The organism is Actinomycetes bacterium (genome assembly GCA_036000965.1).
Taxonomy (GTDB): domain Bacteria; phylum Actinomycetota; class CALGFH01; order CALGFH01; family CALGFH01; genus DASYUT01.
Genome location: DASYUT010000346.1, coordinates 1 through 55,858, shown reverse-complemented (window position 1 = coordinate 55,858; position 55,858 = coordinate 1). Strand labels below are relative to the sequence as shown.

Annotated in this window: 51 protein-coding genes and 2 pseudogenes; 21 read left to right on the top strand and 32 right to left on the bottom strand. The window is 73.3% G+C overall.

Annotated elements, in window-relative coordinates; genetic code table 11:
- The coding region (locus VG276_30895) for a hypothetical protein (GenBank protein HEV8653689.1) at positions 1-587 on the top strand (587 nt) is incomplete at its 5' end.
- Between the two features lie 54 nt (positions 588-641).
- Here VG276_30895 and VG276_30890 read toward each other — a convergent pair.
- The 5 genes from VG276_30890 to VG276_30870 all read right to left on the bottom strand — a co-directional run bounded on the left by VG276_30890 (position 642) and on the right by VG276_30870 (position 5,835).
- Positions 642-1,280 carry an aminodeoxychorismate/anthranilate synthase component II gene (locus VG276_30890; protein ID HEV8653688.1) on the bottom strand — a complete coding sequence of 213 codons (639 nt, stop codon included), beginning with the start codon at positions 1,278-1,280 and terminating at the stop codon, positions 642-644.
- Positions 1,277-3,052 (bottom strand): long-chain fatty acid--CoA ligase, encoded by a 1,776-nt coding sequence (locus VG276_30885; protein HEV8653687.1) that lies wholly within the window; start codon positions 3,050-3,052, stop codon positions 1,277-1,279. Before VG276_30885 ends, VG276_30890 begins: the two co-directional genes overlap by 4 nt.
- Positions 3,053-3,182: 130 nt before the next feature.
- The gene (locus tag VG276_30880) at positions 3,183-4,493 is read right to left on the bottom strand and encodes a hypothetical protein (protein ID HEV8653686.1); all 1,311 of its coding nucleotides are present in this window, start codon (positions 4,491-4,493) and stop codon (positions 3,183-3,185) included.
- The gene (locus VG276_30875; protein HEV8653685.1) at positions 4,490-5,137 is read right to left on the bottom strand and encodes a class E sortase; all 648 of its coding nucleotides are present in this window, start codon (positions 5,135-5,137) and stop codon (positions 4,490-4,492) included. The genes VG276_30880 and VG276_30875 overlap by 4 nt, the downstream gene beginning before the upstream one ends.
- Positions 5,138-5,259: 122 nt before the next feature.
- Entirely contained in the window at positions 5,260-5,835 is a 576-nt protein-coding gene (locus tag VG276_30870; GenBank protein ID HEV8653684.1) for a TlpA disulfide reductase family protein, read from the bottom strand.
- A 46-nt stretch (positions 5,836-5,881) separates the two neighbouring features.
- Here VG276_30870 and VG276_30865 point away from each other — a divergent pair, with 46 nt between their 5' ends.
- Both VG276_30865 and VG276_30860 read left to right on the top strand, forming a co-directional pair.
- Positions 5,882-6,121: a cell division protein CrgA gene (locus tag VG276_30865; protein HEV8653683.1), complete on the top strand. Its 240-nt coding sequence runs from the start codon at positions 5,882-5,884 to the stop codon at positions 6,119-6,121.
- 78 nt (positions 6,122-6,199) lie between these two features.
- On the top strand, positions 6,200-6,448 hold the full coding sequence (locus VG276_30860; GenBank protein HEV8653682.1) for a zinc ribbon domain-containing protein: 249 nt from the start codon (positions 6,200-6,202) through the stop codon (positions 6,446-6,448).
- Positions 6,449-6,609: 161 nt separating this feature from the next.
- On the opposite strand, the gene VG276_30855 is transcribed toward VG276_30860, so the two are convergent.
- The 5 genes from VG276_30855 to VG276_30835 all read right to left on the bottom strand — a co-directional run bounded on the left by VG276_30855 (position 6,610) and on the right by VG276_30835 (position 13,903).
- Positions 6,610-6,981, bottom strand: a complete 372-nt coding sequence (locus tag VG276_30855) for a hypothetical protein (protein ID HEV8653681.1) — start codon at positions 6,979-6,981, stop codon at positions 6,610-6,612.
- Positions 6,982-7,032: 51 nt separating this feature from the next.
- Positions 7,033-10,254, bottom strand: coding sequence for an AAA family ATPase (locus tag VG276_30850; protein ID HEV8653680.1), 3,222 nt, complete (start codon positions 10,252-10,254; stop codon positions 7,033-7,035).
- Positions 10,255-10,470: 216 nt separating this feature from the next.
- A complete protein-coding gene (locus tag VG276_30845; GenBank protein HEV8653679.1) occupies positions 10,471-11,970 on the bottom strand; it encodes a trehalose-6-phosphate synthase in 1,500 nt (499 codons plus the stop codon).
- Positions 11,967-12,938 (bottom strand): GDP-mannose 4,6-dehydratase, encoded by a 972-nt coding sequence (locus tag VG276_30840; GenBank protein HEV8653678.1) that lies wholly within the window; start codon positions 12,936-12,938, stop codon positions 11,967-11,969. The genes VG276_30845 and VG276_30840 overlap by 4 nt, the downstream gene beginning before the upstream one ends.
- Before the next feature lie 284 nt (positions 12,939-13,222).
- Positions 13,223-13,903, bottom strand: coding sequence for a Crp/Fnr family transcriptional regulator (locus VG276_30835; GenBank protein ID HEV8653677.1), 681 nt, complete (start codon positions 13,901-13,903; stop codon positions 13,223-13,225).
- Positions 13,904-14,000: 97 nt separating this feature from the next.
- On the opposite strand from VG276_30835, the gene VG276_30830 reads away from it, so the two are divergent.
- On the top strand, positions 14,001-14,768 hold the full coding sequence (locus VG276_30830) for a Crp/Fnr family transcriptional regulator (GenBank protein ID HEV8653676.1): 768 nt from the start codon (positions 14,001-14,003) through the stop codon (positions 14,766-14,768).
- A 186-nt stretch (positions 14,769-14,954) separates the two neighbouring features.
- On the opposite strand, the gene VG276_30825 is transcribed toward VG276_30830, so the two are convergent.
- The 3 genes from VG276_30825 to VG276_30815 form a co-directional block, all read right to left on the bottom strand.
- On the bottom strand, positions 14,955-16,121 hold the full coding sequence (locus VG276_30825) for a thiolase family protein (GenBank protein ID HEV8653675.1): 1,167 nt from the start codon (positions 16,119-16,121) through the stop codon (positions 14,955-14,957).
- Positions 16,122-16,149: 28 nt separating this feature from the next.
- Positions 16,150-16,668, bottom strand: a complete 519-nt coding sequence (locus tag VG276_30820; GenBank protein HEV8653674.1) for a peptidylprolyl isomerase — start codon at positions 16,666-16,668, stop codon at positions 16,150-16,152.
- 161 nt (positions 16,669-16,829) lie between these two features.
- On the bottom strand, positions 16,830-17,654 hold the full coding sequence (locus VG276_30815; protein HEV8653673.1) for an HAD-IIA family hydrolase: 825 nt from the start codon (positions 17,652-17,654) through the stop codon (positions 16,830-16,832).
- Between the two features lie 557 nt (positions 17,655-18,211).
- On the opposite strand from VG276_30815, the gene VG276_30810 reads away from it, so the two are divergent.
- Together VG276_30810 and VG276_30805 are read left to right on the top strand one after the other, a co-directional pair.
- Positions 18,212-18,562 (top strand): substrate-binding domain-containing protein, encoded by a 351-nt coding sequence (locus VG276_30810; protein HEV8653672.1) that lies wholly within the window; start codon positions 18,212-18,214, stop codon positions 18,560-18,562.
- Positions 18,563-18,623: 61 nt separating this feature from the next.
- Entirely contained in the window at positions 18,624-19,838 is a 1,215-nt protein-coding gene (locus VG276_30805) for a glycosyltransferase family 4 protein (GenBank protein ID HEV8653671.1), read from the top strand.
- Between the two features lie 77 nt (positions 19,839-19,915).
- On the opposite strand, the gene VG276_30800 is transcribed toward VG276_30805, so the two are convergent.
- The 3 genes from VG276_30800 to VG276_30790 are packed head-to-tail and all read right to left on the bottom strand — an operon-like array spanning position 19,916 to position 22,984.
- Positions 19,916-20,056, bottom strand: a complete 141-nt coding sequence (locus tag VG276_30800) for a hypothetical protein (GenBank protein ID HEV8653670.1) — start codon at positions 20,054-20,056, stop codon at positions 19,916-19,918.
- Positions 20,057-20,058: 2 nt separating this feature from the next.
- The gene (locus VG276_30795) at positions 20,059-22,065 is read right to left on the bottom strand and encodes a hypothetical protein (protein HEV8653669.1); all 2,007 of its coding nucleotides are present in this window, start codon (positions 22,063-22,065) and stop codon (positions 20,059-20,061) included.
- Positions 22,046-22,984, bottom strand: a complete 939-nt coding sequence (locus VG276_30790; protein ID HEV8653668.1) for a DUF3068 domain-containing protein — start codon at positions 22,982-22,984, stop codon at positions 22,046-22,048. The genes VG276_30795 and VG276_30790 overlap by 20 nt, the downstream gene beginning before the upstream one ends.
- A 164-nt stretch (positions 22,985-23,148) precedes the next feature.
- Here VG276_30790 and VG276_30785 point away from each other — a divergent pair, with 164 nt between their 5' ends.
- From VG276_30785 to VG276_30765, 5 genes are all read left to right on the top strand, one after another.
- The gene (locus tag VG276_30785) at positions 23,149-24,039 is read left to right on the top strand and encodes a class I SAM-dependent methyltransferase (GenBank protein HEV8653667.1); all 891 of its coding nucleotides are present in this window, start codon (positions 23,149-23,151) and stop codon (positions 24,037-24,039) included.
- A 218-nt stretch (positions 24,040-24,257) separates the two neighbouring features.
- Positions 24,258-25,610, top strand: coding sequence for a hypothetical protein (locus VG276_30780; GenBank protein ID HEV8653666.1), 1,353 nt, complete (start codon positions 24,258-24,260; stop codon positions 25,608-25,610).
- A 37-nt stretch (positions 25,611-25,647) separates the two neighbouring features.
- Positions 25,648-29,808 carry an alpha-(1->3)-arabinofuranosyltransferase family protein gene (locus tag VG276_30775; protein ID HEV8653665.1) on the top strand — a complete coding sequence of 1,387 codons (4,161 nt, stop codon included), beginning with the start codon at positions 25,648-25,650 and terminating at the stop codon, positions 29,806-29,808.
- Positions 29,805-30,251, top strand: coding sequence for a hypothetical protein (locus VG276_30770; GenBank protein HEV8653664.1), 447 nt, complete (start codon positions 29,805-29,807; stop codon positions 30,249-30,251). Before VG276_30775 ends, VG276_30770 begins: the two co-directional genes overlap by 4 nt.
- Complete coding sequence (locus VG276_30765) at positions 30,248-31,123, top strand: glycosyltransferase (protein HEV8653663.1); 876 nt, start codon at positions 30,248-30,250, stop codon at positions 31,121-31,123. Before VG276_30770 ends, VG276_30765 begins: the two co-directional genes overlap by 4 nt.
- Before the next feature lie 21 nt (positions 31,124-31,144).
- On the opposite strand, the gene VG276_30760 is transcribed toward VG276_30765, so the two are convergent.
- From VG276_30760 to VG276_30750, 3 genes are all read right to left on the bottom strand, one after another.
- The gene (locus tag VG276_30760; protein HEV8653662.1) at positions 31,145-32,839 is read right to left on the bottom strand and encodes a hypothetical protein; all 1,695 of its coding nucleotides are present in this window, start codon (positions 32,837-32,839) and stop codon (positions 31,145-31,147) included.
- Between the two features lie 170 nt (positions 32,840-33,009).
- Complete coding sequence (locus VG276_30755; protein HEV8653661.1) at positions 33,010-34,101, bottom strand: glycosyltransferase family 4 protein; 1,092 nt, start codon at positions 34,099-34,101, stop codon at positions 33,010-33,012.
- Between the two features lie 236 nt (positions 34,102-34,337).
- A complete protein-coding gene (locus VG276_30750) occupies positions 34,338-35,450 on the bottom strand; it encodes a hypothetical protein (protein HEV8653660.1) in 1,113 nt (370 codons plus the stop codon).
- Positions 35,451-35,650: 200 nt separating this feature from the next.
- On the opposite strand from VG276_30750, the gene VG276_30745 reads away from it, so the two are divergent.
- Both VG276_30745 and VG276_30740 read left to right on the top strand, forming a co-directional pair.
- Positions 35,651-35,824 carry a hypothetical protein gene (locus VG276_30745; protein ID HEV8653659.1) on the top strand — a complete coding sequence of 58 codons (174 nt, stop codon included), beginning with the start codon at positions 35,651-35,653 and terminating at the stop codon, positions 35,822-35,824.
- Positions 35,821-37,119: a hypothetical protein gene (locus VG276_30740; protein ID HEV8653658.1), complete on the top strand. Its 1,299-nt coding sequence runs from the start codon at positions 35,821-35,823 to the stop codon at positions 37,117-37,119. The genes VG276_30745 and VG276_30740 overlap by 4 nt, the downstream gene beginning before the upstream one ends.
- Here VG276_30740 and VG276_30735 read toward each other — a convergent pair.
- Positions 37,092-38,252 (bottom strand): CehA/McbA family metallohydrolase, encoded by a 1,161-nt coding sequence (locus VG276_30735; GenBank protein HEV8653657.1) that lies wholly within the window; start codon positions 38,250-38,252, stop codon positions 37,092-37,094. The two genes, VG276_30740 and VG276_30735, sit on opposite strands and share 28 nt — an antisense overlap.
- Before the next feature lie 219 nt (positions 38,253-38,471).
- Here VG276_30735 and VG276_30730 point away from each other — a divergent pair, with 219 nt between their 5' ends.
- On the top strand, positions 38,472-38,669 hold the full coding sequence (locus VG276_30730) for a DUF1918 domain-containing protein (protein ID HEV8653656.1): 198 nt from the start codon (positions 38,472-38,474) through the stop codon (positions 38,667-38,669).
- A gap of 144 nt (positions 38,670-38,813) precedes the next feature.
- Here the strand turns inward: VG276_30730 and VG276_30725 are convergent, their stop codons facing one another.
- Positions 38,814-39,356 (bottom strand): PadR family transcriptional regulator, encoded by a 543-nt coding sequence (locus tag VG276_30725; protein ID HEV8653655.1) that lies wholly within the window; start codon positions 39,354-39,356, stop codon positions 38,814-38,816.
- Between the two features lie 107 nt (positions 39,357-39,463).
- Between VG276_30725 and VG276_30720 the strand changes: the two genes are divergently transcribed.
- A complete protein-coding gene (locus VG276_30720; GenBank protein HEV8653654.1) occupies positions 39,464-39,883 on the top strand; it encodes a hypothetical protein in 420 nt (139 codons plus the stop codon).
- Between the two features lie 222 nt (positions 39,884-40,105).
- Here VG276_30720 and ggt read toward each other — a convergent pair whose 3' ends face one another.
- From ggt to VG276_30700, 4 genes are all read right to left on the bottom strand, one after another.
- Positions 40,106-41,917: a gamma-glutamyltransferase gene (ggt, locus tag VG276_30715; GenBank protein ID HEV8653653.1), complete on the bottom strand. Its 1,812-nt coding sequence runs from the start codon at positions 41,915-41,917 to the stop codon at positions 40,106-40,108.
- A gap of 88 nt (positions 41,918-42,005) precedes the next feature.
- Entirely contained in the window at positions 42,006-42,905 is a 900-nt protein-coding gene (locus tag VG276_30710; protein HEV8653652.1) for an amidohydrolase family protein, read from the bottom strand.
- Positions 42,906-42,967: 62 nt separating this feature from the next.
- Positions 42,968-43,738 (bottom strand): FadR/GntR family transcriptional regulator, encoded by a 771-nt coding sequence (locus tag VG276_30705; protein ID HEV8653651.1) that lies wholly within the window; start codon positions 43,736-43,738, stop codon positions 42,968-42,970.
- A gap of 435 nt (positions 43,739-44,173) precedes the next feature.
- Positions 44,174-44,464 (bottom strand): hypothetical protein, encoded by a 291-nt coding sequence (locus VG276_30700; GenBank protein ID HEV8653650.1) that lies wholly within the window; start codon positions 44,462-44,464, stop codon positions 44,174-44,176.
- Positions 44,465-44,567: 103 nt separating this feature from the next.
- Between VG276_30700 and VG276_30695 the strand changes: the two are divergent.
- Together VG276_30695 and VG276_30690 are read left to right on the top strand one after the other, a co-directional pair.
- A pseudogene (locus VG276_30695) lies at positions 44,568-45,098 on the top strand (DUF2293 domain-containing protein).
- Positions 45,099-45,789: 691 nt separating this feature from the next.
- Positions 45,790-47,535, top strand: a complete 1,746-nt coding sequence (locus VG276_30690; GenBank protein ID HEV8653649.1) for a hypothetical protein — start codon at positions 45,790-45,792, stop codon at positions 47,533-47,535.
- An 851-nt stretch (positions 47,536-48,386) separates the two neighbouring features.
- Here the strand turns inward: VG276_30690 and VG276_30685 are convergent.
- From VG276_30685 to VG276_30675, 3 genes are all read right to left on the bottom strand, one after another.
- A complete protein-coding gene (locus tag VG276_30685; GenBank protein HEV8653648.1) occupies positions 48,387-48,620 on the bottom strand; it encodes a type II toxin-antitoxin system RelE/ParE family toxin in 234 nt (77 codons plus the stop codon).
- Positions 48,621-48,671: 51 nt separating this feature from the next.
- Complete coding sequence (locus VG276_30680; GenBank protein ID HEV8653647.1) at positions 48,672-48,962, bottom strand: type II toxin-antitoxin system Phd/YefM family antitoxin; 291 nt, start codon at positions 48,960-48,962, stop codon at positions 48,672-48,674.
- Positions 48,963-49,809: 847 nt separating this feature from the next.
- On the bottom strand, positions 49,810-50,199 hold the full coding sequence (locus tag VG276_30675) for a hypothetical protein (protein ID HEV8653646.1): 390 nt from the start codon (positions 50,197-50,199) through the stop codon (positions 49,810-49,812).
- 100 nt (positions 50,200-50,299) lie between these two features.
- Between VG276_30675 and VG276_30670 the strand changes: the two genes are divergently transcribed.
- The 4 genes and pseudogenes from VG276_30670 to VG276_30655 all read left to right on the top strand — a co-directional run bounded on the left by VG276_30670 (position 50,300) and on the right by VG276_30655 (position 52,813).
- Positions 50,300-50,818 carry a hypothetical protein gene (locus tag VG276_30670; protein HEV8653645.1) on the top strand — a complete coding sequence of 173 codons (519 nt, stop codon included), beginning with the start codon at positions 50,300-50,302 and terminating at the stop codon, positions 50,816-50,818.
- 356 nt (positions 50,819-51,174) lie between these two features.
- A complete protein-coding gene (locus tag VG276_30665; GenBank protein ID HEV8653644.1) occupies positions 51,175-51,384 on the top strand; it encodes a hypothetical protein in 210 nt (69 codons plus the stop codon).
- A 358-nt stretch (positions 51,385-51,742) separates the two neighbouring features.
- Positions 51,743-52,048, top strand: a complete 306-nt coding sequence (locus tag VG276_30660; protein HEV8653643.1) for a hypothetical protein — start codon at positions 51,743-51,745, stop codon at positions 52,046-52,048.
- Between the two features lie 585 nt (positions 52,049-52,633).
- Positions 52,634-52,813: pseudogene (locus tag VG276_30655) on the top strand (amidohydrolase).
- A gap of 335 nt (positions 52,814-53,148) precedes the next feature.
- On the opposite strand, the gene VG276_30650 reads toward VG276_30655, so the two are convergent.
- From VG276_30650 to VG276_30635, 4 genes are all read right to left on the bottom strand, one after another.
- Positions 53,149-53,709 carry a dihydrofolate reductase family protein gene (locus VG276_30650; protein ID HEV8653642.1) on the bottom strand — a complete coding sequence of 187 codons (561 nt, stop codon included), beginning with the start codon at positions 53,707-53,709 and terminating at the stop codon, positions 53,149-53,151.
- 353 nt (positions 53,710-54,062) lie between these two features.
- Positions 54,063-54,656, bottom strand: coding sequence for a dihydrofolate reductase family protein (locus VG276_30645; GenBank protein HEV8653641.1), 594 nt, complete (start codon positions 54,654-54,656; stop codon positions 54,063-54,065).
- Positions 54,657-54,716: 60 nt separating this feature from the next.
- Entirely contained in the window at positions 54,717-55,133 is a 417-nt protein-coding gene (locus VG276_30640; protein ID HEV8653640.1) for a transposase, read from the bottom strand.
- 55 nt (positions 55,134-55,188) lie between these two features.
- Positions 55,189-55,788 carry a hypothetical protein gene (locus VG276_30635; protein HEV8653639.1) on the bottom strand — a complete coding sequence of 200 codons (600 nt, stop codon included), beginning with the start codon at positions 55,786-55,788 and terminating at the stop codon, positions 55,189-55,191.
- Positions 55,789-55,858 lie beyond the last annotated feature (70 nt).

Sequence of the window (55,858 nt, the reverse complement as noted above, 5' to 3'; positions counted from 1 at the left end):
ATGTGCCGGCGGGGTTGGAGGCGGTGGTGCTCAAGGCGATGGCCAAGCAGCCCGGGCAGCGCTACCAGACCGCGGCCGAGCTGCGCCAGGACCTGGAGCGGTTCCTGGCCGGCCGCGGCGTCCTCGCCACCCCCACACCGGCGGAGCAGCCCACCGAGGCGATCGGCCGCGCGGCGGCTACCGGCGCGGCCCAGACCGCGATGCTCGGCGACCCCGTGCCCGGCCCGGTCGAGCGCTACGCCGACCCCTACGACGACCTGGGGGAGCGCCCGAGATCCTCGATCGGCTGGCTGGTGCTCGTCGTGCTCGCCATCGCGCTCGCCGTCCTCGTCGGGTACCTGGTGATGAGCAGGCTCACCGACACCGGCGCCGGCACCACCGAAACGACCGGAGCGCCGGCGACCACGGCCGCGCCCACCACGCAGACCGCGCCGGCGACCACGGCCGCGCCGACTACCACCAAGGCGACGACCACCACCAGCCGAGCGACGACCACCACCAAGGCGACGACCACCACCAGCGTGACCTCGACGACGCTCGGCAGCAGCACCACCGGGGCGACGGCCTCGACCGCCGGGGGCGGGTAGGAGGCCCCGCCGGGGCCCCGGACCCGCGTGGCGGCCCGGCCCGGTAGGGGCCGGTCAGGCGGCCGTGCGGGCCGTCCGCAGGGTGCCGAGCCAGTTGGCGAGCAGGTGGTGGCCGTGCTCGGTCAGCACCGACTCGGGGTGGAACTGCACCCCCTCGACCGGATGGCGCCGGTGGCGCAGGCCCATCACCAGCCCCGCGCCGGTCTCGGCAGTGACCTCCAGGTCGGCGGGCAGGCCGTCGCGCTCCACCACCAGGGAGTGGTAGCGCGTGGCCGCGAACGGGCGGGGGAGCCCGGCCAGCACCCCGGCGCCGTCGTGGAGCATCTGCGAGGTCTTGCCGTGGACCAGCTCGGGGGCACGAACCACCTGGCCGCCGTAGGCGTGCCCGATCACCTGCAGCCCCAGGCAGACCCCGAGGACCGGCAGGCTCGACCCCAGCTCGCGCACCACGTCCAGCGACAGCCGGGCGTCGCGCGGGTGGCCGGGGCCGGGGGAGATCAGCACCCCGTCGGCGCCGAGGGCGCGCACGCCGGCTGGCGTGCCCGCGTCGTTGCGCCACACGACCGTGTCCGCCCCCAGCTCGCCCAGGTACTGGACGAGGTTGTAGACGAACGAGTCGTAGTTGTCGATGACGAGGACGGTGAGCCCCTGCCCCACCCCCTCGAACCCGGCCGGCGTGGGCGCCGGCGTCACTGACCGCCCGCCTTGCCGAGTTCCGCCTCGGGCGCGGCCGGGCTGGGCTGGGTCTCCTCCTGGGTCTCCGGCTGGGTCTCCTCCTCGGCCGCCGCCCTGGCCCGCTCCTCCTCGACCAGGGCGCGGCGGAGCACCTTGCCGATCAGCGTCTTGGGCAGCTCGTCGCGGAGCTCGACCGTGCGGGGCACCTTGTAGGCGGCAAGCCGGTCCTTGGCGAACGCCCGGATGTCGTCCGGGGTGGCCTGCTCGCCCTCGCGCAGGACCACCCATGCCTTGACCGTCTCCCCGCGGTAGGGGTCGGGCACCCCGGCCACGCAGGCCTCGGCGACCTTGGGGTGCTCGTAGAGCACCTCCTCGACCTCACGCGGGTAGACGTTGTAGCCGCCCGCGATGATGAGGTCCTTCTTGCGGTCGACGATGGAGAAGTAGCCCTCGTCGTCCATCACCGCCATGTCGCCCGTGAGCAGCCAGCCGCCCTGGAGCACCTGAGCGGAGTCGTCAGGCCGGTTCCAGTAGCCGCGCATCACCTGGGGACCGCGGATGGCCAGCTCGCCTGACTCGCCGGTGGGCAGGGCACGGCTCGGGTCGGACGGGTCGACGACCCGGGCCTCGGTGTCGGGTAGGGGCATGCCGACCGTGCCCGCCTTGCGCTTGCCGTAGACCGGGTTGGCCAGCGCCACCGGGGAGCTCTCGGACAGGCCGTAGCCCTCGACGAGCCGGCCGCCCGAGTAGCGCTCGAAGCGTTCGGCAACTTCCAGCGGCAGCGGGGCCGCGCCCGACAGGCACGCCTTGATGCTCGACAGGTCGTGGCCGCCCTTGGCCACGGCGTTGTTGATCGCCACGTACATGGTGGGCACGCCGGGGAAGAGGCTGGGCCGGTACTTGTCGACCGCCGCGAGCACGTGGTCGAGGTCGAACCTGGGCAGGAGCACCAGGGCAGCGCCGATCCGCACCGCCAGGAGCAGGCAGACCGTGAGCCCGTAGACGTGGAAGAAGGGCAGCACCGCCATCATGACCTCGCGGCCCGGGTCCGCGTCGGGAAACCAGGCCCGCACCTGCTCGACATTGGCCCGCAGGTTGCCGTGGCTGAGCATCACGCCCTTGGACAGGCCGGTGGTGCCGCCGGTGTACTGCAGGAGCGCGAGGTCGGTGGCCGGGTCGACCTCGGCCTCGGACGGCTTGGTCTGTGACCCGGAGAGCAGGTCGCGCCAGCGCCGCACCGGCTCGTCCCGGCCGATCGCCGTGCTCGCCGCCTTGCCCTTCTTGGTGTAGGGGGCGAGCGCGCGCTTGACCGCTGGCAGCTCGTCGAGCAAGGAGGTGACGACCACCTCGCGGATCGAGGGGGCCTGCGCCCGCACCGATTTGACCCGCTCGTACACCAGGTCGAGGCAGACCACCACCTCGACCTCGGCGTCGCTGAGCTGGTGGCCGAGCTCGCGCTCGGTGTACAGGGGGTTGTTCTGCACCACCACCGCGCCCAGCCGCAGCGCGCCGAAGAAGGCGATCACAGCCTGGGGGCAGTTGGGCAGGACGAGGCCGACCCTGGTGCCCTTGGTCACCCCGAGGCCGGCCAGCGCCCCCGCGAACCGCCACGCCTGGTCGGCCAGCTGCGCGTAGGAGACGGTCCGGCCCTCGAAGTGGACGGCCGGCGCGTTCGAGAAGTCGCGGGCGGCGTCGGCGAGCAGGCGCGCCAGGTTGGTCGACGGCACCTCGACGTGCTCGGGCACGCCGGGAGGGTAGCTGTCGAGCCAGGGTGTGGTGACGTCGGCCATTCCCGTTCCCTCCAGATCCGCCCAAGGACTGTCGCCATGCGCCGAGCCGAGCGGGGAGACGGATCCTTCCCCGCCCGGCAGTATCCGTTCCCGCGTGCCCTCGCGACAATCTCCGGGTCCGCTGTCACGATCAGAAGTTCTCCGGCAGCACTCCCTCGAGCCAGGGGAAGACGTACAGCCAGCAGACGACCGCGAACAGCACGATCCAGGCCAGGACGGCCATGCGCAGGGGCCACCGCCTCCGCACTCGCGAGTCGCGCGGGCGCACCCGCCGCCCATCGGGCCTGCTCGCAGGCGAAGAGCGGGACCTGCCCTCGAGCTGGCGCGTTCGCCGCCCCTCGATGGTGGTGCCTGCCTCCGGGCGGTCGGCCGCCCGGAGGCCCTCCGGTGGGCGCATGCCCCGCCCCGGCGACGTGAGCGCCTGGTCCTCTCGATCGACCGGCCAGAGCCAGTCCTCGTCCCCGACCGTGCCGGCCCGCTCCCCGGACTCCCAGGCCCGCGTGGCCGGGTCGGCCGCGGCCGACCCGGGATCGGGGCGGTCCCAGCTCGGCCCTGCCGGCTCGAGCGCGCGGCCCGGGGCGGGTCCGAACGAGACCACCGGCTCGTCGGTGAACTGGTCGACCCCGGTGCGGTCGTCCTCCTCCGGCCACGACGGCTCGAGGTTCCAGCTCTGGGTCGTGGCCTGCTCTACGAGCCGTCTGGCATCGACCTGCGCAGCCTCGAGGGTCGCGTCCCCGGCCTCCAGCCGGTCGGGGTCCGGGTCGGCGTACAGCGAGCCGAACCCGGTGTCGGAAGGCAGCCCCCCTGCCTCCCAGGGCGCCGCCCGGCTGGCCAGCGGGTCGCCGGCCGCTTGCGCCTCCGGTTCCCAGGTCGGGGCGGGCCGCCCGCCCCAGGGATCCTCTGGCTCCCAGGGCCGGGCCGGCGGCTCGACGGTGGGCTCCCAGGACGGCCCGGTCCTGGGCGGGTCGGTCCAGTCCTGCGGCTCGGACTCCCAGGTCGCGGTCGCGTCCAGGTCGTGGGCCCAGCTCGGGTAGCCGGCGTCACGGCGCGCCGGGCCGCCGGGCTCGGCCGGCGCCGGCTCGTCGTCGAAGCTCCAGGCCAGCTCCGGCTCGCCTGGCTCGGGAAGCGGCTCACGGAAGGCCGGCTCCGGTTGGGGCGCGCCCTGGGGCGCGTCCGGTGGCGAGCCCGGCTCGTCCGAGTTCGCAATGTCGACCCTGCGCGCCTGTCTGGGCCGGAGCTTGCGCGCCCACTCGGCGTCCTCCTCGGGGCTGGACGCGTCCTCGAGACCGGCCAGCCAGGGGAGCGTGTCGTCCGGGTCGTGCCTGCCCTCGTCCTGGCGGTCGCGGCGGCCCTCGCTGTGCCGGGCACGACGGCCCTCCGGGTGTCGGGCGCGCCTGCCTTCGGGCTGGCGCCCCCCCTGATCCTCGGGCCACCGGCTCATGCCGCTACTGTACCGTTGTTGGGCACGGTGGCGACCAGCACCCCGAAGACGATCAGGCGCTGCTTGGCCGAGAAGCGCGGATGGCACGTGGTCAGCGTGATCGTCGGCTCGATCTTGCCGCCGGGGCCGCGCACGCTGTCCAGGACCGAGACGTCGTCTGGCAGGACCAGTTTCTTCGAGGTCACCTGGTAGGTGAACACGCTCTCCTTGGTCACCACCGTCATGACGTCGCCCTTGGCCAGCTCGTTGAGCCGGAAGAAGGGCGCCCCGTAGGTGGTCCGGTGGCCCGACACCGCGAACGTGCCGGCCTGCCCGGGCATCACGGTACTCGGCACATGCCCTGGGCCCTTGCGCAGGTCGGCCTTTTCGACGCCCTGCACGACGACCTGCTCGACCTTGATCCTGGGGATCTGGAGGAGCGCGACCCCCTTGCCGACCGGGATGCTCCTGGGCTTGGTGGCTTGCGGCCGGCCGGCCGGGACGCCGGCCTGCGCGGTCCAGGTCGACTCCAGCTCCCTGCGAAGGCTGCCCTGCTCCTTGCTGGCGGTCGCATTGGTGCCCACGAGCTGGTACACCAGGAAGTAGAGGACGAAGCATCCCAACCCGATGAACGTCCAACCCGTCCCGCGCAGGAACCTCCGCATCGTCACCTCCGTGCCCTCGCCACCCGCCGCGGGGCTCGCGCTCACCTGAAGCGCCCAAGGCTCGTGCCCGCCGAAGCAAGCGAGGCCATGCCATCCTAACCCGCTCGTTACGGAAAGAGCCCCTACGGCGCAGCGAGCAGCCGGTCCACCGTGGCGCGCACCTCGCCGGGCCGGACCTGCCTGGCGATCTTGACCGCGTGCCTGCCCTCGCGGTCGACGAACCAGGTCTGCGGCAGGGAGGTCACCGACCAGCGTGAGGCCAGCCCGCCGTAGATGCCCTTGCGGTCGTAGACGGTGGGGTAGGTGACCCCCGCCCGGGCGAGGGCCTCGACCGCCTTGGACCGCTCGTCCGACGAGTCGACGCCGATGAAGGTCACCGGCTCACCGGCCAGCTCCCGGCTCGCCCGTTCGAGGTCGGGCATCTCGGCCCGGCACGGCGCGCACCAGCTCGCCCAGAAGTTGACCACCACGACCCGCCCCTTGAGGCGGTCGAGGTCGCTCCCGAACTGCTCCGCGGTACGGTCCACGAGCTGTGCGGAGCCAAGCGCCCCGGGCGTACCGGACGAGCTGGCCGCCGACTCCGGGCCGCCCGTGCAGGCGGTCGCGAGCAGGCAGAGGGCGAGCAGGGCGGCGCCCAGACCGGCGCCGGGCGGCCGGAGCGGGCGCCGCGCCCAGACGGTACGATCGCATGAGGTCATGGCGCCCATGCGCCGCCGGGCGCACCTGTCGAAAGGACGTGCCGCGATGCCCAGGTCACGCTCCAAGCGGCGCCGGTACCAACCGCCGCCGCGCCCCAAGCCGAAGCCGTCGGCCCCCTGGGTGGGTCCCACGATCGTCATCTGCTTCGCCGTGGGCCTCACCTACATCCTGTTGTACTACATGGGTGCCTTGCCCGGTCCGGTGGCCGACCTGAACGCCGTCAACCTCGCCATCGGGTTCACGCCCATCGTCGTCGGCCTGGTGTTGGCAACTCGCTGGACCTGAGCCCACCACCCCGCTGACCTGCCAAACTACACGCCTGTGATTCATCCCCAGCTGGGGAAAAGGTTGTGGACAGCCGCGATGCCAGTGTACGAGTACGCCTGCCGCGCCTGCGGCGCGGTCGAGGAGCACCTGCAGCCCATGGGGAGCGGCGCCCCCGGGCCCTGCCAGGCGTGCGGCGGCGAGCTGCGCAGGCGCTTCTCCCGGGTGGCCGTGAAGTACCAGGGCTGGGGCTTCACCAGCACCGACCGGCTGGTCCCCGGCGACCGGCCCAAGAAGGACTTCCGCGACCTGCGCGAGCGCGCCGAGCGCATCGCCGACGACGCGTAGCGCCCTTCGGCGCTGGAAAGGCCTGATGCCGCCGTGCCAGCGCCACAGAGGCCTGATCCCGCCAGCGCCGTTACAGAGGCCTGGCGCCGCCAGCCGCCGCCAGAGAAGCTTGCAGCCGCCCGCGGCGGCAGACCTCCCGTTCTGAGCGGCAAGCTCGCCGGTCATCCGTCCGGCAAGTTCGCCGGACGGGCAGGACGGGTCGTGCGGTCGGGGGTGGGGACCCGGCGCAGCACCATCTTCTCGGCGCAGTGGCGCGGCGGGGCGTCGGTCCCCTTGCGGAGCAGAACCAGCTGCTCGCCGCAGGTCTCGCAGGCGAACACCAGCAGGGTGCCGGTCTCCACGACGTCGGTGGGCGGGCCCGGCGCGGCCGCGCCCCGGTTGCCGGCCAGGCCCCGGAACAGCATGCTGCCACCGACCAGCACGCCGACCCCGAGCAGGACGGCGACGATCACGTCGCTGAACGGGGCGAGCAGGACCAGGGCGGCCACGACGAGCGCGGCCAACCACAGCATCCGACCCCGAAGGCGGCTCATGGGGTCATGCTACCGCCCGTCCGCCCGCCACGGTCGCGCGTTGCATGGTCGTCACCGGCGCAGCGTGATCAGCTCGCTCCGCACTGTCTTCGCACCAGCCTCGTTGCCCTTCCGCTGGTAGAGCCGGAGCGCCCGCTCGAGCTCCTGGATCGCCTCCTCGCGCCGCTTGGCCATGCGGAGCGTCTCGGCAAGGTCGGCGTACACCTCGGCCTGGGTATCGAGGTGGTCTGTTCTCTCGGCCAGCGCAACGGCCTCTCTCGCCAGGCGCTCAGCCGCCTCCAGCTCGCTGCGGTGGGCGAGCAGGACCGCCCGAACCGAGCGCCACCTGGCCTGGACGTCGTGCTGATGAACGGCCGCGAGGCGCTCGCAGACCCGGGTCATCTCCCCCGCATCCTCGTAGCGGCCCTGCCGGAGGAGGACGCGGGCGAGCATGACGGCGACGGCGACCTGCGGCACGGTCGCGCCCATCCGCTCGAGCTCGTTGTAGCCGCCGCGCAGCTTCTGCTCAGCAGCGGTCAAGTTCCCCTCGAGGAGGCTCACCAGCCCCTCGGAGACCGAGTCCGCCGCCCTCGTGAGCAGCTCCCCGAGGTCGAGCGTGATCGTGCTGGCCACCTTGTTGAAGTCGCGGGCCTTCTCGAAGTCGCCGCTCATCGCGGTCGCCTGGGCGAGGATCGTGAGCATGCTCGCCTCGAGCCTGCGATTGCCGGTGCTCCTGGCCAGCTGGAGCGCCTCCTGACCATAGCGGACGACCTCGTCGACCGAGGTTGACTCCGAGAGGAGGATGAGGCAGTAGAGGCGGATCGTCGTCGCTTCCTGAACCCTGTCGGCCGCTTTCTGGGCGAAGCCCCTGGCCTGCACCACCGCAGCCTTCGCCTCGACCGACCTGCCCGCCCACCAGTCGGCATAGGCGCGGACGTACCAGGCCTTGGCCAGGCCCAGGTCGTCGCCGAGCGGTGTGAACGCCGCAACGGCGCGTTCGCTCTGCGCCCTGCCGTCGCGCAGGAAGCCCTCCAGATCCTGGAGGGCGACCAGGAGGAGGCGTGCGAGCGCTGTGTGCATGGCGGTTCGCTCGTCCCCGGCCAGCTCGGCCGCGGCGATCAGCTCCTCGTAGACACGCATCGCGTCCTGCAGTTCTCCGGCGGCCTGCAGGGCGTTGGCGAGGTAGGGCAGGACGCCGAGACGGGTCGGACTCTCGCGTGGGAGAAGCCGGTCGGCTCGCCGCAGCAGGGTGAGCGTCAGCTGGACGTCGGCGCGGACCGCGGCCCGGTGCCCGGCGGCCGCGAAGCGCTCGCCGGCCCGCCGGGCCAGATTCTCCGTGGCCCCGTCGGCCGGGCCGAGCCTGCGTCGGTAGTGATACGCCTCGTTGAGGTGCGTGGCGATGAGCTCGTCGAACTGGCTGAGCCGGTCACCAGCCGCGCGCTCGACCCAGTCCGCGTACAGCTCATGCCGTCTGGCACGGACCTCCTCCGTCATCCTGTCGTAGGCCACGTTCCGGATGAGGATGTGCCGGAAGCTGTAGCCCTCGCCGCCCTCGACGGCGGGGAGGGGGAAGACGGCGCCATGGTCACGCTGGATCAGGTCTTGGCGGGCCAACGCCTCGAGATGGGTGGCGACAGCTTGTGGCTCGCCGCCGGGCCACAGCGCGGTGATGTCGGCGACGTGGAACTGCTTGCCGACGACGGCCGCCCGTTCGAGGGTCGCCCGCTGCTCGTCGTCCAGGCGGCCGAGCCACGCCGAGAGCAGCGTCTGGACCTCTCGGGGCATCGCTACCTCGTCCAGGTCGCCGGTCGCGACCCAGCGACCATCGACAAGGCGCAGGACGCCGCCTTGGACAAGCTCTTCCACCAGCTCCTCGATGTAGAGCGGATAGCCCTGGGCGCGCTGGCTGATGTACAGCTGGACCTCTGGATCGGGCTGCTTGCCGTCGAGAAGGTGCGTGACCAGCCGCTCGCCCTCGGTCTCGCTGAGCGGTGACAGCGACAGCGAGGTCACGTTCAGCTTGCCGCCCGACCAGTGGCCCCGGCGCTTGAACAGCTCGTCCTGGCGCGCCACGCACAGGAGCAGGATCGGCGTGTCACGGGAGAACTCGGCGATGTGCTCGATCACGTCGAGCAGCGTCGGCTCAGCCCAGTGGAGGTCGTCGATGAACATGACCATGGGCCGGCGGCGGGCCAGGGCCTCCAGGAGCCGCCGAAGGGCCGAGAAGGTGTCACCCGGCAGTCCGATCTCCTCGCCGAGCCCGAGGAGCTGCGCCACACGCAGCGCGATGTCCCGTGCGTGCAGGTCCCCGAGCAGTGGGGCGGCCAGCCGCTCGTGCACCACGTCGGGTGGGTCTGTCCGCGCGATGCCGACGGCCTGGGTGACGATCTCCATGATCGGCCAGAAGGTGGCGCTCTCCCCGTACGACAGGCAGTGTCCTCGCAGGATCTCGGCTTGGTCACCCAGCCCCTGCAGGAAATGGTCGACGAGCCGCGACTTGCCGATCCCGGCAGGGCCGAGGATGGTCACCAGATGACAGCTGCGCTCGGCGATGGTCCGGTCGAACAGCGTCTGCAGCAGCCGCTGGTCGAGGCCCCGCCCGATCATCGGGCGGTCGAGCTGGCGTGCCCGACCCGGCTTGCCATGCAGGACCCGGAGCAGCCGGTAGGCCTCGACGGGCTCGTGAACGCCCTTGAGGCGCAGCGGCTCCGACCGCTCGGCCCGCACCGCGTCGCGGACCAGCGTGTAGGTCTCCTGCCCGATCAGGATGCCCCCGGGACTGGCTGCCTGCTCGAACCGCTTGGCGAGATTGACGGCGTGGCCGGTGACCTCCTCCTCGAGCGAGTCCACGTCGCTGCGAACCAGCACCGTGCCGGTATTCACCCCGATCCGCGCGACCAGCGAGACCGCGTGGCTCTGCTCCAAGTCGGCGCGGAGCAGCGACAGCGCGTCGCGCAGGTCCGCCGCCGCCCGCACCGCCCGCAGCGCGTCGTCGTCGTGCGGGACGGGGATGCCGAACACCGCCATCACCCCGTCGCCACGGCGGGTGCCCACCTTGCCACCATGGCTCGCGACCACCTGGCGCGTCGCCTCGAAGAAGCGGTCCATGACGCGTTGCAGCGGCAACAGCTCGAGCCGGCTGTCGAGGCTCACGGAGTCGGCGATGTCACAGAACAGGGTGGTGACGACGCGGAACTCCTCGACGTGCGACGCGGCGTGGAGGCGTCTGCCGCAGGCGGGGCAGAACTGGGCCGGCTGCTGGACCCTGGCGCCACAGTTGAGGCATACCTCCACACTCCGGAGTATAGGAGCCGGCGCGGCCAGTGGCTCCCTCCAAACGTCTGCCCGGTCGACGCCTCGACGGAGGAGGCTGGTGGCTCCCCTCCGAACACCTGTCCAGTCGGCTCCTCGCCGGAACGGACGTCACCGCGGCCTGGACGCCACGGGAGCCCGGCAGCCTGGGCGCCACGGGAGCCTGGCGCCGGCCGGGCAGGCCTTGCCGGGTCGCCGCTAAATTTGGGAGGTCAGGCCGCCCTTCTCGCCAGCCGGCGACTTGCCGCGCGGCCACGCGGAGCCCTCCGTCTGCATTCGTGCCAGGTCGTGGCGCTGGGCCAGCAACCACTGCCGCGGCGGCATCCTGGCCGCGCCCTCCCGGAGCTGCCGGGCGCGCTCCGCGCGGTCGTCCGCCTCCAGGGAGAGCGCGGTGGCCAGCGTGTCCGCCAGCTCAGCGGTGTCGAAAGGGTTGACCAGGAGCGCCCCCGCTCGGAGGTCGTCCGCCGCGCCGGCGTTCCGGGACAGGATCAGCACGGCGTCCCGCTCGTTCACGCACGCCGCCTCCTTGGCGACCAGGTTCATCCCGTCCCAGACGGGGTTCACCACGAGCACGTCCGCCGCGGCCATCGCGCGCAGCGCCCGCGGATGATCGTCCAGCACGACGAGTCGCACCGGCGTCCAGCCGGCGGTGCCGAAGCGCTGGTTCACCATCTCCGCCCGCTGCTCGACCTCGCAGTGGTAACGCCGGTACTCGGCCATGCCCTCGCGCGAGAGACTGACGAGGACGAGGTGGGTGACCTCACCGAGGAAACGCGGGTTCTGCTCGAGGAAGGCCGCGAACGCGTCCAGCCCGCGCACGATGTTCTTGCTCGGTTCCAAGCGGTCGACCCGGACGACGAGGCGCCCACCGTCAGGGACTCCACGACTGGGCGCGTCGTCCGGCCCCCCCGTGACGGCTGCTCCCTGCCGGATCAGCCGCCGCAGGTCTTGCTCGTCGACCCCGAGCGGGTAGGGGCGGACGTGCGCCACGTGCCCGTCCTTGGCGCGTACGGCGTCCCGCTGCCGGTCGACCTCGTATCCCGCGGCTTCGCAGCAGGCGAGGAAGCTCCTTGCCCAGCGGTGGGTGAGGAACCCGATGAGATCGGCGCCGAGCATGCCTGCGAGCAGCTCGCAGGCGACGGCGTCGGGCAAGACGCCGAAGTCGTCGGGGCCCGCCCAGGGGCAGCACACGAGATGCAGGATGCGCACGTCCGGGCGCCGCTCGCGCAGCATGGCGGGAGCGAGCGCCAGATGGTAGTCCTCGAGGTGCACCTCCCCGCCTGGATTGGTCGCCTCGTCGCAAGCCTCCGCAAAGGCCCTGTTCACCTCCCGGTAGGACGCCCACGCCGCGCGGAACCGATGGTCGAACGCGACCCCGGCCGTGTCCAGCAGGTGGTGCTGGAGAAACCAGAGCGTCCGGTTGGCCACGTCGTGGTAGTACCGCTCGTAGGTCGTCGGCTCGAAGGTCAGCATCCGCAGCTGGGAGCCGGCCGGGCCTTCCGGGCTGCCATTGCCGTCCGCCGCCGCACGGTCGCCATCGGTGATGGCAGCCGAGATCCACGTGCAGGCGTGCCCTTCGAGCGCGGGTGTCAGCGCACTGACCAGGCCACCCGCCCCGCGGCGCCACGAGAGCCTCCCGTCGGGCTGGAGCGTGAACCGCCAGGGTCCGCGGTTCGAGGCGATGACGAGCGCGCTCATCGTCCTCCGGGACGGCGCGCGAGCCAGCTCAGCACCTTCTCCAAGCCCTCGTCGATCGCAACCGTCTGTTCCCACCCGGTCAGCTCACGGAGCGCGTCGGCGCTGGCGACCAGGCAGTCGCCCTCGATCGCCTGCGGACGCACGCGCGACGGGTCGGTCTGCACCCGCAGCTCCTTGTCGAGGAGCTTGCCGGCCAGCGCGACGAGGTCGGTCACCCGCATCCCCAGGCCCGAGCCGACGTTGAACGTCCTTCCACGTGCGCGGGTCTGGGTCGCGAGCCGCAGGAGCGCGTCGACCACGTCCACCACATAGGTGTAGTCGCGGACGGAGTCCAGGCGGCCCATCCGGACGGTCTCGCCGTCGACGGCTTGGCCCATGATCGTCGGCACGACGTTGCGCTCGCACTGCCTCGGGCCGTACACGTTGAAGCTGCGCACCGTGGTGACGGGCAGGCCGTAGGAGGCCGTGAAGCTGCTTGCGAGCTGCTCGGCCGCGACCTTGCTGCCCGCGTACGGCGACCGTGGCTGCAGCGGATGGGACTCCTCGATCAGGACATCCTGGCGTTCGGCGGTGCCGTAGACCTCCGACGTGGACATGAGCACGAGGCTCTCGACTTCTACCTCCCGGCAGACCTGCATGACATGGGCGCTGCCCCTCACGTTGACGTCCACGAAGGCGACAGGGTCCAGGTACGAGCACGGAACCGACCCGAGGCCCCCGAGGTGGAAGACGTGATCGACGCCTGCGACCGCCCTCCGCAAGGACTCGAGGTCGCGAAGATCCCCGAACCTGAGCTCTACGGCCTCTCGGACCTCCCCAGCAATATGGTCGAGGTTCCCCAGGCCCCGGTCGGAGCTGGAGCGGACGAACGCGCGCACCCGGGCGCCCGCGCGGACGAGGGCTTCCGTGAGGTGGCTCCCGATGAAGCCGGTCGCACCCGTCACCAGTGCGAGGTTGCCTTGGACCATGGCGTGGCAGCTTTCTTCAGATCGATCCCGGGGCACGTCAACACGTGAGCCGGCAAGACAGAGGCGACGCTTGACCACCTCGGCGAGGCGGAGCGGATCTCGGCATGGTCCAGGCTGGCGGCTGGCGGCTGCCGGCAGGGCGGACGACTGCTGTTGGCACGCCGAGATGCAAGTACGAACGCTCGGCTCGCGCTGTCATCTCCTTGACAACCAGGCGGTCGTGTCCACGACTGCGAGGACTCCAGCCGTCGGTGGCATCTCGAGCACCGCAGTGACGTGGGGCATCATTCACCCGCCCGGCGGCGCAGTCCGTCGAGCTTCAGGATCTCGACGGACCCGCCGTTCACGCGGATGTAGCCCCGGTCCTGGAGGGCGCGCAGCGCCAGGTTCACGGTCTGCCGTACCCCGCCCACCATGTTGGCGAGCTCGGTCTGGGTGACGCGGCGGCCTCCGGTGCCGCCGTCGCCTTCGGCACTGCCCAGCTCGATCAGCTTTCTCGCCAGCCGCCCCTGCAGGTCGAGGAACACAAGATCGGCCATCTGCCGTGTCGTGCGGCGCACGATGTCCCCGAGCGAGCACAGCAGCGCGTCCACCGCCCTGGCGTCCGACCGGAGGATGTGGATCAGCTTCTCCCGGGCGATCGCGACCAGGACGGTCGGCTCGACGGTCTCCGCGGAAGCCGAGCGTGGACCGCCGTCCAGGAGGGCCAGCTCCCCGAACACCGCGGGAGGCCAGTGGCGGACCAGCTCGACGATCTCTCCCTGCTGCGAGCGCAGGTAGAGCTTCACCCCGCCCGCGGCGACGACGAACAGACGGTCGCCCATCTCGTCCTGCACGAAGACGGTCTGGCCCTTGCCCAGCGTGTACTGTATGGCGCTTTCGGCGATCTCCTCGCGAGTCACCTGGTCGAGCACGCCGAACAGGCCGGTTCGTGCCAGGAGGTCGGCCACCTGCCGAGTGTCCATGTCGGTCTTTCGTCCTCGACGGTCTCGAGCTCCGACGCGGCGACAGCCTCTCGCCAGGCGAATGGTACCTCTCGGCCGTGCCCTGACGGGCTGCGAGGTGGACCTGCTCGCCTGGTACAAATACGCTACCAGGAGGGAACAGTCGAACTCCGCAGGTCTGGCGAGTCACCCGCCCATGGATACGCAGCGCATCGCCTCTGCTCTCGCCAACGTCGAGCTCTTCGGCTCGCTGGAAGGCGGCGTGGTCCAGGATCTTGCCGATCGTGTCGGGGCAAACGCCCGCCAGGTCAAGAAGGGCGGGGCGATCTTCGTCCAGGGCGAGCCGGCAAACCGCATGTACCTGCTCCTCGAGGGCATGATCAGACTGCTCGTGATCTCCGACGACGGTGCTGTCCTCGAGCTGGCACGGCACCGGCCCCCCGCGGTCTTCGGTGAGATCGCCGTCCTCGACGGTGAAGCCCGGACCGCGTCCGCCGAGGCGATCGAGACGTCCACCGTCGTCACCATCCCCCGCGAGGAGCTGATCTGGCTCCTGCAGTCGAACGCGGACGTCCTCGACGCCCTGTTGCGCTCACTGGGCAGGATGGTTCGTCGCACGACGCGGCAACTCACCGACCTGGTGTTCCTCGACGTCGAGGGGCGGGTGGCAAGACAGCTCCTGCTGCTGGCCGACACCCCGCAGCAGGGGAGCAGGCTGCGCACCGGCCGCATCACGCAGACGGAGCTGGGTGAGATGGTGGGCGGGACCAGGCAGACGGTCAACAAGGCCCTGCGATCGTTCAAGAGACGCGGCTTCATCCGAAGCGCCGGTCTGGCATTCGAGATCATCGACCCCGAGGCGCTGCGGCGACGAGCCCATGCGTGATGCACCCGTGCCCGACTCCGCCGGCCCCTCGACCTCGAGGCCGAACGAAGCGCTGCGGCGACGAGCCATGCGTGATGCACCCGTCGCCACCGGCAGCATCACCTCCGGCAACCTGCGAGGCGCTGTGGCGACGAGCCCACGCGGGTGCACCGGCCTCCGAGGTGCGCGGCTCCGGGGGGGACGACGCTACGAGCCGAGGCGCTCGATGATGGTGGCGTTGGCCGTGCCGCCGCCCTCGCACATGACCTGGAGCCCGTAGCGGCCGCCGCGCCGCTCCAGCTCGGCGAGGAGGTCGGTCATGAGGCGGGCCCCGGAGGCGCCGAGCGGGTGGCCGAGGGCGATCGCACCGCCGTTCGGGTTCACCTTCGACCAGTCGGGGTCCACCTCCCGTCCCCAGGCGAGCACCACGCTGGCGAACGCCTCGTTGATCTCGACCACGTCGAGGTCGCCGATGGTGAGGCCGGCCCGGGCCAGGGCCCGCTCGGTCGCGGGGATCGGGCCGGTGAGCATCATGACCGGGTCGGTTCCGGCCAGGGCGAAGCTCACGAACCGGGCGCGCGGCCGCAGTCCCATGGACTCCGCGGTGTCGCGCCCGGCGATCAGCAGGGCGGCCGCGCCGTCCGAGATCTGGCTCGAGTTGCCCGCGGTGACCATGCCGTCAGGCTTGAACGAGGGCTGCAGCCCGGCCAGCTTCTCGAGCGAGGTGTCGCGGCGCACCCCCTCGTCGGCCCGGACCCAGGTCCGGCCGCCGTCCGGGACGGGCGCCTCGACCGCGACCAGCTGGGGGTCGAAGAAGCCGGCATCCTGGGCGGCGGCGGCACGTTGGTGGGAGCGGAGCGCATACGCGTCCTGCTCCTCCCGGGTCAGGCCCCACTTCTCGTTGATCAGCTCGGCCGAGATGCCCTGGGGCACGAGGCGGCCACCGTAGCGGTCGCTCACCGCCGGGCCGAACGGCACCCCCGGACCGGCCATGGTCGAGCCCATCGGCACCCGGGTCATGTGCTCGACCCCGCCGGCCACCACGAGGTCGTAGCCCCCGGCCAGGACGCCCTGGGCGGCGAAGTGGACGGCCTGCTGGGAGGAGCCGCACTGGCGGTCGACGGTGGTGGCCGGGACCTCCTCGGGCAGGCCAGCGGCCAGCCAGGCCCAGCGGGCGACGTTGACGGCCTGCTCGCCCACCTGGGAGACGCATCCCATGATCACGTCGTCCACTTGGGCCGGGTCCACCCCGGTCCGGTCGAGCAGTGCCCGCAGCGGGGCGGCGCCCAGGTCGACGGCGTGCAGCCCCGAGTAGCCGCCTCTCCGCCGGCCGACCGGCGTCCGAACCGCCTCGACGATGACGGCCTCACGCATGGGAGCCCCTTTCGCCCGGGCCGACCGCTCAGGCCGGCTGCTCGATCTCGATCCGCTCGAGGCGGATCTCCTCGCTGGGCCGGTCGGTGGCGTCGCGGTCGCTGGCCGCGATGGCGTCCACCACGTCCATCCCCTCGACGACCTCGCCGAAGATGGTGTGCTTGCCGTTCAGCCAGGGGGTCGGCACCTGGGTGATGAAGAACTGGGAGCCGTTGGTGTTGGGCCCGGCGTTGGCCATCGCCAGGTAGCCGCGCTTGTCGAACGAGCGCGGCCCGGCCACCTCGTCCTTGAAGCTGTAGCCGGGCCCACCCCTGCCGGTCCCGAGCGGGTCGCCGCCCTGGACCATGAACTGCGGGATGACCCGGTGGAAGATGGTGTCGTCGTAGAGGGGCCGCTGCTGCTCGGCCCCGGTCTGCGGGTCCCTCCAGGTCCTGGTCCCGGTGGCCAGCCCGACGAAGTTCTCGACGGTCTTCGGGGCGGTGTCGGGGAACAGGACGACCCGGATGTCGCCCTTGGAGGTCTTCAGGGTTGCGTGGGTGACTGCCATCGCGCTCGCTCCCTCGTCCTGGTACGGACCGGGGGCACCGCTTGGCTGCTCGAGCCCCCGGGCCCCTCGGTCGGGGTCGCTGACCGCCCCACCCTACCCCGACTCCACCCCGGCCGGCTCCGACTCCACCCCGGCCGGGCCAGCGGGACCCGGCCCCGACCCTACCCCACCGGGCCAGCGGGACCCTGCCCCGACCCGGCCAACAGGTCGGGCACGTCGGCTAAGCCGTCCACCTCGGCATCCGGTTCCGGGCCGTCCCCGCCCCGGGTCTGGGCCCCGGTGGCGCGGGCGCCCTTGCCGGTGCGGACCAGGACCGAGCGGGCGCCGACGGCCCGGGCGCCGGCCACGTCGGCGTCGAGGTCGTCGCCCACCACCAGGGTGCGCTCGGGCGTGCCGCCGACCGTCTCGAGGGCGAGGCGGAAGAACTTCGGCGACGGCTTGCCGAGGACCTCGGCCTCCACGCCGGTCGCGTACTCGAGCAGGCGCACCCACCCGCCGGTGTCAAGGTGCTCGCCGTCGTCGCGACGGGCGATGCGGCCGAGCTGGGTCGCGACCAGCGCCGCGCCGTCCCGGACGGCCCGGAAGGCGGCGTCCAGGTCGGCGTAGCCGGCCCCGTAGCTCGGGTCGCATACCAGCACGTGGGTGGGCCGGTCGCCTGGCCCGCACAGCACCCCGGGCAGGTGGTCGCGGACCGCCGGCGAGGCGATGGCCAGCACCCGGGGCGCCGGGAGGTCCTCGAACAGCCGGCGGGCCAGCACCACCGGGGTCAGGAAGTCGCCCTCCCCGGCCGGGACGCCCATGCCGGCCAGGCGCTCGACCAGCGCGGCTGGCGAGGTCGAGTCGGTGTTGGTGGTGAACCGGACGGTCAGTCCCGAGCGCCGGAGCCGCTCGACCGCCTGGCCCGCCCCTTGGACCGGCCGGCTGCCCACGTACACGGTGCCGTCCAGGTCCAGGAGCACGACCTCCACGCCGTCGAAGGAGCGCACCGCCGTCCCACCCCCTGCCCACGCGTCCGTGCGTACGACGCTGGCCGATCGCGACCGCCGAGTCAACCGGCTGGTGACTCCCCTCCGTGCGTCTGCCCGGCCACCGCCTCGCCGGAATGGGCGTCGCCGCAGCCTGGATGCCATGGGAGCCCGGCACCGACCGGGCCGGCCTTGCCGGGGTCGCCCCGTGGGGCCCGGCACCGACCGGGCTGGCCTTGCCGGGGTCGCCACTGGACGTTCCGGGATCGCCCCTGGACGTTCCGAGGTCGGCACGCCCAGGGCGACCGGGCAGCCCTCGCCGGGGTCGTCACGAGGTGGACACTCCGACCGGTTCCGGGGACGGGCATCGGCGTCCCGGTGACAGGGACGGCCCGGTGCGGGTGTCCAGGTCCCCGAGGGCACACGCGTGCGGCGGTCCGCGTGACCCCCCTTGGCCCTCAAGAGCCTGCTCCGGAACCGGTCGGTAGCGAACGGGGTTATATAGTCCTTGCAAGTGTGCTTGCAAGGACCACTTGCAAGAACGGCCCGGAATGGCTATGCAGGTTGAGGCGGGACGCGTGGCAGGCGATGGTTCGGTCAGGCGGGAACCAACGATCGAAGACGTCGCCAGGCACGCCGGCGTCAGCACCAGCTCGGCGAGGAACTTCTTCTCGCGCCCGGGCGTCCTGAGCGCGCCCACCCTGACCAGCCTCAGGCAGCCGGTGCGGCTGCTGGCCGAACGGGCGGTGGACATCCTCAGGTCCAGGATGGCCGACCGCCGCTTCGACGCCCGTGCGCTCGAGGTGCCCCGCCTGGTCGTGCGCGAGAGCACCCTCGGAGGAGCGCCCGACCAGCGCAGATGCCCCGATCGCCGGCCCGCGCCGACCAGGTCGGCGGGCTTCCCGGCGGAACCGGGCGAACACCCCTGACACAGCGGAAATCGTCTGTTGCAGACGGGTAGGGGCAAAGTGGGATAGGTTCGCGGCACCGATGACCGCGACACCCCTCCCGCCCCTGGCACCCGGCTCCGCCATCGACGGCAGGCGCCCGGGCGTGGTCATCCTGAACTGGCGCGACACGCGCAACCCGGAGGGCGGCGGCTCGGAGCTGTTCGTGGAGCGGGTGGCCGCCGGCCTTGCCGCCCAGGGCCGCCCGGTGACGATCGTCTGCGCTGCCTGGCCGGGCGCGCCCCGCGAGGAGCACGTCGACGGCGTCCGCATCCTGCGCCGGGGAGGACGCCTGGGGGTGTACCTGCGCGCCTTCCTGCTCTACGCGACCGGCCGGGTGGGTCCCCACGACACCGTCGTCGACGTCCAGAACGGCCTGCCGTTCTTCTCGGCCCTCTACGCGCGGGCGCCGGTGGTCGTGCTCGTCCACCACGTGCACCGGGAGCAGTGGGGGGTCGTGCTGCCCCCGCTGGCGGCCCGGTTCGGCTGGTGGGTCGAGTCCCGCCTGGCCCCCCGCGTCTACCGGGGCGCCAGGTACGTGGCCGTGTCCGAGTCGACCCGCCAGGAGCTGGTGGGCCTGGGCGTCGAGCCGGGCTCGATCGCGGTCGTCCACAACGGCATCGACCCTCCGGCCGTGGCCAGCCTGCCCCGGACGCCCTGCCCGTCGGTGTGCGTGCTCGGCCGGCTGGTCCCCCACAAGCGGGTCGAGCTGGCGCTCGAGGCGACCGCCCGGCTCCGCGGCCGGCTGCCCGGGCTCAAGGTGTCGGTGGTGGGCCAGGGCTGGTGGGAGCCGCAGCTTCGGGAGGCGGTGGCCCGGCTCGGTCTCGAGGACACGGTGGAGCTGCTCGGGTTCGTGGGCGAGGAGGCCAAGCACGCGCTGCTCGCGCGGTCATGGGTCCTTGCCATGCCCTCGGTCAAGGAGGGGTGGGGGCAGGCCGCGATGGAGGCGGCCTGGCACGCCACCCCCACAGTCGCGTTCCGTTCGGCCGGCGGGCTGGCCGAGTCGGTGGTGGACGGGCGCACCGGCCTGCTCGCCGACGACCTGGACCAGTTCACCGGCCACCTCGAGCGGATCCTGTGCGATGGGCCGCTGCGGGAGCGCCTGGGCGCCGCCGCGCGGGAGCGGGCCGCGGGCTTCACCTGGCCGCAGGCCACGGCCGCCTTCGCCAGCATCCTGGACGGGGTGGTGTCGGCGGCCCGGGTGGAGGCGCCGCCGGTCGCCCCGGTGGAAGCGCAGGGTGGGGAGGCGCGGACCTGACCGTCCCGCATCCGCGCGCCGACGCACGCCGCCAGACCGGCCCGCCGCGACCTGCTCAGCAGCCGCCGTAGACCTCGCTAGCGGCCGCCGTAGACGATGAGGTCCTGGGAGACCGGGCTCGGGCCCTGGCTGGTCACGAGCAGGACCGCGGCCAGGAAGGCGAGGGCCAGGGCCAGCGCGCCCAGGCCCAGGAAGACGCGCAGCGGGATGCCACTCATCGTCACTCCCTCCTTCGGGAACGCCAGGAATCTACCAGCCTGCGCAGTGGGCGCGCCATGGACGTCCCGCCGACCGCCCACAGGGCCAGTCCCAGCGCGACCGCGTCGGCTCCGAGCACGGCCGCGCGCGCCCCGTCGGGCCATGCCGGCACCACGGCGCCCGGCGGCCCGGCCGGGCGCGCCGCACTCCGGTACAGGGCGAGGTCGGCCCGGTCGAGCACGAGGTCGGCGCCTGCCAGCCGGGGTGGGTACCCCGACCAGCGCCCGACCTTCTCGACCAGCACCCAGCGCACCCCGGCCGTGGGCAGGCCGGGGGCGATCGCCCCGGCGCCCGTCACCAGCGGGGCGAGCCTTGGCGACCAGGGGTCCTCGCCGGGCACGGTCGTGCCGCGGAGCTCCAGGTCGTCGTTGGTCACCGCCCGGCGGTTGAAGAAGCGCTGGGCAGGCTGCAGCGACACCCGCCCGCCGTTCCACGGGAACGCCACGTAGAGCTGCCAGGGCAGCACCAGCACCGCGCCGGGCACCGGGTCGGCCTCCATCGCCGCCCGCGCCTCGGTCCAGGACGCGGGGTACCGGGCCGTGCCCAGCCGGCCGCCGGCACCCCAGGCGAGGGCGGGCAGGACCAGCACGGGGGCGGCCACCAGCAGGACGGCCGCCACCCGGCGGGTCCGGGCCGGGGCGAGCAGCCCGAGCAGCCATTCGACCCCGACCCCGAAGCCGATCGCGAGCGCCAGCGCCAGCGGGGCGACCAGCTTCTGGGCGTCCCGGACCAGGCCGCCGCCGGGGACGTGCTCGACCACCAGCGCGACCAGCCCGCGCAGCCCGGGCCGGCCCCCTGAGGCGGCGGCCACGGCCAGCCCGAGGGCGGCCGCCGCGACCAGCCCGACCGCGGCCCCCCGCCCCAGCCGGTCCGGGATGCGCCTCCAGCCGGCCACGGCGAGCACCGCGATCAGCGCGAACGCCGGCATCCACAGCCAGGAGCCCCGGCCCGGGGGCACCACGTCGGCGTTCCAGATGCCGCCGAGCGTGGCCAGGCTGCCGAGGGAGCCGAGCGGCCCGTCGGGCCGGGCCGCGAACGCGTCGACCCCGGCCGGGCGGTAGGGGACGCCGCCAGGCCGGAGCACGCTCGGCACCAACCAGGGCGCGTTCAGCACCAGGGCCGCTGCCGCGACCAGGCCCAGGCGGGCGAGCGGGGACGCCGGGCCCTGGCGCTCCCGATCTGGCCCGGCGGCCCCCCCGGGCCGGCCCAGGCGCGCGAGCGGGGACGCCGCGACCCGGCGCTCCCGGCCCGGCCTGGGGGCGACCAGGCGCAGGCGGGCGAGTGGGGATGCCGCGGCCGGGCGCTCCCGGTCCGGCCCCGTGGTCCCGGCGCGCCGGGACCACGGCGGGCAGCAGGCCACGAGCAGCGCGGTCACGCTGGCGACGACCCCGCCGGGCGGGCTGCCGCAGGCGGCGACCGCGAGCCAGGCGGCGAGCCGGCCGCCGCCAGGACCCAGGCGCAACGCGGCGGCCGCCCGCGCCACCCAGGGCAAGGCGGCGTAGGAGACCAGCAGCGCCCAGTGGCCGATGAGCAGCCGCTCGTACACGAACGCGTTCCACACGTAGAGCACGCCTGCGGCAGCCTGCCCGGCGCTGGACGCGGTGGGGGCGAGCCGGGCGGCTCCCCACCCGCCGCCGGCCAGGATCCCGGCCAGGACCAGCTTCTGCACCAGGTCGGCCGGGAGCAGGCGGCTGGCCACGGCCACCAGCAGGTCGCTTGGGACCGCGCGGGCCACCGAGGTGCCGAGCCCGAGGAGCTCCCAGGTGAACGGGATACGGGGCACAAAGACCATGTCGTAGCTCAGCACGTACCCGGGCCCGAGCAGCGGGGCGAGGATCAGCAGCGCGGCCGCGCCGACCACGAGCAGGGCGGCGGGCCGGCGGGCCGGCCGCCGGTCCGGGGCGGCGGGCCCGGCGCGCTCTCGGCTGGTCGCCGCGAGGGTGGAGCGGTCAGGCGGCCCCAGCCGCACGGCTCTCCCGGGTGCCGGCCACGCGCCGCCCCGGGCGCCGGGCCACCAGCGCCAGGCCGCCGGCGACGAGCAGGAGCCCCAGGAGCACCCCGCTGACGGGCAGCGTGGTGCTCAGCATCGTGAGTTCCGAGCGGCCCTCCCGCGCGTCGTCGAGGTTGCCCCTGACGGTGGCCTCGTCGTAGGTGAGCTTGGCGTCGACCACGGTGAGGACGGTCCTGCCCTCCTCGGTCTGCAGGGTCTGGTTCACGTCCTGCTCGGCCTTGACGATGATCCCGGTCCGGGGCTCGACCCACAGCGTCTTCACGTTGCCGTAGATGACGTTGGCCGGGACCGTGTCCCTGCTCGGGTCGCCCGCCATCTCGCCGCTGATCATGAGCGAGTCGGTCTTGATCCCGTCGAAGCGCTGTTCGAACCGGTAGACGGTGACGCCGTCGAGCTTCTCGGTGGCCATGTACTGGGCCGGGAACGCCTGCTTGGCGCCCGTGTCCCAGAAGATGTAGGTCTTCTTGGCGGTGTTGAACGGGAACTTGAACGTCAGCCCTTCGTGCCGCGGGTTCTCGCCGCAGCAGTGCACCGACTCCGCGGTGACCCGGTCCAGGGCGACCCGCTCCTGGCTTGCGGTGATGACGCCGTTGTCCTGGGTGTCGACGGTGGACGAGAAGGTGTCCCAGACCGCCGTGCTCGACGAGCCCGCCTTCACGTCGCCGCGCACCACCCGGATGTTCCGGAGCTGGGCGTCCTGCACCTCTTTCAGGGTGCTGCGGTTGAAGTAGGTCCCGGTGCCGGTGGCCACCGGCTTGGAGTACCGGTCCAGAGGCGCCTTCTGCAGGCGCGGGTACGCGTAGAACCGCTCGAAGAGCCCGAAGAACAGGAGGAAGAGTCCAACGAAGACGAGCGCGAACCCGAGTCGACGGCCCACCGCTACCTCCAGCCCTGTCGTCCCACCGAACTGCCCTGTCGTCCCACCGAACCTGATGCCGAACACTACACAAACACACCCGAAGAGAACATAGACTACCGACGTCGGGCGGCCGCCTGCGCCGCAGCGGCGCGGGCCGACGCTGCCACGACCCGGACGGAGCGATGGACCTCGACGCCTTCTCTGCCAAGCTCTCTGACCTGTTCGCGGGCGACCCGCTGGCCGGGCAGCCGGTCGACCGCCGCTTCAGCGCGGTCGTCGACGACGTGCCCGGGATGGCCACCGAGAGCAAGCTCGCCCTGCTCAACCTGGCTGCCGCCCATCTCGGCGATGGCGAGGCATACCTCGAGGTGGGGTCGTTCAAGGGCCTGTCGCTGGTCGGCGCCATGCTCGACAACCCGGGCCGGCGGTTCTACGCGATGGAGAACTTCCTCGAGTTCAACCTCGACGGCCGGGCGCTGCGCGAGGAGCTGCTGGGCAACCTGCGCCGCTGGGTCGACCTGGACCAGCTGGAGCTGCTCGAGGGTGACTGCTTCGAGCTGCTGCGGCGGCCGGGCATCCTTCGCGAGCCGGTCGGGGTCTACTTCTACGACGGGGCCCACGGCCGCCTGCCCCACTACCTGGCGCTGGGGGTTGCCGAGCCCTGGCTGGCGGACCGGGCGCTGGTGGTGGTCGACGACGCGTCGTGGCCGATCGTGACCCGGGCCACCGACCGCTACCTCCGCGCCCACCCCGGCTACCGGCTGCTGTTCGATCTGGCCGCCGAGCACGAGGAGGACCCCGTCTGGTGGAACGGGGTCAAGCTGTATGCGTTCGAGCGTCCCCCCGCCCGGCCGGAGGCCATCGGGCTGGTCCGCCCTCGGAGCTTCGACGTGGCCTGGCGGCTGCTCGCCTACGACCTGGCCTACCGGCCCGCGGTCCGGGTCGCCTGGCGGACGCTGCCGCGGCACCCGAGGCTCTGCTCGGCCGTGCTGAAGGTCGTGCCGATGTCGTCGCGGCGGGTCGGCGGCGCCCCGCTGGGCGCGTCCGGGGCCGGGGAGGAACCGGGTCGTTGACCTCGGGCGACCGGGAGCTGCCGGCGACCGGGACCGGCCTGCCCGTCGGCAGCAGTCGCGCGCCTGGGCGGCTCGGCCTCATGCGTTTCGGACGGCGGGGGCTTGCGCGTCTCAGGGGACCGGGTCTTGGGCGCCTGAGGCATCCGGGTCTTGGGCGCCTCGGGCGAGGGGGCCTCGCGCGCTCGCTCGTGCGGGCCGCGCTCGTGGTGGCGCCTGCCATGGCGGTCGCCAACGGGATGAACTACACGTACAACCTGGTCATGGCCCGCATGCTGGGCCCGTCCGGCTACGGTGCCCTCGGCGCGCTGCTGGCGCTGGTGGTGATCGGCACCGTCCCCGGCTACGCCCTGCAGGCGGTCGTGGCCCGCCACACCGCGCTCCGCGCCACCTCGCCTGAAGCGCGCGAGGCCCCCTCGCCCGAGGCGCCCAAGACCCGGATGCCTCAGGCGCCCAAGACCCGGTCCCCTGAGACGCGCAAGCCCCCGCCGTCCGAAACGCATGAGGCCGGGGACCGAGCCGTCGCCGACCTGTGGTCCAGGACGCTGACCACCGTCCTGGCCGTGGGGGTCGGGCTCGGGCTGGTCACGGTCGCGGCCGGGCCCTGGCTCAGCGGCTATCTCCGCCTGGGCTCGGTCGCGCCGATCCTGTGGCTCGCGGTCGCCGTGGCCCCGCTCCCGGTGCTCGCGGCCGTCCAGGGCATGCTGCAGGGTCGGGAGCGCTTCGCCGCGCTCGCCGCCGTCCTGCTCGCCGCGGCCGCCGGCAAACTGGCCGCCGGGATCGGCCTGGTGCGGGCGGGCGGCGGGGTGAGCGGTGCGCTCGCCGGCGCGGCGGCCGGCTCGCTGCTGGCAATGCTCCTGGCGCTGGCCTTCGTGCGCCCGACGCTTGCCGGGGTGGAGACGGCCCTGGGTCGCGTGCGCACCACGCCCGGCTTTGGTCGCGCGCGCACCATGCCCGGCCTCGGTCGCCTGCTCCCGCTCCGCATCGGGCGCGAGGTAGTGGGGGCGGCCATGGCCATCCTCGGCCTGCTGCTGCTCGCCAACGTGGACGTGCTGCTGGCCAGGCACTACCTGGGCGGGGACGAGTCGGGGCTGTACGCGGCCGGTGCGGTGGTGGCCAAGATCGCCTACTGGGCGCCGCAGTTCGTGGTCACCATCGTCTTCCCCCGGCTGTGCACCACCGGCGACCGCAGGCGGCTGCTCGGCCGGGCCGCTGCCGCCATGGCCGGGTTCGGCGCGCTGCTGGTGGCCGGCGCGGCGGTCGCACCGCAGCTGGCCGCGACGCTCCCGTTCGGGCAGGCCTACCTCGCCGTGGGCCCGGCGCTGCCGTTGTTCGCCGCCCTCGGCACCTGCCTCGCCCTGGTCCAGCTCGTGCTGTTCTCCGGGATCGCCACGGCCGACCCCCGCCTGAACCGGGTCCTGCTGGCCGCGGTGGTGGCCGAGATCGGCCTCGGCTCCGTGGCCCTGCACGGTTCGGTGCTCCAGATCGTGGGGGTGGCGCTTGGAGGGGCCGGGACCGTGCTCGTCTCCGGCTGGCTCGTCGAGCGCCGGCCCCGTCCGGGTCCGGGCCGGTGAGCCCGGCGGGCGCAGGAGGAGCCAGGGGGGTGCGCCAGTGAGCGAGCTGCGGCGGCTCGACCGGCCGATCCGGCCGACCAAGCCGGACCGCCGCCCGGGGTGGCTCCGGAGGCGGCTTCCCGACCAGCTCACCGAGCCGGTCGCCTACCTGGCCTTCGCCGCGCTCGCGCTCGCCGTCCTCTTCCTCACCGACCGGGGCTTGTTCACCCCCGACACCAAGCCGGAGCTGTACCTGGCGCCGGCGCGGGCCCTGGGTACGGCCCTGTCGACCTGGTCGCCCGACCCATACCTCGGCCAGCCCAACTTCGACACCGGCCTCGCCCCGGCCGCCCTCGCCCTGGCCGGCCTGCGCGCCCTGGGCGCCGAGCCCTGGCTCGCCGTGCGCCTGTGGCGGGCGCTGCTGCTGCTCGCCGCCGGGTGGGGCGCGGTCCGGCTGTTCCACGAGGTCGCGCGCGACGGTGCCGACACAGGTGGGGCGAGCGCCGGTGCCGACACGGGTAGGGCGAGCGCCGGTCGCTCGAACGTGGCCGGGCGGGTGACCGCCGCCGTGGTGTACGTCGCCAACCCCTACGTGGTCGTGGCCGGGGCGACCAACCCGATCCTGGTGCCCTACGCGTTCCTGCCCTGGCTGCTGCTGGCGCTCGCCCGCAGCGTGCGCCGGCCCCGGTCGTGGCGCGCGCCGGCCGCCTTCGCGCTCGCCTTCGCCCTCTGCGGAGGCATGAACGCCGGCGTGGTCCCGTTGTTCATGCTGCTGGCCGTGCCCTGCTACCTCGCGTACGAGCGGCACGCCCTTGGCACGGCATGGCGCGACCTCGGCGCGGCCACCGGCCGCTGCCTCTCCCTCACGCTGCTCGTGTCGCTGTACTGGCTGGTGCCGGCGGCGCTGGCCAGCGCCAGCGGCGCGGCCATCGCCGCCACCACTGAGACCCCCCGCGACGTGGCGGGAGCGTCGTCCTGGGCCGAGACGCTCCGCCTGCTCGGCCTGTGGACCCTGTACGGCCGCACGGGCGACCAGCCGTTCCTGCCCGGCCTGGTCACCTACCTGACCAACCCGCTGGTGGTGCTCGCCTCCTTCGCGGTCCCGGCCGCCGCGGCCGCGGCCGCCCTGGCCTCGCGGGCCAGGGCCAGGGCGCTGTCGGCCTACCTGCTCGCGGTGGCCGCGCCGGTGATGGTCGGGCTGTTCCCGCCGGGCGCACCCTCGCCGTTCGGGCGGCTGCTCGAGGCCGCGTTCGAGCGGCTGCCAGGGGCGATCGCGTTCAGGACCACCAACAAGGCCGGCGCCCTGGTCGCGCTCGCCCTGACCCTGCTGATCGCGCTCGGCGCCGCCGAGCTGGCCGTCTGGCTCTCGACCAGGAGGACGGGCGGGGGCGGGCGGCGGGCGCTCCACGACGGGCGGGCGCTCCACGACGGGCGGGCGCCGTACGAGCGCATGGCCGGGGCGGTGGTGGCCATGGCGGTCGTCCTGGCCGTGGCCGTCCTGCCCGCCTGGACCGGCGGGCTCAACCTGGCCGGCTACCGGATCCCCGGGTACTGGCGGCAGGCGGCCAGCGACCTCGACCGCGGGCCGGCGTCGACCCGGGTGCTGATGCTCCCGGGCCAGGTCCAGGCGGACTACCGCTGGGGGATGCGCGGTCCCGACGACCTCGACGGCTCGCTGCTGGCCAGGTCGTCGGTGCTGCGCTCCACGGTCCCCAACGGCTCCCGCGAGCAGGCCAACTTCCTCGCCGCCCTCGACGTGGCCCTGGCCACCGGCGCCCCCGACGGGACGGTGAGCGCGATGGCTCGCTACCTGGGCGCCAGCGAGGTGCTCGCCCGCTACGACCGGGTCTGGGAGGCCGAGGGGGGCGCGCCGCCGTCGGCGCTGGCCGCCGCCCTCCGCCGCGACCCGGACCTGCGCCGGGAGGCCTCCTACGGCCGGCCCGGCGAGCACACCGTCGCACCGGCGGGCGCCGCGGAGGGTGACGCCGCGCTCACCCCCCTCGAGCGCTGGTCGGTGGCTCGTGCCCGGCCCGTGCTGCGGACCGAGCCGGCCCAGGGCGTCGTGCTGGTCGACGGGGACAGCTTCGCCCTGCCGTCGCTCGGGCGCCTGGGGCTCCTGCGCGGCCAGCCGCCGTTCCGGCTGCTCGGGTCGGCCAGCCTCGACGAGACCGCGCTGGCCCTGGACGACGGCGCCCGCATCGTGCTCACCGACTCGAACCGGCGCCGGGCCTGGGACACCCACCGGGCCGGCACCTCGTACTCCCCGACGCTCCGGGCCGACCAGCCGGTCGCCTCACCCACCTCGGGCGGCGGGCCGGGCGCCTCCCTCACCCTGTTCGACGACCCCGCCGACCAGAGCGTGGCCGAGCTCGAAGGCGCCCGCGCGGTGACCGCGACCAGCTCGGGCATCCCCTTCGGGCTGGCCCCCTGGGGCAAGCCCGCGCTCGCGTTCGACGGCGACCCCCGGACGGCCTGGGTCACCGGTGCCTACGGGACCGCCGTGGGCCAGTCGATCACCATCGAGTTCGGCCGGCGGGTGAAGGTCTCCCGCCTCACCCTCCGCCCCCTGCAGGGCAGCCCGGCCCAGGTCTCGAGCGTGCGGATCAAGCTCGACGGCCGCACCCAGGACGCCCAGGTCCCGGCCCAGCCCGAGGTCGTCGTGCCCGTGCCGGAGACCGAGACCTGGGGCGCCACCGTCGAGATCACCGGGGTGCGGGGCGGGGCCGGCCTGAACCCGGTCGGCTTCTACGAGATCGACATCCCCGGGGTACGGGTCGCCGAGGGCGTCCGCATGCCCGAGCGTTTCCGCGAGCTGGCCGGCTCGCTCGACAAGGGCGCGGGCAAGCGGCTCGCCGCCACCCCTCTCGACGTCGTCATGACCAGGGCGGCCGGGGACCCGGGGCAGGCCGGCGACGACGAGGAGCGGGTGGTCGACCGCCGCTTCTGGCTGCCCGACGAGCGCTCGTTCGGCGTCGCCGGCCGGGTGACGGCCGGCCCCGGCCTGCCCGAGCCGGTCGTCGACCAGCTCGCGGGCCTGCCCAATGAGGTGGTGGCGCGCTCGTCGTCGCTCGCGTTCGACTCGCTGGAGGTGCGCGCCTCAGCCGCGTTCGACGGCAACCGGGACACCGCCTGGGTCCCGGCCGGTCGCGGGCCTGGGGAGCGGATCGAGGTCTCGTTCCCCGAGCGCGACCTCGACCACGTCGTCGTCAGGCAGGACGTGCCAGCGTCGCTCAAGGACCGGCAGGGCGCCGACGTGGCCGTCCAGGCCGAGCTGTCGATCGACGACGGGGAGCCGCGCCGGGTCCGCCTGCACTCCGGGGCGGCGCGGATCGACTTCCCCAAGCGCCGGGCGAGCCGGCTCCGGCTCACCATCATCGAGGTCGCCGGCCTCGGCGGCGGGGTGCGAATCAGCGAGATCGAGGCCCCGGGGGTGGAGCTCCGGCCCGCCAGGCCTGGGCCGCTCAAGGGCTGCGCGCAAGTGGCCAAGGTCGACGGCGCCCCGCTCCGCCTCGCCGTGAAGGGCACCTTCGAGCAGCTCGTGAACGGGGCCGCCCTGGCGGTGGGCCCGTGCCCGGGGGAACCGCCGCTGCGCCTCCGGGCCGGGGAGCACCGGCTCAGGGCCGAGCCCGGGTGGCTGATCGACCTGCTCGGTCTCTCCTCCACCGGCGACGGCGACGGCAAGGCGCGCAGAGCCCAAGGGGCGGCTCCGGCCCCGCCCCGGATCACCGTCACCTCGGCCACACCAACCCGGACCACGCTGACCACCGAGGCTGCGGACGGCCCTTACTACCTGGTGCTCGGGCAGGGCTGGGATCCCCGCTGGCGCGCCACGATCGACGGGCTGCCGCTGGGGCCGCCGGCGGTGGTCGACGGGTACTCGGCCGGCTGGCGCATCCCGGACACCCGGGCCCACCTGGTCGCGATCGACTTCGCCCCGCAGCGCTGGGCCCGGCTCTCGCTGGTTGCCTCCCTGGCCGGGCTCGCCCTCGTGCTGGTCCTGCTCGCCGGCGTGGGCGCTGTCCGGCGCGGCCGGGAACCGGAGGCGCGCGTCCGCGTGCCGAGACGCGTCCGCGTGCCGAGAGGGGGAGGGGAACCGGAGGCGCGCCTCGGCGTGCCGAAGGAGGGAGGGGGACCGGAGGCGCGCTCCCGGGAGGCACGCCTGGCCCTGCCGGGAGGCACGCCTGGCCTGCCGGACGGCAACGAGGGTGGGGGCGCATGAGCGGGCGGCTCGGGCCGGCGCTGCCCCTGGTCGCGGTGCTCTGGCTGCTGGGCGGCTGGGCCGGGCTGCTGGCCGGCGTGGCCATCGCGGCCTGGGACTGGTTCAGGGCGCCGTCCCCGCGCCAGCTCCTGCGCCTCTCGCTGGTGCTGTTCGGGCTGGTCCCGCTGGCCGTGCTCGCCCGCGGCCTGCCCACGCCGGCCACGGTCAGCCCGGACTTCGCCAGCGGCAACCCGGTCGCCCACGGCCTGGCCGGGGCAGCCCTGGCCCTGCTCGTCCTCGGGATCCTGCGCGACGTCCGGCCGCCCGAGCGGCTCCCGGACCGGCCGGGCGAGACCGCCACGGGCGAGACCGCCACGGGCGAGCGCCGCAGCCTGGCCGTGCGCAGGCCAGCGCCCGAGCTGGACCCCTACGTCGAGCGCCCAGGGCGCGGAGCCGACCGGTGAGCGCCGGCCCGGCCGCACCCGGGAGCGCGGGGCGAACCGGCGCTCCCCTGGTGTCGGTGGTGGTGCCCACCCGCGACTCGGGGCGGACCATCGAGGCCTGCCTGCGCGCGGTGCGGGCCCAGACCCACCCGGACATCCAGCTGATCGTGGTCGACAACGGCAGCTCGGACGCGACCTGGCCGGTTGCCGCGCGCCTGGCCGACGTGGTCCTCCGGGCCGGCCCGGAGCGCAGCGCGCAGCGCAACGCCGGCATCGCCCGGGCCGCCGGCGACTGGGTGCTCTGGATCGACTCCGACATGGAGCTGGCGCCCGACGTGGTCGAGCGGTCGCTGGCCGCCGCCCGGGACGCCGGGGCGACCGGCGTGTTCGTCACGGAGGCGAGCACCGGCTCGGGCTTCTGGGCCCGCTGCCGCGCCCTGGAGCGACGCTGCTACGCGGGCGAGCCCCGGATCGAGGCGCCCCGGCTGGTGGCAACCGCCTACCTGCGCCGGACCGGCGGCTTCGCTACCTGGCTGGCCGGCACCGAAGACGCCGAGCTGCGCAACCGCATGCTGGCCGACGGCGCCGGGCTGGCCAGCGCCGACGCGCTGATCCTCCACGACGAGGGACGGCTCTCCCTGCCCGGCGTGGTCCGTAAGCGCTTCTACTACGGCAGGGGGCTGCCGGCCTACCGCCGGGCCCACCCGGGGGCGGTGTCGGCCCAGGCGGGCGCCACCGCCCGCGCGATGTGGCGCCAACGCCGGCTGCTGGCCGCCGATCCGCTCCACGCCCTGGGCGTGGCCGTGCTCCGCGCCTGCGAGGCAGCCGCATGGGCCGCGGGCGCGGCCGTGGCAGCGGCGGGATCCACCCGACCATGGCACAGGCGCTCTTGAGGGGTCATGGGCGGACACACGTCAGCCGAAGCGGATCAGCATCGGGCACTGACCTGCGGAAACGCCGGCGCTGGCCCGCTCGGCCTCGGTGAAGGCGGCACACGGGTGCGCCGGCGGGGCGGCCAGGCGCCCGCCGTGCTGCCGCGCGCTCCGCACCCAGACCGGGATCATTTGCTCCTCGTGACTGAGCAGGACCCATGCCCGCCGCGTGCCAGCGGGCACCCTGTCCAGCGCCTGCTTGACGAACTTCGGGGTCCGCCCCTTAGCCACCACCAGGCGCCGGTCGTCCGGGAAGGCGACCTCGAACCGGATCGTCCTGGCTCCCGAGGCGGGCACGAACGTCGGCTGCTCCGACCCGTAGTAGGCCCACTGGTAGGCGGCCATGCTGCCGAGCACGACCACGTCGCCGGGCCGGCGCAGCTCCTGGACGAGCCGGATCTGGCCCCTGACGTTCTCGTCGAACATGGAGACCCTGGCCGCCTGCCTCGCCTCGGGAAGGAAGATCGCGCCCGCCCCGACGAGCACGGCAAGCCCGAGCACGGCCGTGCCGCGCCAGCGCAGGGCGAGGCTGGCCAGGGCAGCCACGCCCAGGGCGGCCAGCACGGTGGCCAGCACGGTCAGGAACATGCTGGTCCGCGCCTCGAGGAACGGGTAGCGGCGCTGCATCGCGGCGACCCCGACCTCGACCACGAGGATGGGCAGGACGAGCGCGGCCGCTGGCGCCCCGGCCCGCCAGAGCGCGGCCACCCCGGCCACGAGCAGGGCGAGCGCGAGCGGCCAGGGCCCGAACCCGATCGACTCGATCGCGATGACCGCCCGCGGGGCGATGAACCGCCACGCCTCGTCCCAGCCCTCGGTCGACGGGATGAACCGCCCCTTCCAGTACCGCTGCATGTCCACGCCGTTGCTGGCCGCGACCGACGCCCGGTAGATCCAGGCGTCGGCGACGGCGACCACGGCACCGGCCGCGGCGACCCAGCCGAGCCGCCGCCAGGCCAGCCGGGCCAGCGAGGTCAGCGCGAGCCCGCCGAACACGGCCGCGGTCACGAACAGCGCGGTGTTGGCGACCAGCAGCGACACCACGGCGACGGCCGCCGCGACGCCCAGCCGTACCGGCGACCAGCGCCGCTCCACCCAGGCGACCAAGGCGACGAGCAGCAGCGCGGTGAACGCCTCGGCGCTGTACTGCTTGAGGTAGGGGTAGCTGAGCGCGGTGGGGGCGAGCACGGCGGCCAGGCCGGCCACGGGCGGCCCGATCCAGCGCGCCCATGACGGGCGGCGGGCAGCCCGCCCGGCCGTGACGGGGTCGCGGGGCTCGGGCCCGAGCTGCCGCCCCAGGAACCAGGCGGGAACTGCGCCTGCCACGGCGAACACCAGCGGCAGCAGCCGGTAGCGCTCGGCATCCCCCCAGCGGGGCACGGCGCGCAGCAGCACGGTCCAGCCGATCGGCGTCGACAAGCTCACCAGGCGGAGCTGGTCCCAGGGTGCCCGGGTGGAGTCGGCCACCCAGCTCTCGTCGAGCCAGAACGGGTGGGTGAACAGCCGGGAGGGGTGCCGGACGCGGGCCGCGAGCAGGGCGAGGGCGACCATGGCGAGCACCTCGGCGCTCCAGAGGACCCATCGTGGCAGGCTCGCCGCCGCGTCCCACCCCGTCCACCTGGGAAGACCCCCGAGGGAGCGGCCGTCGTGCTGGGGCCGCGGATCATCGACGGCCATGTCACCTCCCGGCCCCTCCGCGCCGACTCCTGGAGTAATAAGAGGGCCGACGACGCCAAGAGGTTGCAAGGTACCTGAATCGAGAGCTTTCTGTTACCCGCGAGGATCCATGTCGTCGCGGCAGACCCCGAAATCGCCGCCGCCCTTCGCGGCGGACGGGCGGCGACCGGCTACCCGGCGGCGAGGCGGAACGCCTCGCCCATGCGTGCGCACTGGCGGCGCAGCTCGTGCCGGTCGAGCACCATGCGCCGGTTCTCCTGGCCGACCCGGGCCCGCCTGGCCGGGTCGGCCAGGAACCCGAGCAGCGCCTCGGCCAGGGCCTCGGTGTCGTCGGGGACGCGCTCGTTGGGCGGCCGGACGGCCTCGTGGTTGGAGCCGCAGGCGGTGGTGACGACCGGGAGGCCGCTGGCCATCGCCTCGACGTAGGCCAGTCCGAACTGCTCGTTCCAGACCCGGGTCGGCCGCGGAGCGGTGACGAACACCGCCGCCCGCCGCAGCTCCCGGGCGACCCCCTCGCGGCCGGTGACGCCGAGGAAGCGGACCCCGCTCCCCGTCCGGGCCGCCTCGCGGCGCACCAGCCCTTCCAGCGGGCCGCAGCCGGCCACCCGCAGCTCGGCCTCGGGCAGCCTCCCGCGCACCACCCGGAAGGCCTCGAGCACCCGGTCGATGCCTTTGTTGGCGGCGAGTGGGGAGACGAAGGCGGCGACCGGCTCGCCCACCGGCGCCCCGGGTGGGTGGAACAACTCGGTATCGACCCCGGGGAGCACGACCCGGCAGCGCTCCTCGGGCAGGCCGAGGGCGACGCAGTGGTCGCGGGCGGCCTCGACGAAGCAGAGGAACAGGTCGGCGGAGCGGGCCCGGCGCACCGCCTGGCGGTAGGGCGGCAGCCGGTACAGGGGCGTGTCGGGGTCGTTGGCCCAGACGAGCACCGCCTGGCGCTGCCCCCGGCGCCTGGCCAGCGCGCTCGCCTGCCCCGTGACCAGGCCGCAGAGCTCCAGCGAGGCGAGCCACTCCTGCCCGTCGAGGATCGGCGCCGGGATCGAGCCGAGCCCCCGGAGCCAGGCGAGCGCCCCCGCCTCGACGAAGCGCCTGGTCGGCTGGTGATACGGGCGGTGCACGAAGCCGACCGCCTCGGCCGGCCGCGGGCTGCCGACCGCCTCGGGAGGCCGTGGGCTGCCGACCGCGGTGACCACCGCCCCAGGCATCAGCGACAGCCAGTGCAGCTCCCGCCAGGGCCGTTGTCCCGGGAGCATGAACCACATCAGCGGCAGCGGCGGCGGGTCCTGGTCCAGCGGGATCCCTCCCGAGCGAGTCGGCAGCCGACGGGGGACATCTTGCCGCAGCCTTCGTTCGCGTGGGGAAACTCGCTCTGGCGGCGAGCGCCGGCCTTGGTCACCGTCCTCCCCCACGGCCCCCTGCCCCCCGCGCCGGTGCCATGGCCAGGCGGCTCCCACCACCCCACGGCCCCAGAGAGCGCCGGTGCCATGGTCGGGTGGGGTCAGTACCAGTGGTGGGCGAGCCAGAACGCCATCGCCGCCTCGGCCGTGCCGTAGCGGTCGCGGACGTAGGCCCGGAAGGCGGCGAGCTGCTTGGCGCAGTCGCTGGTGGCGTAGTCCGCGCCCAGGTGGCGCAGACGCTGGTCGAGCAGGAGCTGCCCGAGCCCAAACGCCGTCGACCCTGGGTTCTGGGCGCTGGGGTAGCCGCTCGACTCGTGCTCGATGATGAACCGCTCGGCGGCGGACATGCCGGTCAGGTCGCAGCGGACGCCGCCGTGCACCGAGGCCCTCCCGGTCCGGGCCAGGGCCGCGAGCACCAGGGCCCGGTGCGCGGCCTCCCGGCGGCGCTGCTCCGCGGCCACGGCCTGGCGTACCGCGGCGTCTGCGGCGTCGAGCAGCGCCTGCCCGGTGGCCAGCTCGGCAGCCAGCTCGGCCCGGCGGGCGGCAAGGCGGCCCTGCTCGACCCGGAGGTCGGCCTGGCTCCGGCGCAGCTCGGCCAGGGCCAGCTCTACCCTGCCGGTGGCCACCTCGACCACGAGCAGGTCGCGCTGGCCGCCGCGCAGGGTCTCGGCCATGGCCCGGCGCGCCATCTCCAGCCCGGCCGGGTCGGCGACGTACAGCAGGGGCTCGAACGGCGCCAGCGGCCCTTGCATGTAGAGGTGGCGGACCTGCTGATCGTATCGATCCCTGGCGTCGCCGAGCACCCGCTCGGCCTCGTCCAGCTCGCCTTGGCGCACCGCCGCGGTCGCGGTGAGCAGGTCCGCCCGTGCCTGGGCCGCGTCGGCGGCGGCGGCCAGCCTCTCCGCCCGTTCGGCCACCTCACGCACCCGTCGGCGCAGCTCCGCCGCCTCGGCCTTCGCGGCGGCCTCGCCAGCCGGCGCCCGGAGCACGCGCGCCGCGCTGCCAGCCGGCGCCCAGAGCACGCCCGCGGCGCTGCCAGCCGCTACCCGGGGCACGCCCGCGGCGCCAGCAGCTGGCGACCAGGCACCAGCGGGCGACCAGGCGAGAGCAGGCAACCCACGGCCCGGCGGGTCCGCCAGGGCGGGAGAGCCGGTCAGGACGGCGACGGCGGCCAGGACGGCCGCCAGCAGGACGGGGGTCGATGGTCTTCGCACGTCGCGCTCCAAGCGGCAGGCAGGCGTCGACTGGACGGCGAAGCCGACGCGGCTGGACGGCGGAGCCGGCCCGGGCCGCCATGGCGGACCGGGCCGGGGACCGGGTGCTCCTCTCGCCCCTTCGGTGAGATCGAGGCAAACTTGAGGGATCGGCGGCACCCGACCGGGGCCGCCCCGGGATCGAGCGACAGGACGCACCGGTGACCGAGCACTGCCAGGACGACCTGCCGGCCCTGCTGACCGGCGAGCTGCCGCCCGCCGCGCTGGCAGCGGCCACCCGTCAGGCCGCTCTCGAACTCGCGCGGGACCGAGGCGCCCCGCTGGTGCTGTTCGACCGCTCGCCCGAGCTGTACCTATCCTGCACGCCATCGTGACGACAGGGACCAGCCGAGACGCCTCAGGGACCAGCCGAGACGCCCCGGGGACCAGCCGAGACGCCCCAGGGACCAGCCGAGACGCCCCAGGACGGCCTGCGCGCCCCTTCTTTTCTGGGCGGCCGGGCGTCGCGGCCACGCGGGCCGAGGCGGTCCAGGCTGCCGGGGTCGCGGTCGCCCTCACCGCTGCCTGGCGGCTGGTTACCCCCCTGGTCGGCCAGCCCGTCTGCTGCGACGCCGGCCACTACCTCGAGATGGCGGCCGACCCGGGCCAGGCTGTGATCCGGCCCTACAGCTCGAGGGTGCTCGTGCCCTGGCTGGTCCACCTGCTCGGCGGCGAGCCGGCCACCACCTACCATGCCATCTCTCTGGCCTGCCTGGCCGCCAGCGGCCTGCTCGTCTACCTGCTGGCCCGGCGGCTCGGTGCGAGCCACGGCTGGGCGCTGGCGGCCACCGCGGGCCTGCTGTGCAGCCGGGGCTGGGTCTTCTACCTGTACGACCCCTACCTGTCCGACCCGGCCGCGTTCGCGCTGCTCGCCGGGGCGTTCCTGGCCCTGGTCCGGGCCCGGCCGACCTGGCTGGTCGCGCCGTTGCTGGTGCTCATGGCGGGCACCCGCGAGCTGTTCGCCGGCGTCGCGCTGCCCGTCTACGCCTGGCTCGCCTCCGGCCGCCGCCTCGACCGGGCTGCGGCGCTGCGCACGGCCGCGCTGCTGGCACCGGCCGTCGTGGCCTTCGTGCTCGTGCTGGCGTACGCACCCAGCCTGCCGTCGGTCGAGTACTCGCAGTCGCCCGCCACCGTGCTCGGGCACGTCCTGCGCACACGCATGGACCAGGACGGCCCGTTCTGGCTGGGCAGCGCGTTCGCGATGTCGCTGGGCGTGTGGTGGCCGCTGGCCGTGGCCGGCCTGGGGTCGGGACCGGTCCGCCGCCTGGCCTGGTGGCTGGCGCCGGTCTTCGCCAACTTCCTGATCGGCTGGGACTGGTCCCGCTACGCGCTCTACGCGTTCCCCGTGGTCATGCCGGCGGCTGCGCTCGCCCTGGCCCGGTCGCCCCGCCCACGGCTCCTGCTCGGCGTGGTCGCGCTGCAGGCGCTCCTCCCGCTGGCCGACCTCGCAGCCGGCAAGCCCCAGCTCAACCGCGCCGGCCCGTCGCTCGCGATCTCCCTGGCCCTGACCGCCGCGGTGAGCGTGCTCCTGCTGCTCGACCGGGGCCGCTCCAGGTCCCCGGCCCTGGTCTCCCGAGCCGGGAGCGACCCGCCCCAGGCGGGTCAGGCCGGGGCGTCGGGCACCAGGTAGAACGGGCTGGTGTAGGCGACCGCGTCGCCGGCGGCCAGGAACTCGCCCCTGGCCCTGGGGTCGGCGGGCTCGGCCGGGTCGGTCACCCGCAGGACGACCCAGGAACCGTCCGCGGCGTCCACCCGGACGTCGAACGTGAGCGGCAGCTGGTCCGGCCGGGGCACCTTGACCTCAACCGACTCGGTCACCACGGGCATGGGCCAGCCCGGGCGGAGGACCTGGACCAGCAGCGGCCGACCCCACCAGCTCGGGCCGCGGTCGACGTCGAGCTGGAAGCGGACCGGGCCACGCCAGTGGGCGAGCAGGCCGCCCATGGGGGTGCGCCCGGCGACCGCATCGAGGCGGAGCCCCGCGAGCCGGGTCGCGAAGCAGCGCCGGTCGAGGAGGGCCGCATGCACCCCAGAACGGGTGAGCGAGCCGACGTGCAGGCCGGTGCGGCCCTTGCCCGGCTCGAAGCCCCAGTTGGTGCCGTGCTCGTCGCTCACGCCGGTGAGCCCGGGCCGCCAGCCCGCCTCGAGGCATTCGACCAGGGGAGACGGCCATCCGGCGTCGGTGCCCTCGAACAGGTAGTCCTCGTCGCGGTTGAAGATCTCGAACGACACCAGCCGGGAGGCGACGGCTGGGTCGAACGCGAAGCCGGAAAAGCGGCCCACCTCCCGCCCGGGGTGGTTGAAGCCGGCCAGGCTGGCCAGCCTGGGGGACGGAGCCCCCGGTGCAGGCTCGGCAAGCCAGCGCCACAGGGGCGCGACAGACGGGCTCGCCGTCGCCCGGGGGTGCAGGTAGTGCTGGGAGAACCACACGTTCACGTGTCCGAGCCACGGGTGGGACCACTCGAACCCCCGCAGGGAGACGAAGGCCCCGTCCTCCCTGGCCTGGTCGGCCAGCTGCTTCAGGCGCCGCCAGGCCGCCCGGTCGATCGAGTCGGGCGGTGGGTGGGCGGTCAGCTCCTCGGCGGTCAGCTCCTCGGGCGCGATCGCGGCGTGGTCGGTGATGGCGGCGACGTCGAGCCCGGCCGCGCGCATGGAGTCGAAGGCGCGGCCGGGCTCGCCGTCGCCGTCGGAGATCAGCGTGTGGTTGTGCAGGTCGGCGTGGACGAGCCGGGTCTCGGGGGAGAGCGGGGAGGCGCGGTTCACCCGCGCGCCGGGCACGGGTGGACGGGGCCCGCCGGAGCGGCGGAGACGTTCCCGGGACGGTCCTTGCATGCCGCCAGGGTACGTGGCCGGACCCCCCTTGAATCACGGGGACTGCCGGGCGACACTCGGACTCCCTACTACCTCGCCCTACCTCGCTATCACAGCGGTATCACAGGAGGTCGAACGATGGTCAGCAGCGGTATCACAGGAGGTCGAACGATGGTCAGCATCGGCGACCGCGTGCTCGTCGAGTCGGAGAAGGTCGGCAGCTCCACCCGGAGCGGCGTGGTCACCGGGGTGGAGGGCAACCTGATCACCGTGCGCTGGGACAGCGGCTCGGTGTCGGTGTTCATCCCGAGCGCCGGATGCCTCACCGTCACCGGCAAGGAGGAGCCCAGCCCGACCGCGGGCGCCTGACGGCTCCACACGCCAAGGCGCCGTCGCTCACCGAGGGCGTCCGACGTCGTGCACACGCCGGTCACCAGGCGCCCGGCCGAGGGCGTCCGACGTCGTGCACACGCCAGGGCGCCCGTCGCCCGAGCGGAGAGGGCGCCGGCGACGCTACCTGCCGTCCCCACGGATCGCCGGCGGGAGCTGGTCGAACCAGGCCAGCACGGCCCGCTCGTAGGCCAGGCCGAAGTCGAGCGTGGCCATGGCATACGGGTCGGGCTGGCCGCCGGCCGCCCGCGCAGCCTCGTGGAGTTGCTCGTACCGGGCCAGCCGCTCGGCATGCTCGGCCCGGTGGCCATGCACGAAGGCGGCCAGTCGTTCGGGCCGGAGGTGCCGGCCGAACGCGATCGTCAGCAGCAGCGGGTAGCGGATACTCTCCGGGCCGGGCTCGCGGTCGACCCAGGCGGCGAACGCGGCCCGTCCCGCGTCGGTGATGGCGTAGGGCTGGCGCTCGCGCGGGCCGCGCTCACCGGCCGTGACCAGGCCGGCGTCGGCCATCGCGGCGAGCTCCCGGTACACCTGGCTCTGGCTGAGCGACCAGAAGTCGCCGATCGCCGCCTGGGTGGTGGCGACCAGGTCCCAGCCGGTCATCGGCCCCTGGTGCAAGAAGCCGAGCAGGGACGCCGCAGTGGCGTTGAGCGGACGGTCGGGCATGGGCGCCCCCTCGGAACGACTTGACACTCCACTGTGGCAGGTCCAGGCTGGGCGACGCACCACCCTCCACTGTGGAGGGTCAGCGTACCGCATGAACGGGGGTACCGATGCTTGCGACGCTCGCGCTCTCGCCTGATTCCCGGAGCACCGCCGGGCTCCTCCTGCTGACGATCGTCGCCGTCGAGTCAGGCGGCTGGTTCATGCTGCGGGTCGTGCGCGGCCAGCAGCCGATGACCGGGTTCCAGCAGTCGTTCGCCAGGGCCGGGCATGCCCACGCCGGCGTACTGGTGACCCTGGCCCTGGTCGGCCAGATCCTGGCCGACGCGGCCGACCTGAGCGGCGTGCTCGCCTTCTTCGCGCGCACCGGCATCTGGGCCGCGGCCATCCTGATGTCGGCCGGGTTCTTCCTGTCCTCGGCCGGCCGTGACGTCACCAAGCCCAACCGGCTGATCGTGCTGGTCTACGCGGGCGCGGTCTCGCTCGCCCTCGGCGTGGTCTCGCTCGGCATCGGCCTGCTCGCCGCGTAGCAGGGCGGTCGGGGGCACCCTCGGCGAGTACCCCCTGCCAGACAGCCCCGCCGAGCATCCGCGACCCCGCCGGGCACCCCGCCAGGCACCCATCGGCGGGCACCCGCGACCTCGCCGGAGGACCCCCGGCGCGAACCCCCCGGCCTCGCGACCTCGGCGGGCACCCCCCGCCGGGCATCCCCCGCACCCGCGACCTCGGCTGCTCCCGCGACCGCCCCCTCCTCAGCGGGGGTGGACGACCAGGGCGCTGCCGCCCCCGCGGCGGGCCGGCTCCGCCGCGGCCTGGAGCAGGCCGCCGGGCAGGAAGGCGACCCCGGCGGCCGCCCCGAGCTCGGCGACGGAGCCGAGCCTCTGGCCGAGGGCCTGGAGCGCGACCGCCTCGGGGGTGGCCAGGAACGCCGGCTCGGCCTGGCCGGGGTCGGCGTTGCGCTGGGACGCCCTGGGCGCGGCGATCGCCTCGGGCAGGCTCATCCCGAAGTCGAACCGGTTGACCAGGATCTGCAGCACGGTGGTGATGATCGAGGCCCCTCCCGGGGAGCCGACCGCCAGCACGGGCCGGCCGTGGTCGAGCACGATCGTCGGGCTCATCGAGCTGCGGGGCCGCTTTCCGGGGGCGGGCAGGTTGGGGTCGGGCACGCCTGGGAACAGGGGCACCGGGTTGAAGTCGGTCAGCTCGTTGTTGAGCAGGAAGCCATAGCCAGGCACGGTGAGGGCGCTGCCCCCGGTCTGCTCGATCGTGAGCGTGTAGGCGACCACGTTCCCCCAGCGGTCGGCAACCGTGAGGTGGGTGGTGCTCGGCCCGCTGGCCTGGCCGCTCGCCCCGGTCCCGGTCGCGCGGCAGTCCCGGTCGAACGGCGGGAACGGGTCGCCGGGCGGGACCGGGCTAGCCGCCGCGCGCGGGCCGATCAGGCAACGGCGTTCCTCGGCGAACCCCTGGGCGAGCAGCCCGCGCAGGGGCACGCGCACGTAGGCGGGGTCGCCGATCCAGCGGTTGCGGTCGGCGAAGGCGAGCCGGGACGCCTCCAGGTAGTGGTGCAGCGCGAGCGCCCGCGGCTCGGCACCGAGCGGGAAGCCCTCCAGGATGTTGAGCGCCTCGCCCACGATGGTGCCGCCGCTCGAGGAGGGCGCCATGCCGTAGACCTCGCGGCCCCGGTAGGCGACCCGGGTCGGCGCGCGTGCGATCGTGCGGTAGTCGGCCAGGTCGGCCAGGGCCATCAGGCCGGGCCGGACGTTCAGGGTGGCGCCGGGCGCGACTGGCGGGTGCTGCACCGTGTCCACGATCGCGTGGCCGATCCGGCCCTGGTAGAACGGGGCCAGGCCCTTGGCGGCGAGGAGCCGGTAGGTGGCGGCCAGGTCGGGGTTGCGGAACGTGGACCCGACCGCGGGCGCGTCTCCTCCCGGGGTGAGGAACAGCTCCCGGGTCGGTGTGACCGCCCGGAAGCGGTCGAGGTTGGCCAGGGTCTGGTCGCGGAAGGTCTGGTCGACCACGAAGCCGCGCTCGGCCACCTGGATGGCGGGGGCGAGCGCCTCGCCCAGGGTGATCGTCCCGTACCGGGCCAGCGCGTCCCGCCAGGTGCCCGGGGTCCCGGGCACGCCGACGCCGAGCCCCGAGGTGACCCGCTCGGCGAACGGGATCGGCTGGCCGGTGGCCGGGTCGACGAAGCTGTCCTCCCGGAAGCGGGCCGGCGCGGTCTCGCGCCCGTCGATGGTGACCACCCGGCGCTCGCGGGCCAGGTAGACGACCATGTAGCCGCCCCCGCCGATGCCGGCCGAGTAGGGCTCGGTCACGCCCAGGATGGCCGCCGCGGCCACGGCCGCGTCGACCGCGTTGCCGCCCCGGCGCAGCACGCCCAGCCCAGCCTTGGACGCGTCGAGATCGACGGTGGCGATCGCCCCGCCGGTGCCGGTGGCGGTCGGCCGCTTCTCGGCGGTGGGGGCGGCCTGGCCGGCGCGCGACCCGGCCAGGACGGTGGCCGGCGCCAGCGTGAAGGCGAGGACGGTGGCGGCCAGCAGGGCGAGCAGTCGTCGCGGCATGGCTTCCTCCCGGCATCGGGGACATGCGGGACCCAGGGAAGACTAGCCCGCCTGAACTAGACAGAAAAGCAAGGCGAACGACGCTGCATCAGCGCCCCCCGCTCTCGGCCAGCCGATACACCCGGGCGGCGGTACCGCCGAACACCTCGTCCTGCTCGGCCGGTGCCAGGCCGGCCAGCAGCTCGTCGGCGGCCGCGACGACCTCGGCGTAGGACGCGGCGAGCAGGCACACCGGCCAGTCGGAGCCGAACATGACCCGTCCTGGACCGAACGCCTCGACCGCCGTGTCGGCGTACGGCCGCAGCGCCGCCACCGTCCAGGACGCCCGGTCCGCCTCGGTGACCATGCCGGAGAGCTTGCAGGAGACGTTGGGCTCGGCGGCCAGCTCCCGGATCCGGGTCGCCCATGGCTCCAGCGCCCCCGAGGCGATCGGCGGCTTGGACAGGTGGTCGAGCACGAAGGTCGTCTCGGGCAGTGCCCGCGCGGCATCGACGGCGGCGGGCAGCTGGCGCGGCAGCGTGAGCAGGTCGTAGCAGAGTCCCGCAGCACCCACGGCGCGCAGCCCGCGGCGTACGTCCGCCCGCACGAGCCAGCCAGGGTCCGGTTCGCTCTGCACGAGGTGGCGCACACCGACCAGACGGTCGCCACCTGGCAGCGCACGCAGCGCCGCCAGCAGCTCGGCGACGTCCGGCCGGGTGAGGTCCATCCAACCGACCACCCCGCCGATCAGGTCCGAGTCCGCCGCCAGGGCAAGGAACTCCGTCGTCTCCCGCAGATCGGGGAGGACCTGGACCAGGATCGTGCGCGTCACCCTGGCCACCGCGGCCGCCGGGACGAGGTCGGCCATGGCGAAGCTGCGGTGGATGGGGGCCATCCCCGCCTCGGTGAGCCAGGGCTGGTCCCGGACGCTCAGGTCCCAGACGTGCTGGTGGGCGTCGACCCTCGCGGGTCGCTCAGCGCCCTCAGCCCCTGGCCGCGGGAACGGCATCGGTCTCCCTTCACACGAGTACCGGCCACACGAGTAGCGGCGTGGCCTCACCGACTGGGTCCTCAGGCCCTGGCCGCGGGAACCGCATCGGTCTCCCCGGAAATGGGTTCGGCTGGCGGGTCGGACAGGTCGGTGGCGCCGGTGCCGGGCTCGCCGCCCGTCAAGAGGGGGCGTAGCCACATCTCGGTGCTGCCGACGTGCAGGAGCGCCGCGGCCTGGGCCAGGGCCGAGTCACCGGCGGCAAGGGCGGCGTAGATCGTCTCGTGCTCGGCCAGGGTGCGGCCCGCGGCGTTGGCGTCGACGAGTCCGCGCCAGCTGCGGGCGCGCAGGGTCTGGCTGGAGATGCGCTCGAGCAGGGTTGTCAGGGTCCGGTTGCCGGTGGCCGCGATGACGGCTCGGTGGAAGGCCGCGTCGTACCGGATCAGGCCCTCGACGTCGCCGGAGGACTCCCGCATGGCGTCGAGGTGTCCCTTGACCTCGGTGAGCTGGTCCGCGGAGATCCTGGTGGCGGCCAGCCCCGTGGCGACGGGCTCGAACAGCCGGCGCACCTCGGTGATCTCCAGGAGTGTCTCGCCCTGCAGCAGCTCGACGGCGATACCGACGCCTTCAAGGAGCAACCCCGGCTCGAGGCTGGTGACGTAGGTGCCGTCGCCCTGCCGCACGTCGAGCACACGAATGAGCGACAGGGCCTTGACCGCCTCCCGCAACGAGCTGCGGGACAGGCCGAGCCGCTCGGCCAGGTCGGCCTCTTTCGGCAGCCGATCACCGGGCCGCAGCTCGCCCGACACGATCATGCCTTTTATCTTGCCGATGGCTTCGTCGGTGACCGCCATGTGTGCCTCCCGGGGACGAGATGTCATGACCGATCGATGCCGAACCCGTCTCCAGACATCGCATGTCTACCAGGGTAGCGCCTCCTCGGGCAATGGCTATCTAGCGACAGCGAGCAGCTTCGTCGTTTGAGAAGACGCTGGCCCTTGGCGCTGTCTGGGCTGGCTTTCTTCCCGGAAACAGGCCCGAGCAAGGGCTATACGTCGGATGTATCTCGCGATCAGTCGCGCTCACGAGGCCACGAGACCGAACCAGCCACGGTGGTGAGACAAGTCGCGGAGGCCCAACGGCTCGTGGCACAGGCGAGCAGGAAGTCCCGCCTGACGGGCGCACAGCCCCCGCCTGAGCCTGGGCGGAGGTGTCCGTGATCGACGTGCACGGTTCCCGCGACCGCGACCGCGATCACGGACACGACCTTCGAGGCGGCCGGCTGGCCCTCAGTCGGGCTCGAGTACCTCCAGGCGGCGCACGCGCAGGTGGTCGATGTCGAGGCTGCCGATCCGCAGCTGCCGGATGACCGCCCGGCCGATCACCAGCCGGCCGATGGCGACGGCCCCAAGGGCGGCAGCCCCCGCGGCCACCGCGATGAGCGCGTTGAACCCGGTGCTCGAAGCGCCCGTGGCCGCGGCCCCCACCGCGGTCGCGCCCGTCGCCGTCGCGGCCCCGGCGGCCCCCTCGGCCGTCGCCGTCTCGGCTGCTGGCCGGATGGTCGTGTCGTCGCTGCTCAATGGACACCCCTTCGCCTGTCCGGGCCGACCGTCCGGCCCGGCGGCTGCTCGGCAGTGCCGGGGCTTGGCTCGGTCGGCGCATCACCTGAAGTGACCCATCATGGACCATCTCGTCTTCCTGCCCGCCGGCAACGCAGCGCTGAGCCGGCGCGCCAAGCAGGCAAGCCGCCTGTCGGCCGTGGTGGTCCGCTTCAGCCGCTCCCGCAAGCGGTACGAGCGGCAGGGGATCCTGGTGGAGGAGGCGGCCCTGGGGTGCGCCGAGGCGCAGTGCCTGGCCGACGAGGGCGCTCGCAGCCGACGCCGCGAGCGGGACCGGGAGCGGCGCGCCGACCAGGACCTGGCGTTCCAGGCTCGGCTGGCCGAGGAGATCCTCCGGCTGTTTCCGGGCTGCCCCACCCAACGCGCCGATGCGATCTCCCGCCACGCCGGCACGCGCGGGAGCGGCCGGATTGGGCGCTCGGCGGCCGGGCGGGCGCTGGACGAGGAGGCGATCACGCTCGCCGTCGTCGCCTCGGTGCGGCACCAGGACACCGACTACGACGAGCTGCTGATGGCCGGCGTGCACCGCGCGGACGCCCGCGAGCATGTACGGCCCGACATCGACCAGGTCCTGGCGGCCTGGCAGAGCCCGTAACGGCTCCCCGCGTGACTACCTGGCCAGGTCGAGTACCACTCAGCTGGGGATGCCGACCCTGGAACGTCCAGAGAGGATGAGCTCTCGCATCCGGTAGATGTCGTAGAGTGCGTCAGGATCGCGCTGCAGGCCGTACGCGGGGCGGCGGGGCAGTCCCCCGGGCGAGAGGATGCGATGCGGACACCATCCGACGAGCGGCTGGCGGCCACTGCGGCCGAGGCCGAGCCGGTCCGGTGGCTGCGCGCGTTCACCGGATGGGTGGGCTGGGCGCAAGCTCACCCAGACGGGGCGGATCACGCTTGCCGGCGCCTGCGAGCTCGTGGTGTTGCTCGGCACCGGGACGAGATCGACCCGAAGATCGGTGACCGGGTGTTCCGCACCAAGAGCAGCGAGGAACTGTACGGAACCACCACGGTCGTGGAGTGGGCCAAGGTGAGCCGCCTGGTGCGCGTGAGAGGACTGCGGCGGTGTGTGGGGGTATGCGCACCTCCGCGATGTCCTCGCCGACCCCGCCGACGAGGACCACGACGACATGCTGGCGTGGCTGGGCTGGAGAAGGGAGCAGACTTCGACCCCTACAGCTTCGACGTGGACCAGGTCAACCGGGCGCTCACCGCCGTGGGCGCCGCGCGGTGAGGACCCGCTGGTCCCGGTACTCCCTACCAAGTCGACCCCTGGAGGCACTGCGCTCGTGCGACTTCGTGACCTGCCGCCTGCCACGGTCCAAGACGCCCTTACGCGGCGGACCGTCCCCGAGTTGCGGGCGCTGGCAGCGCTGATCGGCCACCCCAAGCTCCAGCGCAAACCAGAGCTCGTGGACGCGATCGAGCGCTTCCTGCAAGAGCCGACCAACCTGAAGTCGCAGCTGGAGACCATGGACGAGCTGGAGCGGGCGGCGGTCGCCGAAGCCGCCCGCGAGCCCGACGGCAGGCTCCAGCCCGCCAGGTTCCGCGCCAAGTACGGCCGCGTGCCAGGACGAGACTCGGCATCACGGCTCGGGCTGTTCTTCCTCGGCCCGCGCGCCGAGATCCCGACCGACCTGTGCCGCCGCCTGCTCGCCCTCACGCCCGAGCCGCCGTCCGCATCGCTGCCGAGCAGCCCGGACCTGCCCGCGCCTGGACCCGACACCGGCGAGTTCGAGGTCCGGACGACCGAGCAGGCGGCCGCGGCGGACCTGGCGGCCATGCTCAGGCTGTGCGAGGCGGGCAGGCTCCGCTGCAGCGACAGGACCAAACGGCCGACGGCGGCCACCGTGCAGCTGGTGGCCGAGTCCCTGGCCGACGGGGAGTTCTACGGCGGTGGACACGGCCCGATCGCCTCCTTCGCCTGGCCGCTGCTGCTGCAGGCAGGCGGCCTCGCGGAACTGGCAGGCACACGACTGCAGCTCACCAGCCGCGGCCGTGCGGCCCTGGCGGCACGGGCGCACGAGACCCTTCGCCACCTGTGGCGGCGTTGGCTCAAGCATGCGCTGCTGGACGAGTTCAACCGGGTGGACCAGATCAAGGGCCAGGCCAGCCGCGGGGCGCTGACCGCCGCCGGGCCACGAAGGGAGATCGTGGCAGGCGCGCTGGCCTCCTGCCCGCCGGGCCGCTGGGTCGACATCGATGCGCTGTTTCGGTTCATGCAAGCCGAGGACTGGGACCCGCAGGTGGCCCGCGACCCGTGGAAGCTGTACCTGTGCGACCCCCAGTACGGCAGCCTGGGCTACGACGGCTTTCACGACTGGACTCTGCTGCAGGGCCGCTACGTGCTGTGCCTGCTGTTCGAGTACGCAGCGCCGCTCGGTCTGGTCGACCTGGCCTACCAGGACCCGGTCGGCGCACGAGACGACTACCACGACAACTGGGGCAGCGACGACCTCGAGGCGTTCAGCCGCTACGACGGCCTGCGCCACGTACGGCTGAACGCGCTCGGCGCCTACACGCTGGGTCTGAGCGGCGGCTACCGGCCAGACGCCGACCCTGCCACCGCAGCCGCAACCACCCCCCTGCGCGTGCTGCCCAACCTCGAGGTCGTGGCGGTCGAGTCGCTGCCGGTCGCCGACGCGATCGTGCTCGAGACCTACGCCGAGCGCGCCGGCGACGCGGTGTGGACGCTGCGGCGCGACAAGTACCTGGCAGCGATCGCCTCCGGACGGCCAGACGACGAGATCGTCCGGTTCCTTGCCGCGCGCAGCCACGCCGACCTCCCGGCCTCCGTCGCCACCTTCTTCCAGGATGCGGCGGCCAATGCCCGCAAGCTCCGCGACCTCGGTCCGGCCCGCGTCATCGAGTGCCAAGACCCTGCCTTGGCGACCCTGATCGCCAACGATCGCCGGCTGCGCGAGCTGTCCTGGCAGTGCGGCGAGCGACATCTCATCGTGCCGACAACCGCGGAGGCCCAGTTCCGCAAAGGCCTCCGCGACCTCGGGTATGCCCTGCCGTTACCGGGTCAGTGAGCATTTGTGCCTGCCTGCCGGTACCCTGTCCGGGCTCCTCGCCGCCACGATCGCGGCTCAGCTATGGTGTCATTGGCCGTTGCGGCGCCGCCGGCACCCACCGCGCGGCCCAGCGGTGGTGGCGGCCCAGGCGCCTGCACGTGGAGGCGTCTTCCTCGGTCGGTGTCCCGGCGAGATGGGCAGATAGGCGAGATGGGCAGATATTGGCCGCGGTGGAACTGCGTAACGCAACATCCATCCCTTCGCCTGACAGCTCGCTCGCCTGCGTCCGTGACGACGGTCGCGGCGGCGACAGCCGGCCTGCCTCGCCGAGCAGGCGATGACCGACGCGGCCCGCATCGCCCGGCAACACCGCCGCCTACTCACCGGACCGGCACCAACGACCGGCTGTGGTGCCTGGTGGACGGCCTCGACACCACGGTCGAGCGCGCCACCCGTACCGTCGCCCAGACTCGCACGCGGCTGGCCGGCCCGATCCCCGATGGGCTAGCAGGCTGTCAGCGGCCGCACCACAACGCCAGCGGTTGCTCACATGAGCTGAGCCGACACCCTCGGACTCAGATGGCGACAAGCGCCATCACCAAAGCAAGCGGTCGACCCCGTCAACATTTCCCGAACCCCGGCAGCCGCGGTAGCGCTGCTCAGACGCCTGATAGAGTCGATGGTGATCTTGAGTTGCCACAATACGAACACCACGCCGCTGGTGGAGGGGCCGACGATACGGCTGACCGCCGCGCGCCCGTCGCATGTCGGAGCTTCTGGTGGCGGCCACGCGTGCTGATCACCGCGAAACCTGCCGCTGCAAGGCTTGCGCCGTCTCCTTCCGGAGACGACCGGGAGTGCTGGAGCGTTCAGGCGCGACCTGGACGGTAGGCGTCCGCACGGCCGATGATGTCGAGAACGATGACCGTGTGGCGCTCCTCATCGATCCGGTACCGGACCCGATAGGTGCCACGACGCGCCGACCAGCAACCAGCGAACGGGGCACGGAGCGAATGGCCGACCTTCTGCGGGTTTTCGCGAAGAGGGCCGTCAACAAACTCCCACGCGGCGAACGCGATGGCGGTCGGCAAGCCTTCAGCCAAGGCCCGCTTCGCTGGTGGTGCCACGAGCAGGTCGTAGGGCTTTTGGAACGGTCACTTGGAGGTGTCACGCCTGCGGCGGGCCTCCATGATCTCGGCCATCTCATCACGGGTTGCGAACTCGCCTCGGGAGACAGCCGCGTCGGCCTCGGCGAGACGGTCGCGGCCCACTTGGTCGTCGAGCAGGGAGAGCGTCTCGAGCAGCGACTCATAGTCCTCAAGGGCGAGGACGATCGCGACCGGCTCACCATTACGAGTGATCGTGACCTGCTCATGGGTCCGAACCACCTCGTCCACGAGGGCCGAGAGGTGGGCTTTCACGTCTGCGAGCGGAGCAGTCTTCATAGACCAGGATTCTAGTCTGATCCGACGCGTCCCTCAACCGCTAGTCGGTCTCGGTGTTCGTATGCTGTCCAAACTCGCGTTAAGAATGTGCAGGTCAGACGCTATGGTGGAGATGATGGGGCTTGAACCCACGACCCCCTGCTTGCAAAGCAGCTACCAATTAGCGCAATGCTATGCAGGGAAAACGCTGCTCAGCGGCGAGCATGAATCGCACAGTTAGGGTGTCGTCAACGCCCTCTCTGGACCGGACTCGCGGTTGACACTTAAGTGTCAACGCTCGCCAGTACAGCATATCTCGAGGAGCTGACCGAGCGAAGCGTGAGTATCATCACAGCAGGTAGACGGCTCACGGCTCAGCAGCCTCCACTATCTTGAGCACCCTCATCCCGTCAGCCTCGCTCACTCACCCCACCGCAAACCCATTTCCTACTCTTGACATCTCTCAAACTCACCACTTCATTGTCAGAACCTCACCGCATATCCGCCCGCTCACCCCCTCATTTGCTACACTGCATTTTCAAGCAGGAGAGCAATGCACCAGGGGTGCGTTCGCTCGCGCCCAGCAAGGCGAGCAAGGGAGCGGCAGGGTGGTCGCGGACGTGGCGAAGCTCTCGGCGGGCTGGGAGGACTACTACGTCCGCGACATCGCCGGCAGCCACGAGGAGTACCTGTCGGCCACGGCGAGTCCCCGGGCCGGTGGTATGGCGGTGGTGCGGTCGCGCTGGGCCAGCGCGGCGAGGCGTCGGTGGAGGGGTTCCGGCGGATCTTCGAGGGCCGCCACCCGCAGACCGGGGAGCTGCTGGGCCGCGCCCACGGCAAGCGGGCAGTGCCGGCGTTCGACGTGGTGCTACGCCCGACCAAGAGCGTGTCGCTCCTCTACGGCCTCGGCGACAGCCGGGTCGGCGGGGCGGTCCTTGAGGCCCATCACGCGGGGCTGGTGGAGGCGGCCGAGCTGGACCTGCCCGACACCGACCCGGGCGACGGCTGCGAGCAGCTCGCCCGCGCGCTGAGCAGGGCCGGCGGGGAGACGCTGGCGATCGACACGCCGAGCACCCCCGACCTGCTCCAGCTCTCTACCGCGGAGCTGCGTGCCGAGCGCAACCGGCTCCGCGCCGAACTCGGGCAGGCCCCCCGGGACCGCGCCAGGGAGCTGGCGCGGGCGACCGCCCGCCGGGAGCAGGCCGAGGCCGCCCTGGCCGCCGCCCGCGCCAAGCAGCCCGCCAGCCCGCAGCACCACAACATGCTCCGCTGGCGTGGTCACGGCGCCGACGAGCGGACCGCCGCCCAGGCAGGCGCCATCGTGGTCGCCGAGCAGCAGGCCAACCGGGCGGTGGACCGTGAGCAGGAGCTGCGCGCCCAGCAGCAGCAGCAGCGCGCCGGCTGGCTGGACGCCAACGCCCCCTCGGCCCGCCTACCGGCAGGTCACCCGGGCGCTGGCGTGGCAGCGGCGCGCCACCGGCGTGGCCCACGAGGCGATCGACGCCGACCGCCCCGGCTACCTGCGAGACGTGCTCGGCCCGGTGCCAGCATCAACCAGGGGCAAGCGGGCCTGGCGTCACGGCGCCGCCGCGGTCACCGAGTACCGCGCGGTCTGGGGCATCACCGACCCCGACCAGGCGCTTGGGCCGCAGCCCCACGACCCTGCGCAGCGGGCCGACTGGCAGCGCGCCCGGGCCGCGGTCGAGCGGGTCCACCACAAGCAGCGCGTCGCCGACCGCGCCCGCCAGCACCAGCCCACCCGCGAGCAGCAGGCCACCGGCGAGCACCAGGCCACCCACCAGCAGCACCGCCCGGCGCGCCCCCACGAGCGGGACGCGCGGTCAGGCCGGCAGGGTCCGGAGCGGGCCGCCGGCTAGCCACTACCCCGAAGGAGCCCCCGATGGCCAGCCCCCACCCCGACCCCGACCGGGAGGCGTTCCCGCTGCCGTGGGAGGACGACGACACCCCAGGGGTGTCGGTCCACCCCCCTCGGCCAGGCCGACGTCGCGGCGATCCTGGCCCACCTGCACGGCGAGCCCTCCGACAGCGACCGCCGCGTCCCAGCGTGGCCCCGCGCCCGCCAGCCCGCCCGCGCCCAGGACCGCGCCGGCCCGGCGCCGCCGCCGGCCGGAAGGGACCCCGGGCGCCTCCGCTGAGGCCCAGTACCGCCGCCGCCGCGACCGCGAGCACGCCGCCTGGGCCCGCACCCTGCCCCTGCGCGTGGCCGCCGTCCTTGCCGCTGGGCTGGCTGGCCGGTGCCCTGCCCGGCCTGCCCCTGCCAGTCCGCGGCCTGCTGGCCCTGGCCGCCGGTGGCCGGCGCGTGGTGCCCGCCCGCCGCCTGCCCGGCCTGCTGCGCAGCCTGCCGCCGTCGCTGACCCCGGAGCGGGCGCGTGAGGTTGCCGCCCAGATCAACCGGCGCCTGGACGCCCCAACAGCGCGTTGACACCCACAGAATCTCGGGCGTTACGGTGACGGCCCCGCAGGGAGCGTCTCGCGCACGGGTCGTCTTGGTACCAACCCCGGCAGTTCTCCGGCAGGATCCGGACATCCTCGCACCATCGTGACGCCAGGTGCTGATACTAGGGGCATGGAGACCCCCGGCTCGCAGGTGCGGCGTCGCAAGCGCGTCTGGCGGTCCTGGCTGTGGAACGGCGTCATCGTCGTCTTGCTGCTGCCCTGGGCGCTCATCGGGTACTCGATGTTGACCGTGGGGCGCGCGGAACTCGATGCGGTCGCCGTGGGTCATGTATCCACTTCTGGGGGTCGTCTTCGGCCTCGCAGGCCCTGTGGTGGCGCTGCGAATGGGGCTTGTCGCGACGCCGGAGGGCATCGTCTGCCGCATGTTTCCGACCACCAAGACGATCCGTTGGGCCGATGTCGAGTCGGTGACCTGCGAGGAGACCGGGGGATGGCTGGTGTTCCCGCTGTACGCACCGGTGATCGCCTACCGGCAGCCCGGCAAGGACGGCGCCGCCGAGACGGTCACGTCAGCGCAGGTCCAGGTGGGCTCGCTTGCCCGGTCGGGGCTGTTCAAAGGCCAATCGGTGGCGTTCCGGGCTGCGGAGGGTCTGGCCGAGGAGTTGGTGCGCTACCGTGCGGAGCGCTGATCTCGGCGCTTCGCCTGGTGGTTTGGCGGTGCCGGTGGCGTGACAGGTCGCATCCCACATTGGGAAAGACCTGAAGTAGTAGCGCAGATCATGCTCGACTCATCACAGTAAGGGCGCATGACCCTTGGTTGCGGTCGCCTGATGGCGATGCACATACGCTGGTGGCCTTGGGCAGTCCGGCCGAGAAGGAAGGGCGGACGTGCGACCACGGGTGCGGCGGCTTGGCCCCAACAGCGTCGGCGCGGAGCTGACCCCCGGCGCAGTCGCTGACTGCTCCCTGGGCCTGCTGGTCGACCAGCCCCTAGCCGCGACCCTGCCCAGCCCGGGGAGTCTGCTGGTGGTCGGCCCGGCCCGCTGCTGCATCCCAAGGTCCGCCAGCCGGACGGGCGGGCGGTCTACGACCTGCTCACCGGCCATCCTGACCGCACGCCGCGGGAGCTGGTGTTCCTGGTCGATCTGGCGGTGGAGCTGCGCCAGTGGCGGGACATTGACTGGGCCGCGTTGGGCGTGGATATCGAGGGGGTGGCCGAGGCGGTGGTGCTGCTGACTCGCCGCGGGCAGGTCCGCGCCCGCTGGTACCACGAGTTGTCGGCCGAGGCGGCGCTAGGCGGCGGGTCGTGGGCTGCCCGGCGGTGGCTCGGGCTGCCTGAGCTTGAGGAGGGCGCTCCGGCGGATGTGGTTGCCTATGCCAACGATCCCCGCCGAGACCTGGCGATACTCGACGCGCCTTCCCGGATCATCCTGCGCGGTCGTGTGATCCGGTGAACGCCACTGACGAGCACATCGGGCCACTGTCGAGCAGACAACGCCAGGCCGGACCTGTCAAAGCTCAGCCGAGACAGTGGAAACCAGCAGGTGAGACCGACCTATCAAGCATCACCCGAGCCAACACACCGTGTCGTTGAGCTGGCTGTGAGTACTTTCTCTTCCACCTCAAGGCCGGGCCTGCGGGCGGCCTTCGGCCGCCCTCCGGCCGGCAGCGACACGACGGGAACCGGGCAACGGACCTCACCCTTCACAGCAGGTGATCCCGTCGCTGAAGCGTCCAGCTCGCCCAGGTGTCAGGGCGAGCTGGACGTCCGGGCAGCGTCGCCGTCTCCTCACATCCTGGTGCGGTAGCGGAGGTGAACCACGCCGTCGCCGAAACGGCGTTCGTCCAGCAGTTCGAGCTTCAGGCGGACATTGTTGGGGAGGGACTGGTTGCCGCCTCCCACCACGATGGGCACGAAGAACAGGTGGAACTCGTCGACCAACCCGGCCTTGATCGCCTGGGCGGCGAGGTCGGGACCGCCCACGGTGATGTCACGTCCCGCTTGCGCTTTCATCTGCCGGACCGCTTCAGGGTCGAAGTCTCGCTCGATCCGCGTCCTGGCGCTGGATACCGTCTCCAGCGTCCTGGAGTACACGATCTTGTCGGCCGCCTGCCATATCTCCGCGAAGTCCTGCATGAAGGGCGGCTGGTCGGCGACAGTATGCGCGGTCTCCCAGCCGACCATTACCTCGTACATCCGGCGCCCGTAGAGGTAGGTGCCGACCGGCCGCTCGAGGTCGTTGACGAAGGTGTGCACCTCCTCGTCCGGCGCAGCCCAGTCGAAGTCGCCGTCCTCGTCCGCTATGTAGCCGTCGAGCGACGTGATCGCCGAATAGATCAGCTTGGCCATGGTGAGCCTCCCTTGAGGGCCACGGGTGGAGGATCACGGCGCCAAGTGGCGTCCGCAACCGGACGGGACCGGAACCAGCCGGGGCCACCTTGGGGCCACAGTGACCCGATGCCAGCGGACAACAATGGCGAACAGCGGTCAGCCATCGTCACAGGACATCGCCCCTATCCGTCAGCTCCGCAGGGTCGTCGACCACCCCATTCTCCCTCGCACGGAAGCGGTCACGCCGGCTGCCGCGCCGCCTCCGGCGGCTTGCCAACGAGGCACGTGGTCTCCGAGGACGGGCCTCGCCCTCCACGCTGCCACCAGGTGCCGATCGCAGCGCAGGGGTCGTCGCGGTGACGCCGGCGAGGTCAGGCCTCGGCCGGTGCGTAGGTCGCGAGAATCGCGCCGGTAGTCGTCACCTTGCTGTCGAGGAGCCGCAGCGGCCTGAGCGCACCATCATCGCGGAAGATGCGCTTGCCGCCGCCCACCACGAGCGGGTCGATCATCACCCGGAACTCGTCGACCAGGTCGTGCTCGATCAGCGTCTGCACCAACTCGCTGCTGCCGATTACCAGCAGATCGTCGCCGTCCTCCTGCTTCAGCGCGACCACGGCCTTGGCGACGTCGCCCCGGAGCACCGTCGAGTTCTGCCACTCGAGCGGCTCGGTGAGCGTCCTTGACGCCACATACTTGGGCTTGGTGTTCAGCGGTTCGGCGACGACCTGCTCCTCCTCGGACGCGTTCGGCCAGTGGGCCGCGAAGCCCTCGTAGGTGCGGCGCCCGAGCAAAAAGCCGCCCGCCCCGGTCAAGGTCTCGACCACCCACTTCTGCGAGAGGTCGTCGAAGTAGCGCAGGTGCCAGCCGCCGTGCTCGAAGCCGCCGGTCGTGTCCTCGTCGGCGGCGCCGGGCGCCTGCACGACCCCGTCAAGGGCCATCCACTCTTGCACGATCACCCTGCGCATCTCGGCCTCCTTGCAGTCGCTCGATCGTTCTGAGGGTTCAGAGGGTCGGCGCCGAGGCCCTCATCGGTCGGCGTTCGCTCGATGCGGGCAATGCAGCAGTGAGCCCTCCGCGACGGCACATCTGGGGGTTCCAGCCAAAGTGGACCTCACTGTGTTCTCCCCATCTCTTCTCCCGCAGTTCGCGGACCGCGTACCACCCGAAGACCTATCCGGAGGCGGGATTGGCAAACCTGGCCGGTGACTCGACTGCCATCCAGCAAGCGCGACGGGCGGCCGGGCGTCGAGTTCACTCCGGACGGCCACGACGAAGGCGATCCGCAGGAACCTGCGGGCGCCCTGCTGCTCTTTGATCTGGCCGAAGACTGGCTCGACGGTCTCTCGGCGTTTGGCGTAGCGGACCTTGCCGTCCTGGCGGGTCGACGCGGTCCGTCTCCTGCAGGTACCAGCGTTTCCACGCGTTGAAGGACTTCCAGCCACCGGATCGCGACCACCCCGACGTCATCGGTTCGACCCTCCTCGCCACAACCCTGCGTCAGTCGTCACGGCCCGGCCAGCCGTCCTGCTCGGTATGCCAGTCAAACCAGCGACGCCAGCCCGCAAGGTAGCGGTCCATCGCCGCCTGCGTCTGGCGGTGGAGTCCGGCACGCTGCTGGCGACTGATCTCCGCCCGCACCGCTTGCTTGCCACGCCCGACCTGCAGCAGCAGACGCTCCTGCTGCTCCTGCCTGAGGGCCTCGACCTCCACCCAGGCAGCCTGGGTCTCGCCCAGCAGCACATCGTCGGTTTGGCGGCTACGAAGGTGGTAGGCCAGCAGCGCGCCGGCAGCGGCCTCCAGTTCGGCCCGGTCGGCCGCGCCTGCCGTCCCGGACCGGTCGCCCTGGGGTCTGACCCGCTCGTCGATCGCCCTGAGCTGGTCCGTGATCCGCCGCACCTCCGCCTCCGCGACCCGCGGGTCCTTGCCGCTGAGCTGGCGGTACAGGCTGACCGCCCGCTGCTGGCGTGCCATGACCTCCCGCGCCCGACCGGTTACGATCATGCGCACCAGGCCGATCAGCAGCACTGGCAGGAGCAGCAGCAGGAGCTTCAGCCATTGCAGGCGCCGCGGCGGCCGCCGCGGCACTCGTCGCGGCACCCGCCCACACGGTAAATGTCAATTCCTCCGCCCTCTCGCCCGTCCGGCGGCGACGCCAGGTGGCCAGCCG

Excerpts from the sequence above, each read along its gene's own strand:
- VG276_30885 (HEV8653687.1), bottom strand. The coding sequence starts at position 3,052 with ATGGCCGACGTCACCACACCCTGGCTCGACAGCTACCCTCCCGGCGTG.
- VG276_30880 (HEV8653686.1), bottom strand. The coding sequence starts at position 4,493 with ATGAGCCGGTGGCCCGAGGATCAGGGGGGGCGCCAGCCCGAAGGCAGG.
- VG276_30875 (HEV8653685.1), bottom strand. The coding sequence starts at position 5,137 with ATGCGGAGGTTCCTGCGCGGGACGGGTTGGACGTTCATCGGGTTGGGA.
- VG276_30870 (HEV8653684.1), bottom strand. The coding sequence starts at position 5,835 with ATGACCTCATGCGATCGTACCGTCTGGGCGCGGCGCCCGCTCCGGCCG.
- VG276_30865 (HEV8653683.1), top strand. The coding sequence starts at position 5,882 with ATGCCCAGGTCACGCTCCAAGCGGCGCCGGTACCAACCGCCGCCGCGC.
- VG276_30860 (HEV8653682.1), top strand. The coding sequence starts at position 6,200 with ATGCCAGTGTACGAGTACGCCTGCCGCGCCTGCGGCGCGGTCGAGGAG.
- VG276_30855 (HEV8653681.1), bottom strand. The coding sequence starts at position 6,981 with ATGAGCCGCCTTCGGGGTCGGATGCTGTGGTTGGCCGCGCTCGTCGTG.
- VG276_30845 (HEV8653679.1), bottom strand. The coding sequence starts at position 11,970 with ATGAGCGCGCTCGTCATCGCCTCGAACCGCGGACCCTGGCGGTTCACG.
- VG276_30840 (HEV8653678.1), bottom strand. The coding sequence starts at position 12,938 with ATGGTCCAAGGCAACCTCGCACTGGTGACGGGTGCGACCGGCTTCATC.
- VG276_30835 (HEV8653677.1), bottom strand. The coding sequence starts at position 13,903 with ATGGACACTCGGCAGGTGGCCGACCTCCTGGCACGAACCGGCCTGTTC.
- VG276_30825 (HEV8653675.1), bottom strand. The coding sequence starts at position 16,121 with ATGCGTGAGGCCGTCATCGTCGAGGCGGTTCGGACGCCGGTCGGCCGG.
- VG276_30820 (HEV8653674.1), bottom strand. The coding sequence starts at position 16,668 with ATGGCAGTCACCCACGCAACCCTGAAGACCTCCAAGGGCGACATCCGG.
- VG276_30805 (HEV8653671.1), top strand. The coding sequence starts at position 18,624 with ATGACCGCGACACCCCTCCCGCCCCTGGCACCCGGCTCCGCCATCGAC.
- VG276_30800 (HEV8653670.1), bottom strand. The coding sequence starts at position 20,056 with ATGAGTGGCATCCCGCTGCGCGTCTTCCTGGGCCTGGGCGCGCTGGCC.
- VG276_30785 (HEV8653667.1), top strand. The coding sequence starts at position 23,149 with ATGGACCTCGACGCCTTCTCTGCCAAGCTCTCTGACCTGTTCGCGGGC.
- VG276_30780 (HEV8653666.1), top strand. The coding sequence starts at position 24,258 with ATGGCGGTCGCCAACGGGATGAACTACACGTACAACCTGGTCATGGCC.
- VG276_30770 (HEV8653664.1), top strand. The coding sequence starts at position 29,805 with ATGAGCGGGCGGCTCGGGCCGGCGCTGCCCCTGGTCGCGGTGCTCTGG.
- VG276_30760 (HEV8653662.1), bottom strand. The coding sequence starts at position 32,839 with ATGGCCGTCGATGATCCGCGGCCCCAGCACGACGGCCGCTCCCTCGGG.
- VG276_30755 (HEV8653661.1), bottom strand. The coding sequence starts at position 34,101 with ATGTGGTTCATGCTCCCGGGACAACGGCCCTGGCGGGAGCTGCACTGG.
- VG276_30730 (HEV8653656.1), top strand. The coding sequence starts at position 38,472 with ATGGTCAGCATCGGCGACCGCGTGCTCGTCGAGTCGGAGAAGGTCGGC.
- VG276_30725 (HEV8653655.1), bottom strand. The coding sequence starts at position 39,356 with ATGCCCGACCGTCCGCTCAACGCCACTGCGGCGTCCCTGCTCGGCTTC.
- VG276_30720 (HEV8653654.1), top strand. The coding sequence starts at position 39,464 with ATGCTTGCGACGCTCGCGCTCTCGCCTGATTCCCGGAGCACCGCCGGG.
- ggt (HEV8653653.1), bottom strand. The coding sequence starts at position 41,917 with ATGCCGCGACGACTGCTCGCCCTGCTGGCCGCCACCGTCCTCGCCTTC.
- VG276_30710 (HEV8653652.1), bottom strand. The coding sequence starts at position 42,905 with ATGCCGTTCCCGCGGCCAGGGGCTGAGGGCGCTGAGCGACCCGCGAGG.
- VG276_30705 (HEV8653651.1), bottom strand. The coding sequence starts at position 43,738 with ATGGCGGTCACCGACGAAGCCATCGGCAAGATAAAAGGCATGATCGTG.
- VG276_30680 (HEV8653647.1), bottom strand. The coding sequence starts at position 48,962 with ATGAAGACTGCTCCGCTCGCAGACGTGAAAGCCCACCTCTCGGCCCTC.
- VG276_30660 (HEV8653643.1), top strand. The coding sequence starts at position 51,743 with ATGGGGCTTGTCGCGACGCCGGAGGGCATCGTCTGCCGCATGTTTCCG.
- VG276_30650 (HEV8653642.1), bottom strand. The coding sequence starts at position 53,709 with ATGGCCAAGCTGATCTATTCGGCGATCACGTCGCTCGACGGCTACATA.
- VG276_30645 (HEV8653641.1), bottom strand. The coding sequence starts at position 54,656 with ATGCGCAGGGTGATCGTGCAAGAGTGGATGGCCCTTGACGGGGTCGTG.